At 71.0% G+C, this 56,095-nt stretch carries 52 protein-coding genes (2 of these 52 only partly in view); 25 read left to right on the top strand and 27 right to left on the bottom strand.

The genetic code is table 11. From position 1 onward, the window contains the following. Both ACWC1K_RS35445 and ACWC1K_RS35440 read right to left on the bottom strand, forming a co-directional pair. Positions 1–876, bottom strand: the 5' portion of a protein-coding gene (locus tag ACWC1K_RS35445; protein ID WP_450837028.1) for a sugar phosphate nucleotidyltransferase. 207 nt of this gene lie to the left of the window's left edge; 876 of the gene's 1,083 nt are visible here — the first part of the coding sequence; the start codon lies at positions 874–876; its stop codon lies beyond the left edge, outside the window. Positions 877–1,050: 174 nt separating this feature from the next. Beyond that, positions 1,051–2,523, bottom strand: a complete 1,473-nt coding sequence (locus ACWC1K_RS35440; protein WP_450837027.1) for a peptidoglycan recognition protein family protein — start codon at positions 2,521–2,523, stop codon at positions 1,051–1,053. Positions 2,524–2,652: 129 nt separating this feature from the next. Between ACWC1K_RS35440 and ACWC1K_RS35435 the strand changes: the two genes are divergently transcribed. The 5 genes from ACWC1K_RS35435 to ACWC1K_RS35415 all read left to right on the top strand — a co-directional run bounded on the left by ACWC1K_RS35435 (position 2,653) and on the right by ACWC1K_RS35415 (position 10,331). After that, positions 2,653–3,408 (top strand): TIGR03089 family protein, encoded by a 756-nt coding sequence (locus tag ACWC1K_RS35435; RefSeq protein WP_450837026.1) that lies wholly within the window; start codon positions 2,653–2,655, stop codon positions 3,406–3,408. A 213-nt stretch (positions 3,409–3,621) separates the two neighbouring features. After that, positions 3,622–4,863 (top strand): LCP family protein, encoded by a 1,242-nt coding sequence (locus ACWC1K_RS35430; RefSeq protein ID WP_450837025.1) that lies wholly within the window; start codon positions 3,622–3,624, stop codon positions 4,861–4,863. Positions 4,864–5,104: 241 nt separating this feature from the next. Continuing rightward, complete coding sequence (locus tag ACWC1K_RS35425; protein ID WP_450837024.1) at positions 5,105–6,829, top strand: LCP family protein; 1,725 nt, start codon at positions 5,105–5,107, stop codon at positions 6,827–6,829. An 80-nt stretch (positions 6,830–6,909) separates the two neighbouring features. Continuing rightward, positions 6,910–8,538 (top strand): LCP family protein, encoded by a 1,629-nt coding sequence (locus ACWC1K_RS35420; protein ID WP_450837023.1) that lies wholly within the window; start codon positions 6,910–6,912, stop codon positions 8,536–8,538. Positions 8,539–8,747: 209 nt separating this feature from the next. After that, on the top strand, positions 8,748–10,331 hold the full coding sequence (locus tag ACWC1K_RS35415) for an LCP family protein (RefSeq protein WP_450837022.1): 1,584 nt from the start codon (positions 8,748–8,750) through the stop codon (positions 10,329–10,331). 30 nt (positions 10,332–10,361) lie between these two features. Here the strand turns inward: ACWC1K_RS35415 and ACWC1K_RS35410 are convergent, their stop codons facing one another. Continuing rightward, positions 10,362–11,390, bottom strand: a complete 1,029-nt coding sequence (locus tag ACWC1K_RS35410) for a glycosyltransferase family 2 protein (RefSeq protein ID WP_450837021.1) — start codon at positions 11,388–11,390, stop codon at positions 10,362–10,364. Between the two features lie 125 nt (positions 11,391–11,515). Here ACWC1K_RS35410 and ACWC1K_RS35405 point away from each other — a divergent pair, with 125 nt between their 5' ends. Together ACWC1K_RS35405 and ACWC1K_RS35400 are read left to right on the top strand one after the other, a co-directional pair. After that, on the top strand, positions 11,516–12,997 hold the full coding sequence (locus ACWC1K_RS35405) for an LCP family protein (RefSeq protein WP_450837020.1): 1,482 nt from the start codon (positions 11,516–11,518) through the stop codon (positions 12,995–12,997). A 169-nt stretch (positions 12,998–13,166) separates the two neighbouring features. After that, positions 13,167–13,529 carry a four-helix bundle copper-binding protein gene (locus ACWC1K_RS35400; RefSeq protein WP_450837019.1) on the top strand — a complete coding sequence of 121 codons (363 nt, stop codon included), beginning with the start codon at positions 13,167–13,169 and terminating at the stop codon, positions 13,527–13,529. A gap of 157 nt (positions 13,530–13,686) precedes the next feature. Here the strand turns inward: ACWC1K_RS35400 and ACWC1K_RS35395 are convergent, their stop codons facing one another. Then, a complete protein-coding gene (locus ACWC1K_RS35395; protein WP_450837018.1) occupies positions 13,687–14,313 on the bottom strand; it encodes an HAD family hydrolase in 627 nt (208 codons plus the stop codon). Next, positions 14,306–15,604 carry an LCP family protein gene (locus ACWC1K_RS35390; RefSeq protein WP_450837017.1) on the bottom strand — a complete coding sequence of 433 codons (1,299 nt, stop codon included), beginning with the start codon at positions 15,602–15,604 and terminating at the stop codon, positions 14,306–14,308. The genes ACWC1K_RS35395 and ACWC1K_RS35390 overlap by 8 nt, the downstream gene beginning before the upstream one ends. 119 nt (positions 15,605–15,723) lie before the next feature. Between ACWC1K_RS35390 and ACWC1K_RS35385 the strand changes: the two genes are divergently transcribed. After that, entirely contained in the window at positions 15,724–16,290 is a 567-nt protein-coding gene (locus ACWC1K_RS35385) for an acyl-CoA thioesterase (RefSeq protein WP_450837016.1), read from the top strand. Between the two features lie 78 nt (positions 16,291–16,368). Here the strand turns inward: ACWC1K_RS35385 and ACWC1K_RS35380 are convergent, their stop codons facing one another. Beyond that, on the bottom strand, positions 16,369–17,526 hold the full coding sequence (locus ACWC1K_RS35380; protein WP_351482746.1) for an acyl-CoA dehydrogenase: 1,158 nt from the start codon (positions 17,524–17,526) through the stop codon (positions 16,369–16,371). A 190-nt stretch (positions 17,527–17,716) separates the two neighbouring features. On the opposite strand from ACWC1K_RS35380, the gene ACWC1K_RS35375 reads away from it, so the two are divergent. Continuing rightward, positions 17,717–19,060, top strand: coding sequence for a UDP-glucose dehydrogenase family protein (locus ACWC1K_RS35375; protein ID WP_450837037.1), 1,344 nt, complete (start codon positions 17,717–17,719; stop codon positions 19,058–19,060). 112 nt (positions 19,061–19,172) lie between these two features. Here the strand turns inward: ACWC1K_RS35375 and ACWC1K_RS35370 are convergent, their stop codons facing one another. Next, positions 19,173–19,673, bottom strand: coding sequence for a CGNR zinc finger domain-containing protein (locus tag ACWC1K_RS35370; RefSeq protein WP_450837015.1), 501 nt, complete (start codon positions 19,671–19,673; stop codon positions 19,173–19,175). Positions 19,674–19,755: 82 nt separating this feature from the next. Between ACWC1K_RS35370 and ACWC1K_RS35365 the strand changes: the two genes are divergently transcribed. Both ACWC1K_RS35365 and ACWC1K_RS35360 read left to right on the top strand, forming a co-directional pair. Beyond that, complete coding sequence (locus tag ACWC1K_RS35365; RefSeq protein ID WP_450837014.1) at positions 19,756–20,115, top strand: VOC family protein; 360 nt, start codon at positions 19,756–19,758, stop codon at positions 20,113–20,115. Between the two features lie 14 nt (positions 20,116–20,129). After that, positions 20,130–20,519: a VOC family protein gene (locus ACWC1K_RS35360; protein WP_450837013.1), complete on the top strand. Its 390-nt coding sequence runs from the start codon at positions 20,130–20,132 to the stop codon at positions 20,517–20,519. Here ACWC1K_RS35360 and ACWC1K_RS35355 read toward each other — a convergent pair. From ACWC1K_RS35355 to ACWC1K_RS35340, 4 genes are all read right to left on the bottom strand, one after another. Next, positions 20,506–21,636: a dipeptidase gene (locus ACWC1K_RS35355; protein ID WP_450837012.1), complete on the bottom strand. Its 1,131-nt coding sequence runs from the start codon at positions 21,634–21,636 to the stop codon at positions 20,506–20,508. The genes ACWC1K_RS35360 and ACWC1K_RS35355 overlap by 14 nt on opposite strands. A gap of 124 nt (positions 21,637–21,760) precedes the next feature. Continuing rightward, positions 21,761–22,939 (bottom strand): dipeptidase, encoded by a 1,179-nt coding sequence (locus ACWC1K_RS35350; RefSeq protein ID WP_450837036.1) that lies wholly within the window; start codon positions 22,937–22,939, stop codon positions 21,761–21,763. Positions 22,940–22,944: 5 nt separating this feature from the next. Next, on the bottom strand, positions 22,945–23,442 hold the full coding sequence (gene purE, locus ACWC1K_RS35345) for a 5-(carboxyamino)imidazole ribonucleotide mutase (protein WP_450837035.1): 498 nt from the start codon (positions 23,440–23,442) through the stop codon (positions 22,945–22,947). A 32-nt stretch (positions 23,443–23,474) separates the two neighbouring features. Continuing rightward, a complete protein-coding gene (locus ACWC1K_RS35340) occupies positions 23,475–24,614 on the bottom strand; it encodes a 5-(carboxyamino)imidazole ribonucleotide synthase (RefSeq protein ID WP_450837011.1) in 1,140 nt (379 codons plus the stop codon). 197 nt (positions 24,615–24,811) lie between these two features. Between ACWC1K_RS35340 and ACWC1K_RS35335 the strand changes: the two genes are divergently transcribed. After that, positions 24,812–25,327 carry a GtrA family protein gene (locus tag ACWC1K_RS35335; protein WP_450837010.1) on the top strand — a complete coding sequence of 172 codons (516 nt, stop codon included), beginning with the start codon at positions 24,812–24,814 and terminating at the stop codon, positions 25,325–25,327. 130 nt (positions 25,328–25,457) lie between these two features. Here ACWC1K_RS35335 and ACWC1K_RS35330 read toward each other — a convergent pair whose 3' ends face one another. Further along, positions 25,458–26,732: an ATP-binding protein gene (locus ACWC1K_RS35330; protein ID WP_450837009.1), complete on the bottom strand. Its 1,275-nt coding sequence runs from the start codon at positions 26,730–26,732 to the stop codon at positions 25,458–25,460. Between the two features lie 167 nt (positions 26,733–26,899). Continuing rightward, entirely contained in the window at positions 26,900–27,577 is a 678-nt protein-coding gene (locus ACWC1K_RS35325; RefSeq protein ID WP_030941720.1) for a response regulator transcription factor, read from the bottom strand. A 301-nt stretch (positions 27,578–27,878) separates the two neighbouring features. Here ACWC1K_RS35325 and ACWC1K_RS35320 point away from each other — a divergent pair, with 301 nt between their 5' ends. Beyond that, positions 27,879–29,384, top strand: coding sequence for a peptide MFS transporter (locus ACWC1K_RS35320; RefSeq protein ID WP_450837008.1), 1,506 nt, complete (start codon positions 27,879–27,881; stop codon positions 29,382–29,384). Positions 29,385–29,453: 69 nt separating this feature from the next. Here the strand turns inward: ACWC1K_RS35320 and ACWC1K_RS35315 are convergent, their stop codons facing one another. From ACWC1K_RS35315 to ACWC1K_RS35285, 7 genes are all read right to left on the bottom strand, one after another. Then, positions 29,454–30,749: a hypothetical protein gene (locus ACWC1K_RS35315; protein WP_450837007.1), complete on the bottom strand. Its 1,296-nt coding sequence runs from the start codon at positions 30,747–30,749 to the stop codon at positions 29,454–29,456. Next, positions 30,746–31,828: a hypothetical protein gene (locus tag ACWC1K_RS35310; protein WP_450837006.1), complete on the bottom strand. Its 1,083-nt coding sequence runs from the start codon at positions 31,826–31,828 to the stop codon at positions 30,746–30,748. The genes ACWC1K_RS35315 and ACWC1K_RS35310 overlap by 4 nt, the downstream gene beginning before the upstream one ends. Beyond that, entirely contained in the window at positions 31,825–32,661 is an 837-nt protein-coding gene (locus ACWC1K_RS35305; protein ID WP_450837005.1) for a hypothetical protein, read from the bottom strand. Before ACWC1K_RS35305 ends, ACWC1K_RS35310 begins: the two co-directional genes overlap by 4 nt. 133 nt (positions 32,662–32,794) lie before the next feature. Further along, positions 32,795–33,475 (bottom strand): LPXTG cell wall anchor domain-containing protein, encoded by a 681-nt coding sequence (locus ACWC1K_RS35300; protein WP_450837004.1) that lies wholly within the window; start codon positions 33,473–33,475, stop codon positions 32,795–32,797. 182 nt (positions 33,476–33,657) lie between these two features. Next, on the bottom strand, positions 33,658–34,920 hold the full coding sequence (gene serS, locus ACWC1K_RS35295; RefSeq protein WP_450837003.1) for a serine--tRNA ligase: 1,263 nt from the start codon (positions 34,918–34,920) through the stop codon (positions 33,658–33,660). A 303-nt stretch (positions 34,921–35,223) separates the two neighbouring features. After that, the gene (locus ACWC1K_RS35290; protein WP_450837002.1) at positions 35,224–35,751 is read right to left on the bottom strand and encodes an ATP-binding protein; all 528 of its coding nucleotides are present in this window, start codon (positions 35,749–35,751) and stop codon (positions 35,224–35,226) included. Positions 35,752–35,979: 228 nt separating this feature from the next. Then, positions 35,980–36,357: an STAS domain-containing protein gene (locus ACWC1K_RS35285; RefSeq protein WP_351482804.1), complete on the bottom strand. Its 378-nt coding sequence runs from the start codon at positions 36,355–36,357 to the stop codon at positions 35,980–35,982. A 238-nt stretch (positions 36,358–36,595) separates the two neighbouring features. Here ACWC1K_RS35285 and ACWC1K_RS35280 point away from each other — a divergent pair, with 238 nt between their 5' ends. Beyond that, positions 36,596–37,525, top strand: a complete 930-nt coding sequence (locus tag ACWC1K_RS35280) for an RNA polymerase sigma factor SigF (protein WP_450837001.1) — start codon at positions 36,596–36,598, stop codon at positions 37,523–37,525. Between the two features lie 187 nt (positions 37,526–37,712). Then, on the top strand, positions 37,713–39,296 hold the full coding sequence (locus ACWC1K_RS35275) for a ricin-type beta-trefoil lectin domain protein (RefSeq protein ID WP_450837000.1): 1,584 nt from the start codon (positions 37,713–37,715) through the stop codon (positions 39,294–39,296). A 13-nt stretch (positions 39,297–39,309) separates the two neighbouring features. On the opposite strand, the gene hutI is transcribed toward ACWC1K_RS35275, so the two are convergent. The 4 genes from hutI to hutU are packed head-to-tail and all read right to left on the bottom strand — an operon-like array spanning position 39,310 to position 44,958. Further along, a complete protein-coding gene (hutI, locus tag ACWC1K_RS35270; protein ID WP_450836999.1) occupies positions 39,310–40,482 on the bottom strand; it encodes an imidazolonepropionase in 1,173 nt (390 codons plus the stop codon). 38 nt (positions 40,483–40,520) lie between these two features. Next, complete coding sequence (locus ACWC1K_RS35265) at positions 40,521–41,882, bottom strand: formimidoylglutamate deiminase (RefSeq protein ID WP_450836998.1); 1,362 nt, start codon at positions 41,880–41,882, stop codon at positions 40,521–40,523. Further along, on the bottom strand, positions 41,879–43,258 hold the full coding sequence (locus tag ACWC1K_RS35260; RefSeq protein WP_450837034.1) for an allantoate amidohydrolase: 1,380 nt from the start codon (positions 43,256–43,258) through the stop codon (positions 41,879–41,881). The genes ACWC1K_RS35265 and ACWC1K_RS35260 overlap by 4 nt, the downstream gene beginning before the upstream one ends. A gap of 35 nt (positions 43,259–43,293) precedes the next feature. Beyond that, entirely contained in the window at positions 43,294–44,958 is a 1,665-nt protein-coding gene (gene hutU, locus ACWC1K_RS35255) for a urocanate hydratase (protein ID WP_450836997.1), read from the bottom strand. Positions 44,959–45,105: 147 nt separating this feature from the next. Here hutU and ACWC1K_RS35250 point away from each other — a divergent pair, with 147 nt between their 5' ends. The 5 genes from ACWC1K_RS35250 (at position 45,106) to ACWC1K_RS35230 (ending at position 48,823) form a co-directional block, all read left to right on the top strand. Continuing rightward, positions 45,106–46,482, top strand: a complete 1,377-nt coding sequence (locus ACWC1K_RS35250; RefSeq protein ID WP_450836996.1) for a diaminopimelate decarboxylase — start codon at positions 45,106–45,108, stop codon at positions 46,480–46,482. 169 nt (positions 46,483–46,651) lie between these two features. Beyond that, positions 46,652–47,059, top strand: coding sequence for a hypothetical protein (locus ACWC1K_RS35245; protein ID WP_450836995.1), 408 nt, complete (start codon positions 46,652–46,654; stop codon positions 47,057–47,059). Further along, on the top strand, positions 47,056–47,895 hold the full coding sequence (locus ACWC1K_RS35240) for a transcriptional regulator (RefSeq protein WP_450836994.1): 840 nt from the start codon (positions 47,056–47,058) through the stop codon (positions 47,893–47,895). Before ACWC1K_RS35245 ends, ACWC1K_RS35240 begins: the two co-directional genes overlap by 4 nt. Before the next feature lie 22 nt (positions 47,896–47,917). Then, positions 47,918–48,427 (top strand): roadblock/LC7 domain-containing protein, encoded by a 510-nt coding sequence (locus ACWC1K_RS35235; RefSeq protein WP_450836993.1) that lies wholly within the window; start codon positions 47,918–47,920, stop codon positions 48,425–48,427. 21 nt (positions 48,428–48,448) lie between these two features. Beyond that, positions 48,449–48,823, top strand: a complete 375-nt coding sequence (locus ACWC1K_RS35230) for a hypothetical protein (protein WP_450836992.1) — start codon at positions 48,449–48,451, stop codon at positions 48,821–48,823. Positions 48,824–48,832: 9 nt separating this feature from the next. Here ACWC1K_RS35230 and ACWC1K_RS35225 read toward each other — a convergent pair whose 3' ends face one another. The 3 genes from ACWC1K_RS35225 to ACWC1K_RS35215 all read right to left on the bottom strand — a co-directional run bounded on the left by ACWC1K_RS35225 (position 48,833) and on the right by ACWC1K_RS35215 (position 51,887). Beyond that, positions 48,833–49,447 (bottom strand): hypothetical protein, encoded by a 615-nt coding sequence (locus ACWC1K_RS35225; protein ID WP_450836991.1) that lies wholly within the window; start codon positions 49,445–49,447, stop codon positions 48,833–48,835. Between the two features lie 65 nt (positions 49,448–49,512). Next, a complete protein-coding gene (locus ACWC1K_RS35220; RefSeq protein ID WP_450836990.1) occupies positions 49,513–50,373 on the bottom strand; it encodes a MurR/RpiR family transcriptional regulator in 861 nt (286 codons plus the stop codon). Then, positions 50,370–51,887, bottom strand: coding sequence for an aromatic amino acid ammonia-lyase (locus ACWC1K_RS35215; RefSeq protein WP_450836989.1), 1,518 nt, complete (start codon positions 51,885–51,887; stop codon positions 50,370–50,372). The genes ACWC1K_RS35220 and ACWC1K_RS35215 overlap by 4 nt, the downstream gene beginning before the upstream one ends. A 142-nt stretch (positions 51,888–52,029) precedes the next feature. Between ACWC1K_RS35215 and ACWC1K_RS35210 the strand changes: the two genes are divergently transcribed. The 5 genes from ACWC1K_RS35210 to ACWC1K_RS35190 all read left to right on the top strand — a co-directional run. Beyond that, complete coding sequence (locus tag ACWC1K_RS35210; RefSeq protein ID WP_450836988.1) at positions 52,030–53,064, top strand: ABC transporter ATP-binding protein; 1,035 nt, start codon at positions 52,030–52,032, stop codon at positions 53,062–53,064. After that, positions 53,061–53,702 (top strand): ABC transporter permease, encoded by a 642-nt coding sequence (locus ACWC1K_RS35205; RefSeq protein ID WP_450836987.1) that lies wholly within the window; start codon positions 53,061–53,063, stop codon positions 53,700–53,702. The genes ACWC1K_RS35210 and ACWC1K_RS35205 overlap by 4 nt, the downstream gene beginning before the upstream one ends. A gap of 1 nt (position 53,703) precedes the next feature. After that, positions 53,704–54,366, top strand: a complete 663-nt coding sequence (locus tag ACWC1K_RS35200) for an ABC transporter permease (RefSeq protein WP_450836986.1) — start codon at positions 53,704–53,706, stop codon at positions 54,364–54,366. A 12-nt stretch (positions 54,367–54,378) separates the two neighbouring features. Further along, entirely contained in the window at positions 54,379–55,308 is a 930-nt protein-coding gene (locus ACWC1K_RS35195) for an ABC transporter substrate-binding protein (protein WP_450836985.1), read from the top strand. Between the two features lie 155 nt (positions 55,309–55,463). Then, positions 55,464–56,095, top strand: partial view of a carbonic anhydrase gene (locus ACWC1K_RS35190; RefSeq protein ID WP_450836984.1) — the 5' portion only. Its footprint extends 49 nt past the window's final position; the window shows 632 of its 681 coding nt (coding positions 1–632); it begins with the start codon at positions 55,464–55,466; its stop codon lies beyond the right edge, outside the window.

Raw genomic sequence — 56,095 nt, 5'->3', positions numbered from 1 at the left:
AAGGATCGTCGAGCCGAAGACCCGCGCGCCCTCCGCCACGAACGCGCCCTCGCCCACCACCGTGCCGCCCGTCAGCTTGGCGTCCGGGGCGACCCTCGCCGTCGGCAGGATCAGGCGGTCGCCGCAGCGGCCGGGGACGGCCGGGGACGGGGCCCGGCCCAGGACGAGGTCGGCGGAGCCGCGGACGAAGGCCGCCGGGGTGCCGAGGTCCAGCCAGTACGTCGAGTCGACCATGCCCTGCAGATGGGCGCCGGCGGCGAGGAGCTCGGGAAAGGTCTCGCGTTCGACCGAGACCGGGCGGCCCGCGGGGATCGTGTCGATGACCGAGCGGCGGAAGACGTACGCCCCCGCGTTGATCTGGTCGGTGACGATCTCCTCGGGGGTCTGCGGCTTCTCCAGGAAGGCGAGGACCCGGCCGGTCTCGTCGGTGGGGACCAGGCCGTAGGCGCGTGGGTCCGTCACCTTGGTGAGGTGGAGGGAGACGTCGGCGCCCGTCTTCTGGTGGGTGTCGACCAGGGCGCGGATGTTCAGGCCGGTGAGGATGTCGCCGTTGAAGACGAGGACCGGGTCGTCGGGGCCGGAGTGCAGGCGGGACGCGACGTTGCGGATGGCGCCGCCCGTACCGAGGGGCTCCTCCTCCGTCACGTACTCGATGTGCAGGCCCAGGGACGAGCCGTCGCCGAAGTACGGCTCGAAGACCTCGGCCAGATAGGACGTGGCCAGGACGATGTGGTCGACACCCGCCGCTCTGGCTCTCGCCAGCTGGTGGGTGAGGAACGGGACGCCGGCCGCACGGACCATGGGCTTCGGCGTGTGGACCGTGAGCGGCCGCAGCCGGGTGCCCTTACCGCCGACCAGGAGGATCGCTTCTGTCACCTGTCGTCTCTGCTTCCTGCCGGGACCGGCCGAACTGTCTTTCGGCCGGCCAGTTTATGCAGACCGTCGTGTGGCGATTTCGACGGCCGTGCGGCGTTCCGCGGTTCCCTCCGGTGCCCCCGTGGTGTGCAACGCGCCTCCGTGTCCAACTCCCTTGCAGGGTCCGGCAGTCGCTCAGCGTCGGCCCTGGTGGTGCGCGGCGGTGGAGCGGATCGTGCCGAGCTTTCGGTAGAGCTGCCAGCCCGGGCACGCCGTGGGGTAGCCGTCACGGTGGCCGGAGATCACATTCATTCGGACGTTCTTGCCCTTTGGGTAGAGATTGCCACCGCTCGACTTCAGATATGTCTTTCCTCGTGGATTGGCACCGTAGAGGCCCAGTTTCCAGGCGGTGAGCCGGGCGATGGCCTTCAGGACGACCGCGGGCGGCTTGCTCTTGCTGAAGTTGCCGATGACGGCGATGCCCATGCTGTTGTTGTTGAAACCGAGGGTGTGGGCGCCCCTGACCGCCTTCGCCACTCCCCCGGCGCGGCCCTCGTAGATGGTTCCGCACTTGTCGACGAGGAAGTTGTAGCCGATGTCGCGCCAGCCCATGCTCACCACGTGGTAGCGGTAGATGGCACGGATGACGGAGGAGGCCTGCGAACAGCGGTAGGTGTTGCCGGACGACGTGTGGTGCACGAACGCCGCCTTGACCTTCTTCGTGTAGGCGAACCCCCTCTCACGCAGATCCTCGTCCGCGCCCCAGCCCCGACGCGTGACGATGCGCGGGCGGGGGCCGATGTGCGACTTCTTGCGCTGACTCGCCGTCAGCTCGTGCCCGCGCAGCGTCCGCATCTCCCGCACGGTCGCGGACTTGCTCAGCGCGGGGATCACGGTGGCGCCGAGCGGGACGAGATCGGCGTTGGCGGTGGACGAGGCCAGGGCCTCCGCCGACTCGGTGTTGCCGGTCCCGGCACCGGGGGGCCCGGCCTGGCTGCCGTGCGGCACGATCGGCGCCGTACCGCGCATCGGGGCCTCGTCGCCGCCGTCGTCGGGGTCGCCCGGGTCGACGAGTTCCAGACGCAGGCCCGACGGGAGGGCCGCCGGTGCGGGGACGGCGCGGGTGCGCGGGGCGTGGTCCTGGGTACGGCGTCCGCCCTCGGCCCGGACCCGGACCTCCACCGCGTCCGAGTCGCCCACCCACAGCGGTGCGGTGGAGCCGCGGACACGGCCCGAGGTGCGCTCGGCGGTGCCGGGGTCCGCCGCGTCGTCGTTGTGCGTCTCCAGGCTGCGCCAGCCGGACCAGGCGCCGTTGCCGCTCGCGCGGGTGCGGACCTGGACCTGGCCGTGCAGTTCGGTGTTCGGGTTGTCCCAGATGACGCCGACCATCGAGAAGCGCCGTACGTCCCGCCGGGGCAGGCCCTGCTCCACCAGGGCCGTGGAGGCCGTGGAGCCGAGGGCGCGGGTGAGGGGGGTCAGCGGGGCGAGGGGCAGCGACTGGGTGCTGCCCCGGACGTCGGGCCGGGCGGGCCCCGGCGCGGATCCTGCGCCGCCGAGCGCGGCCCTCGCCGTCGCCACGGGGACCGGCAGGGTCAGCGGAAGGGCTAGGGCGGCCGCGCAGGCGACGCCGATCGAGGAGGCGATCGAGGAGGCAAGGAATCCACGCATGCTCCTGATCTTGGACATAGTCATACATATCTGTCTATCCCGGAATTGACGGACCGTCGGTTTTCGTTCCTCCGAACCGGTGGCCCCACCGAGGGGTGAGGGGGCGGTCGTCCGCGTACCCTTGCGCGGGTGAACGCCACCGACCGCACCCCTGCCGACCTGCTGCGTTCCGCGCTCGCCGCGGACCCCGGACGCCCCCTGGTGACCTTCTACGACGACGCCACGGGCGAACGTGTCGAACTCTCTGTGGCCACCTTCGCCAATTGGGTGGCCAAGACCGCCAATCTCCTCCAGGGCGACCTCTCCGCGGCCCCCGGCGACCGGGTCGCGTTGCTGCTGCCCGCGCACTGGCAGACCGCGGTGTGGCTGCTGGCGTGTGCGTCGGTGGGGGCGGTCGCCGATGTCGGCGGGGATCCGGCGACGGCCGACGTGGTGGTGAGCGGACCGGACACGCTGTCCGCCGCGAGGGCCTGCCGGGGGGAGCGGGTCGCTCTCGCCCTGCGGCCGCTGGGCGGCCGCTTCCCGCAGGCGCCGGACGGCTTCGTCGACTACGCCGTGGAGGTGCCCGGCCAGGGAGACCGGTTCGTGCCGTTCGCGGCGGTGGATCCCGACGAGGCCGGGCTGATCGTGGCCGGGCGGGAGTTCAGCGCGGCGGAGGTGGTCGAGCGGGCTCGGGCGGAGGCGGCGGAGCTGGGCCTCACCGGGCCGGGGTCACGGATTCTGTCCGGCTTGCCGTACGACACCTGGGAGGGGCTGAATGCCGGGCTGTACGGGCCGCTTGCCGGCGGGGGGTCCGTGGTGTTGTGCCGGCATCTGGAGCAGTTGGGGGAAGAAGGGCTGGCCAAGCGGGTCGAGAGCGAGCGGGTGAGTGTGGTGCGCCGCTGAGGGGTTCGTACGGCGGCGTAGCGGCTGCGGGTCCGTTGCGGCTTGTCGCGCCCACGCGGCGGAGCCGCACATCGACACAGCCCCGCGCCCCTCAGGAGCCGCTGCTGTCACCCACTCGGGTCAGCACCGCACGACCCCGCCGCCCCCGCCGGGCCATGGTCGTAAGAACTGCAGGTCGGCACTGCACGTTCGTACGCCGTGAGGGGGTGGAGCATGGCCCTGGGAGGTCGGCGGCGGCGGCGGTGGGTGCGGTTCGGGGGGCTTGCGGTCGGTGCCGTGGTGGTGGGGGCCGTCGCGGGCGGGCTGGTGGTGTACGCCAAGCTGGACGGGAACATCAGGGCCGACGACGCGGCCGCCCGGGAGCTCGCCCGGTACGAGAAGGAGCGGCCCACCTCGCTCGTCAAGGGCGCGCAGAACATCCTGCTGATCGGGTCGGACACGCGGGCCGGGGACGGGAACGCCCGGTACGGGCGGGACTCGGGGACCGAGCGGTCCGACACGACGATCCTGCTGCATCTCTCCGCGGGGCGGCACGCCGCCACCGCGATCTCGCTTCCCCGTGACCTGATGGTGGACATCCCCGCCTGTCTCCGGTCCGACGGGGACCGCTCCGAGCCGATGTTCGCGATGTTCAACTCCGCTTTCGAGACGGGTGGTTCGGCCTGCACCATCCGGACCGTGGAGAAGCTGACCGACATCCGCGTCGACCACCACATCGTCGTCGACTTCCACGGATTCAAGGAGATGGTCGACGCGGTCGACGGGGTCCAGGTGTGCCTGAAGAAGCCGATCGACGACAAGGCGGCCAGGCTGAAGCTGCCCGCGGGCCGGGTCACGCTCGACGGCGAGCAGGCCCTCGGGTACGTGCGCGCCCGCAAGTCCCTCGGCGACGGCAGTGACACCGACCGGATGGACCGTCAGCAGCGGTTCCTCGGGGCGCTCGTCAACAAGGTCCAGAGCAACGACGTCCTGCTGAACCCGGTGAAGCTCTATCCCGTGCTGGACGCCGCCACCTCGTCCCTCACCACCGACCCGGGGCTGGCGAGCCTGCGCGGGCTGTATCAACTCGTGCGCGGGTTGCGCGACATCCCCACGAGAGCGGTGCAATTCCTCACGGTTCCGCGGGAGTCGTACGTCTACGACGCCAATCGCGACCAGCTCGTGGAGCCGGAGGCGGAGAAGTTGTTCGAACGGGTGCGCAGGGACGAGCCGTTGGCGGTCACGGCGGAAGTTCCACGGGATTCCGACTCAAAAAGCCGTAATTCGACCACGAGCGGCAAGGAAAAGTCGTACGGATATTCGGGCGGGGATTCGTATGAGCAGTCGCACGACTACGGCCCGTACCGGCACGGCGACGGGAAGTCAGACGGAAAGCGGCACGGCGAGGCCGCTGCCTCCAGTTCGCCCGCGCCGACGTTCCGCGGGAACACCGCCGACGAGGACGGCTGCGGGTAGGGCGAGCATCAGCGCGACGAACAGTCGTCCCAAGAAAACCCAAAGAAATGGGCGGATTGCCCAGTTGTAGGGACGTGGAATTTGTCACCGGCGTCGCTCCACGCTGAACTGGCCGGATAGTGTGAGCGATCCGGTGCACCGGTCCGCCAGGTCCTTCCTGGGGTCGCGCACTGTGTGACCGAGACCCGAGCGTCTTTGAGGGGGAAGGCGCCGCGTGGCCCAAACGGAGGATTCGGAAACCGTGGACGCGCAAAGCCGTGGGCGGGCGGAGAACATCGATCCCGCAGACCAGTGGGTGCTCAATCCGGACACCGGCGAATACGAACTGCGACTGACTCCTTCCGCACCGCAATCGGCGGTTCCCCGGCCGCGCAGATCCGCCCCCCGTGGCGCGGACGGCGCGGCGCGCGGCCGTACGGCGAACCCGCAGGCGCCGGGCCGCGGGGTGCCGCCGCAACGGCGCCGCCGCGGTGCGCCCGAGGAGCCGCTGCCGGGGCGGCGCGGACGCCGGCCGGTGCAGAAGAAGTCGAAGGCGAAGAAGGTCCTGCTGTGGACCGGCGGAACCATGGCCTTCGTGCTGGTCGCCGCGGCCGGCGCCGGGTACCTCTACATCAAGCACCTCAACGACAACATCACGTCCGTCTCCGACGACGGCGCGAGCACCGGTGGCTTCAGCAAGGGCAAGGCGATCAACATCCTGCTGATCGGCACCGACAAGCGCACCGGCAAGGGCAACGACAAGTACGGCGACAAGAACAGCGTCGGTCACGCCGACACCACGATCCTGCTGCACGTCTCCAAGGACCGCTCGAACGCGACCGCGCTGAGCATCCCGCGTGACCTGATCACCGACATCCCGGACTGCCCGACCACGCAGCCCGACGGCTCCCAGAAGGTCATCCCGGGCACCAGCCACGTCCGCTTCAACACCAGCCTCGGCCAGTACGACCGTACGCCCAGCTGTGTCGCGCGCACCGTCACGGAGCTGACCGGCATCAAGCCGGACAACTTCATGGTGGCCGACTTCAACGCGGTCAAGACGCTGACCAGCGCGGTGGGCGGCGTCGACGTCTGTCTGGGCAAGGACATCAACGACCCGGACTCGCATCTGAACCTGAAGAAGGGCATGCGGCACATCGCGGGCGAGACCGCGCTCGCCTTCGTGCGCACCCGCCACGCGGTGGGCTTCGGCGGTGACCTGAGCCGGATCACGCTGCAGCAGCAGTTCCTCAGCGCGCTGATGCGGAAGCTGAAGTCGAACGACACGCTCACCGACCCGACGAAGATGATCAAGGTCGCCGAGGCGGGCACCAAGGCACTGACCGTCGACTCCAACCTCGACAGCATCGGCAAGCTGAAGGACCTGGGTCTGGAGCTGGGCAAGCTCAACCCGAAGAACCTGGCGTTCACCACGGTGCCGGTGATCGACAACCCGGCCGAGAAGGTGCACGCGACCGTCGTCCTCAAGCCGGGCGCGACCCAGCCCGTCTTCGACGCCATCAAGAACGACGTCTCCTTCACCGCGGTGAAGGCGAAAAAGAAGAAGGAGGCGGCCGCGGTGGCCGCCCGTCTCAAGGGCACCAAGTCGGCCGCCTCCGCGGTGCGGGTGCGGATCCTGAACGGTGGCGCCGAACCGGGCAGTGCGCAGGCCGAGCTCGAGTACCTGCAGAACGACGCGGGCGTACTGAAGTCCGAGAACGCCGGCAACGCGGACGCGCAGCTCAGCAAGACGACGCTGGAGTACGCCCCGGACCAGGCCGACCAGGCGCGCAGGCTGGCCGCCATCCTGGGCCTGTCCGGCTCGGCGATGAAGCCCGGCAAGAGCGTGACCAACTCCCAGGGCCTGCCCGCCATCACGCTGACCCTCGGCAAGGACTTCCCGGGCGCCGGGGACTCGTTCACCGCGGCGAACAAGGCACCGGACGTGGACAAGACCACGGCCGACAAGGTTGAGTGCGCCAAGTAGTGACCTGACAGGCCTGTCGTACGTCTAACAGGGCGTACGGCAGGCCTGTTGCATGGGCGCAGGGTGGGGAGGACGGGGAAATGACGCAGAGCAGCGTGCAGGGGGAAGGGACGTTCCGGGGCGTTCCGCACACGCGTGCACCCGAGCGGGGCGGCCCGCGTGACGGCGGCGGGCGGCGCGGCAGGCCGGGCAGTCGCGGGCCGCGGCGGGGGCGCCGGGTGCTCAGATGGTCCGCGACCACGCTCTCGGTGCTGATACTCGGGACGGCCGGCGCCGGATACCTGTACTACCAGCACCTCAACGGCAACATCCAGAAGGGCGAGCGCAGCAGCGGCGACGCCAAGGCGCAGAGGACCGCGCCGAACGCGGCGGGGCAGACGCCGCTGAACATCCTGCTGATCGGCTCGGACAGCCGTAACTCCGACGAGAACGTGAAGCTCGGCGGTGCCAAGTACGACCGCGGCAGCCCGCCGCTGGGTGATGTGCAGATGCTGATCCACCTCTCCGCGGACCGCAAGAGCGCCGCCATGGTGAGCATTCCGCGTGACACCCGGGTCGACATCCCCCAGTGCAGGGACCCGAAGACCGGCCGCACGTACCCGGAGACGAACAGGATCATCAACGAGTCGCTGGCGCGGGGCGGCGCCGGCTGCACGCTGGCCACGTGGGAGAAGCTCACCGGGGTCTACATCGACCACTGGATGACGATCGACTTCTCGGGTGTGGTGCGGATGGCGGACGCCATCGGCGGCGTCGACGTCTGTGTGAAGCAGAACGTGTGGGACCACCCGACGGCCGCCGTGCCCGGCGGTTCCGGTCTGAAGCTGACGGCCGGCACCCACAAGGTCGAGGGCAAGCAGGCCCTGCAGTGGCTGCGCACCCGGCACGCCTGGGGCAGCGACCTGATGCGGGCCAGGGCCCAGCACATGTACCTCAACTCGATGATCCGCACGCTGAAGAGCCAGAACGTCTTCACCGACACCGGGCGGCTGACCGACCTGGCCGAGGCGGCCACGAAGTCCCTGAAGGTCTCCGAGGAGATCGGTACGGTCAAGAAGCTGTACGACCTGGGCATGCAGCTCAAGTCGGTGCCGACGGACCGCATCACCTCGGTGACGATGCCGAACGTGCCGGACCAGCAGAACTCCAACCACGTCGTGCCGGACAGCACGGGCGCCGCAAAGCTCTGGGAGATGCTCCGCGACGACATCCCCCTCGACAACAAGGGCAAGGCCTCGGGCGCCAAGCAGACGCCTGCCAAGGAAGAGGCCACGAAGGCCCCTTCGGCGCCGGACGGCGACATCGGCGTCGAGGTGCAGAACGCCACCGGGACCTCCACACTCGGCCCGGTCGTGGGACGCGCGGGCACGGTCGCCCAGGAACTCGTGCAGAAGGGGTTCACCAAGGCGTCCAAGGACGCGACGGCGGGACTCTCCGCGGACCGGACCGTCGTGCGCTACCCGAGCGCGGAACTGGAGGGCGACGCCCAGCACATCGCCAAGTCGCTGGGGATTCCCCTGAGTTCGGTGCAGCGGTCGACGGACGTCTCCGGAGTCACCGTCGTCGTCGGCGCCGACTGGCGCACCGGCACGGCGTACCCGAAGCAGTCGAAGCCCAAGGCCGGCGACCTGCCCGGCAACACAGACGCCATCAACGGCTCGGACAAGGGCCAGTGCATGGACGTGTACGAGCGGTACCGCTGGGCCTGATCTTCACCGATCCGCACAGCGAACTCCCAACTCACTGCACAATGATGAGGCGCGCTCACGTCCGAGGGACTTCCAGGAGGTGGCGCGCCCTCTCATTCGCCTGATCCGGGGGGACGGGCAGCGGAGAGGTTCGGCATGTCCAGGGGTGGGAGGGCAGGGAGTTGGCGCGGAGCAGTGTGCGCGGAAACGTTCCCGCGGTCGAGGACACGATGTCCCTGACACCGCGGGACCAGAACGCGACGACCGAGCACGGCCGGCACGGCGGAGGCAGACGCAGGAAGGGCCCGGACGACGGCGGGAAGCGCCGCAGACGGCGCGTCCTGCGCTGGGCGGCGATCGTCCTGGCGGTGGTGATACTCGGCACGGCGGGGGCCGGCTATCTCTACTACCAGCACCTCAACGCCAACATCAAAAAGGATGACCTCAACCTCGGCGACGCGAAGGACAGGGCGGCCGAGTCGAAGGCCAACGCGGCCGGCCAGACGCCGCTGAACATCCTTCTGATCGGCTCCGACGCCCGGGACTCCAAGGAGAACCAGAAGCTGGGCGGCGCCAAGGACACCTTCAACACCGCGCCGCGCGCCGACGTGCAGATGCTGCTGCACGTCTCGGCGGACCGCACCAACATGTCGGTCGTCAGCATGCCGCGCGACACGCTCGTGGACATCCCCAGGTGCACGGACCCCGACAACGGCAAGATCTACGGGGCACTCAGCTCGGCGATCACCAACGACTCCCTGGGCCGCGGGGGCCCCGGCTGCACGGTGGCGACCTGGGAGAAGCTGACCGACATCCACATCGACCACTTCATGATGATCGACTTCGCGGGTGTGGTGTCCATGGCGGACGCCATCGGCGGCGTACCGGTCTGTGTGGACGCCAACGTCTACTCCAAGTCCTCCGACGGCCACGGCTCGGGCCTGAAGCTGAAGGAGGGCACCACGTACGTCAAGGGCATCCAGGCCCTGCAGTGGCTGCGCACGCGGTACGGCTTCGAGGACAACACCGACATCGCCCGGGCCAAGGCCCAGCACCAGTACATGAACGCCATGGTCCGCCAGCTGCGCGAGAACGCCACCCTCGGCAACCCGAACGAGCTGCGCAAGCTGGCCGAGACGGCCACCAAGGCGCTGACCGTCGACAACGGCCTCGGCACCGTGGCGAAGCTGTACGACCTGAGCAAGGAGCTCAAGAAGGTTCCCACCAAGCGCATCACCATGACGACGATGCCCTGGCAGTACTCGACGACGAACAAGGGCCGGGTCGTGCCGAAGCCGGGTGACGCCGAGAAGCTGTTCCGGCTCGTCCGCGAGGACATCGCGCTGGACGGCAAGGGCAAGAAGAAGTCCACCGGCACGAGGGCGTCCTCGGACCCGGCCGCGGCGGACGACAAGATCGCCGTACAGGTGCAGAACGGCACCAGCTCCGGCACGCAGCTCGCGGTCACCGGACGGGCGCGTACGATCGCCCAGCTGCTCGTCGGCAAGGGGTTCACCGAGGCGGTGGCGGACAGCGCGGCGGTCCCCGGCGCGGAGAAGACGGTGATCCGCTACCCGAGCACGGACCTGGAGGGCGACGCCCAGCGCATCGCCAAGTCGCTGGGAGTTCCGCTGAGTTCGGTGAAGAAGTCCACCGCCGTCTCCGGGGTCACGCTGGTCGTCGGCGCCGACTGGCGCTCCGGCACGACGTACACGGCCCCGGGGGACGACGACAAGACGCCGGCGTCCGCACAGGTCATCAACGGCTCGGACAAGAAGCAGTGCATGCACGTGAACCCGGACTACACCTGGTAGTCCGGGTTCGGGAGGGGTGGCCCCCGGTGCTCAGTGGGAGGCGAGCACCGCGGGGCGCCGGGAGGCGATGACCTTCTTGGCCAGCGCCTTGGGGCTGGTCAGGAAGCCCCAGCCCCACGACATGTGCATGGTGGCGAGGGCCACCGGGACCTGCAGCCGCGCCTTCAGCGGCAGCCCCTTGCCCGCCGGGACGGATCCCAGGGTTATCGCCGCGAGGTAGCCGCCGGGGATCACGAAGCCCCAGGGCGTCAGCACCGCACCGACCACGAGGCCGGCCGCGATCGCCAGGACCGCCGTCGGCGGCGCGAGATAGCGCAGGTTGATGGAGCCCTCGTGGTAGCGGGCGACGACGTGCCGCCAGCGGCCGTAGTCCTTGTACTGCTTGGCGAGGGCCTTGACCGACGGCCGCGGCCGGTACGACACCTTCAGCTCCGGCGAGAACCAGATCAGCCCGCCGGCCTCCCGGATGCGGAAGTTCAGCTCCCAGTCCTGGGCGCGGATGAACTCCTCGTTGTACCCGCCCTGCTGCTCCAGCGCCTCGCGACGGAACACCCCGAGGTAGACGGTCTCGGCCGCCTGGGCCTCACCACCGGTGTGGAAGGCGGCGTTGCCGACGCCGATCTTCGAGGTCATGGCGGCGGCGACCGCGTGCTCCCAGTCGTTCTCGCCCTCGGCGTGCATGATGCCGCCGACGTTCTGCGCGCCGGTCTCCTCCAGGAGCCGTACGGCGGTCGCGATGTAGTTCGGCGAGAGCATGCCGTGCCCGTCGACGCGGACGACGATCGGGTGCCGGGAGGCCTTGATCGCGGCATTGAGGGCGGCGGGCGTACGCCCTGCCGGGTTGGGGACGGTGTGCACGCGCGGGTCCGCAGCCACGAGCTCGGCGGCGATCTCGTCCGTACGGTCCTTGGAGGGACCGAGGGCGAGGACGACCTCCATCTCGCCGGCGTACTCCTGCGCGAGGATCGCTTGGACGGCTCCGCGCAGATGCCGCTCCTCGTCGAGGACAGGCATGATCACAGAAACGGCGGGGAGCGGCGCGTCGGGGTTGGCGTTCATCGCCCGTTACGTTACCGCGAACGGGGGACACCTTTGCGCCCCGCCGGGGCGGTGAACCGGGCCACAGATCGTATCGGCCTACGGTGCTCACGGTCCCACGTACGGCCGTCGCCCGGAGGTCCCCCATGCCCACGCAGCCTCGGTCCGCCGCGCCCGCCCCTCCGCAGCGCCGGCCCCAGCCCGCGCGCACCCCACCGCCGCGCGGGCCGCGGCCGCCCGTGCCACGGAGGAAGCCGCGTTGGGTGATGCGGGCGGCGACGACCCTCTCCGTGGTCGTCCTCGCCTCCGCCGGGATCGGGCATGCCGTGGTCACCAGCCTGGATGCGGGCATCGCCCGCGTCGACCCGTTCAAGGACATGAAGAACCGCCCCAAGGCCGGTCACGGCATGAACGTCCTGCTGGTCGGGACCGACGGCCGCGACCGGATCAGCGAGGAGGAGCGGCACCGCTACCACCTGGGCGGCGAGCCCTGCCACTGCACCGACACGATGATGATCGTGCACATCTCGGCGGACCGGGAGCGGGCGACCGTGGTGAGCCTGCCGCGCGACTCGTACGCCATGACGCCCGCGCGCACCGACCAGAAGACCGGGGAACGGATCCCCGGCCACCCCATCAAGATCAACGCGGCGTACGCGGAGGGCGGCCCGAACCTCACCGTCCGGACCGTCGAGGACATGACCCATGTGAAGATCGACCACTATCTGGAGGTCGACTTCACCAGCTTCATGAAGACGGTGGACGTGCTCGGCGGAGTGTCCGTCTGCACCGCCTTCCCCCTGAGGGACACCTACACCGGACTCGACCTGCCCGCCGGGACGCACGTCCTCAACGGCGGGCAGGCCCTTCAGTTCGTGCGCGCCAGGCATGTCGACGCGGACTCCGACCTCGGCCGGATGAAGCGCCAGCAGCGGTTCCTGGCGGCACTCATCGAGCGCGCCACGTCCTCCGGGATCCTGCTGAACCCGATGAAGTTCCGGGACGTGACGCGGGCCGTGCTGGGGTCGGTGCGCGCGGACAAGGGTTTCGGCACGGACGAGCTGCTCGACCTCGGGCGGGCGATGCGCAACTTCTCCCCCTCGTCCTCCGAGTTCACGACCGTGCCCATCGGGCGGATGGGGTACGTCGTGCCCGGCATCGGCGAGACGCTGAAATGGGACACCGCCAAGGCCGAACGCCTCTTCCAGTCGCTGCGCGACGACAAGCCGCTGGCCGTGCGCCCCTCCCGCCCCCAGCCGGTGCCGGTCGAGGTGGACCCGCAGCAGATCCACGTCCAGGTCGAGAACGGCACGGCCACGGAGGGACTCGGCAAGCGCGTGGACGCCGCCCTGGCGGCAACGGGCTTCCACACGACCCGGATGCCGGCGGACGCGGACGACCACGGCCTGAAGCGGACGGTCATCGTCTACGACCCCGGATGGGACCGCTCCGCTAAAGCGCTGGCCACCGCGCTGCCGGGCAGCGAACTGCGGGAGGTGCCGGGGCTGGGGCCGACGTTGAAGGTGATCGCGGGGGCCGACTTCAAGCAGGTGCGGCGGGTGCGGGCGGAGGCCGCGGACCAGGGGGAGCCCGGGGTGATGACCGGGGGCCAGGAGGTGTGCTCGTAACCCGAACGGCCCTGTGCCACGACCCGTGACGGAATGTCGCGCGTCGTGCACTGTGCGGCATTGGGTGGGAATTGTTGGCGTCCGCCCGATGGCGCGGGGCGCCCGGCAGGCGTAGGAACAGAAGGGCACGGGGCCCACCCCCGGGCCCCTCTGCCTCTCAGGAGGAGCCATGACCCAGCCCGGAACCATGACCGCCATGAGCAAGGAGATGCAGGACTGCGTCCAGGCGTGCATGTCCTGCCACACCGTCTGCGAGGAGACCATGAGCTCCTGCATGCAGATGGGTGGTCAGGCCCAGATGCAGATCATGCGTGCGCTCATGGACTGCTCCGAGACGACCCGTATGTGCGCGGACATGATGATGCGCCGCTCGCCGATGGCGGCCGAGATGTGCGCGATGTGTGCCAAGGCGTGCGACATGTGCGCCGAGGCGTGTATGTCCATGCCGGACGACAAGCAGATGATGCGGTGCGCGGAGGCGTGTCGGCGGTGTGCCGAGATGTGTCGTGCGATGTCGGGCGTCGCGATGTGACGCCTGCGTGAGCGTGGATCAAGGGCACCTGAGCGCTGGGTGCCCTTGGTTACGGCGGGTGCGCGAGCCCGGCGGTGCGGGGTGCCGCCTGCGCCCACCCGTGCCGCCCTAGGCGGCACGTATGCCCGCAGGCTACGGCGGGTACGAGGGCCGCAGGCTAGGTGAACAGTGGCTCCAGTGCCCGTTCCAGGTCCGCCGCCGTGCGGAAGTGGACCGGCTGCATTCCCAGGGCGGTTGCCGCCTCGGTGTTTTCCTCGGTGTCGTCGATGAAGAGGCAGCGTTCGGGGCGTACGCCTGCCAGGTCTGCTGCCAGGCGGTAGATGCGGGGGTCGGGCTTGGCGAGGCCGACGCGGGCGCTGTTGACGATGTCGTCCGCGAGGTCGGCGAGGCCGAGCGCGGTGAGGTCGTCCTCGAGGCGGACGGTGGCGTTGCTGACGAGGACGAGCGGCACCCGGGTGCGCGCCCGGCGCAGCAGCGCGACCACCGTCTCGTCGGCCGAGAAGGGGGACTCCAGCAGGGCCGTGCCCAGGTCCCAGGCCGTGGCTTGCGGGACCGGCCCGGACAGGCCCTCGGCGACCGCCTGCACCCACTCCTGGAGGTCGACCCGGCCCAGCAGCACCGGCAGAACGGTCTCCGGCGCGAAGGCGACCTTCGCCGTGGTGCCCTCGGCGAGCCCGGCGGCCCGCTCCAGGGCGTGCAGCCCGGAGGGGTCGTAGAACCGGATCACGTTGTCCACATCGCAGAGCACCGCGTCGAACGGTGCTCTGCCAGGCCGCTCAGCCACCCGAGACCGTGACCTTCTGGTCGTTGTTCAGCTCGTCCACCAGCGTCTTGACCTTCGCCTTGTCCCAGACGAGGTTGCCGCCGACGGAGCCGGAGATCGGCATGTTCATCGAGGTGCCGTCACCGCCGCTGACGCCCTTCATCGCCCAGAACATGGACGCCAGGTCCCACAGGCTCATGTCCTTGTCGACGGTGAGCGAGTCCAGACCCGCGCCCAGCGTCGGATACAGCTTGAAGGGGTTCAGGACCGTCGACGGGGTGGCCACCTGGTGCGCCAGCGCGGAGAGGAACTTCTGCTGGTTCTTGGTGCGCTGGAGGTCGGAGGTGGCGAAGGCGTGCCGGGTACGGACGAAGGCGAGGGCCTGTTCGCCGTTGAGCGTCTGCTCGCCGGCCTTGAAGTCGGCGCCCGAGTACTTGTCCTTGAAGCCCTTGTCGATGTTGATCGTGACACCGCCGACCGCGTCCACGATGTTCGCGAAGCCGGCGAAGCCGATCTCCACGTAGTGGTCGATGTGCAGGCCCATGTTGGCCTCGACCGTGCGGACGAGCAGCGTCGGCCCGTCCTCCGCGTAGGCGGCGTTCAGTTTGGTCTGCCGGCCCGTGGCCGGGTAGGTCTTGCCGGAGGTCGACCCCTTGTAGGAGGGGATCGTGACGTTCGAGTCGCGGGGCAGCGATATGAGCGTGTCGCCGCTGTCGCCGACGTGCAGGATCATCATCGAGTCGGTCCGCTTGCCCTCCGCGGAACCGGTGTGCAGCTGCTTCTTCTGCTCGGAGGACAGCCCGGCCCGGCTGTCGGAGCCGACGATCAGGTAGTTCGTGCCGTCGCCCGAGGCCGGCCGGTCGATGACCGTGGACAGGTCGACGTCCCGGTGCAGCTTGCCGTCGGCCCAGAAGTACGTGGCGACCGACGTCACGGCCAGCGCCGTCACCAGCGTGATCGCGGTCCACTTGATACGGCGCCGCCAGTTCGGCCGCGGCCGGTACTCGCCCCGGTCGCCGGGACCGCCCGGCCCTCCGCCGCCGGGCGAGCCGTAGACCTGGCCGGTGTTGTAGCCGCTGTCGTAGCCGTCGCCGGCGTCGTCACCGCCGTACCCCCGGCCGTTGACGTACGAGGGCTGCTGGGGCACCCCGCCGCCGTACGGCGGGGCGGACGGGCCTGAGCCCCCGTACGCGCCCGAGGCAGGCCGGCGGACCTGCCGCATCGCGCGGGCACCCTCGGGGTGCGCGCTCGCGCTGCCGCGTCCGTACCGGTTGCGGTTGTCGTCGGACCATGCCTCGGGCCAATCGTTCATGGGGCCCAGTGTGCAGGGAGCAGCCGTGCCCTTCACAAGGGTCGTAGGAAAATCAGGGCACTGCTGTTGCGAAGCCAACACAAAGTCCGCAGATGTCGCCTCGGCATAAGGTGGAGGCCATGACAGACCAGGCCCCCGCCACGGAATCGGACACCTCGGACATACCGGAGGTCCCTGGCAAGCCCACCTCGGCGTCCCGGACCACACTCAGTCACATCATGACCCACAACGACACGAACCTTCTGGGCACGGTGCACGGTGGCGTGATCATGAAGCTGGTGGACGACGCGGCGGGCGCGGTGGCCGGCCGGCACAGCGGCGGCCCCGCCGTCACGGCGTCGATGGACGAGATGGCGTTCCTGGAGCCGGTCCGCGTCGGCGACCTGGTCCATGTCAAGGCACAGGTCAACTGGACCGGCCGGACGTCGATGGAGGTCGGGGTCCGGGTGCTGGCCGAGCGCTGGAACGAGTCGACCCCGCCCACCCAGGTCGGCTCCGCCTATCTGGTCTTCGCCGCGGTGGACGCCGACGGAAAGCCCCGCCGGGTCCCGCCGGTGCTGCCGGAGACGGAGAAGGACCGGCGCCGCTACCAGGAGGCACAGATCCGCCGCACCCATCGGCTGGCGCGGCGGCGGGCGATCATGGAGCTGCGGCAGAAGCGGGCGGCGGAGGGGCTCGACGACTGAGCCCGAGGCGCACCACTGGGCCGGAACGCAGGACAGCCCCCGGCGGGACGCCGGGGGCTGTCGTGTGCGTGCCGGGTGCTACGGCAGGTTCCGCGCCATCACGATGCGCTGGACCTGGTTGGTGCCCTCGTAGATCTGGGTGATCTTCGCGTCGCGCATCATGCGCTCCACCGGGTAGTCACGGGTGTAGCCGTAACCGCCGAGCAGCTGCACCGCGTCCGTGGTGACCTCCATGGCCACGTCCGAGGCGAAGCACTTGGCGGCGGCGCCCTGGAAGGTCAGGTCCTTGTCGCCACGCTCGGAGGCGGCCGCGGCCTGGTAGGTGAGGGCGCGGGCGGCGGAGACCTTCATGGCCATGTCGGCCAGCATGAACTGGATGCCCTGGAAGTCGGCGATCGGCTTGCCGAACTGCTTGCGCTCCTGGACATAGCCCTTGGCGTAGTCGAGGGCGCCCTGCGCGACACCCAGCGCCTGGGCGGCGATGGTGATGCGGGTGTGGTCGAGGGTCTTCATCGCCGTGGCGAAGCCGGTGCCCTCCTCGCCGATCATGCGGTCGGCGGGGATGCGGACGTTGTCGAGGTAGACCTCGCGGGTCGGGGAGCCCTTGATGCCGAGCTTCTTCTCCGGGGCCCCGAAGGAGACGCCCTCGTCCGACTTCTCGACGACGAAGGCCGATATGCCCTTCGAGCGCTTCGAGGGGTCCGTCACGGCCATCACCGTGTAGTACTCGGAGACGCCGGCGTTGGTGATCCAGCGCTTCACGCCGTTGAGCACCCAGTGGTCGCCGTCGCGGACCGCCTTGGTCTTCATGCCGGCCGCGTCGGAGCCCGCGTCCGGCTCGGAGAGGCAGTACGAGAACATCGCGTCGCCCTTGGCGAGCGGGCCCATGTACTTCTTCTTCAGCTCCTCGGAGCCGGAGAGGATCACCGGCAGGGAGCCCAGCTTGTTCACGGCGGGGATCAGGGAGGAGGAGACGCAGACACGCGCCACCTCCTCGATCACGATGACCGTCGCCAGCGCGTCGGCGCCCGCGCCGCCGTACTCCTCGGGGACGTGCACCGCGTGCAGGTCGTTCGCGACCAGGGCCTCCAGGGCTTCCTGCGGGAAGCGGGCCTCCTCGTCCACGATGGCGGCGTAGGGCGCGATCTTCGCCTCGGCCAGTGAACGGATCGCGTCCCGGAGCATGTCGTGCTCCTCGGACGGGCGGTACAGGTCGAAGTCAGCCGATCCGGCCAAGGTTTCTCACGCTCCAAGGACGCTTCTGACGCACTGTGGTGATGGCGCTAATTACTGTTAAGTAACTCAAATTTTAGGGGGCCGCCCACGGGAGTGATACGTGAGCTTGGCGACAGCGGGAAAAGTGCCCGGCAAGCGGCCCGACTATGCTCGGCTCGGCACCAACCACGTCCCCCTTCTGGAGCACCCCATGGCCCTCAGGATCACCGTGATCGGCACCGGCTATCTCGGCGCGACACACGCCGCCGCGATGGCCGAGCTGGGCTTCGAGGTGCTCGCCCTGGACGTCGTACCGGAGAAGATCGAGAAGCTGGCGCGGGGCGAGGCCCCGATGTTCGAGCCGGGCCTCGACGAGCTCCTGCGCAAGCACGTCGCCGGGATCGAGGGATCCACCGGGCGGCTCCGCGTCACCATGGACTGGGCCGAGGTGGGGGCCTTCGGCGACGTCCACTTCCTGTGCATCAACACCCCGCAGAAGCACGGCGAGTACGCCTGCGACATGTCGTACGTCGACTCCGCCTTCGCCTCGCTCGCCCCGCATCTGACGGGGCCCGCCCTGGTCGTCGGCAAGTCGACGGTGCCGGTCGGGTCCGCCGACCGGCTGGCCCGCTTCCTCGCCGAGAACTCCCCGGCCGGCGAGGACGCCGAGCTGGCCTGGAACCCCGAGTTCCTGCGCGAGGGGTTCGCCGTCGACGACACCCTGCACCCCGACCGGATCGTGGTCGGCGTCCGCAGCGAGCGGGCGGAGAAGCTGCTGCGCGAGGTGTACGCGACGCCGCTCGCCGAGGGGACGCCGTTCGTCGTCACCGACTTCCCGACGGCCGAGCTGGTCAAGACGTCCGCGAACTCCTTCCTCGCCACCAAGATCTCCTTCATCAACGCGATGGCGGAGATGTGCGAGGCCTCGGGCGGTGACGTCACCAAGCTGGCGGAGGCGATCGGGTACGACGACCGGATCGGCAAGAAGTTCCTGCGGGCGGGCATCGGGTTCGGCGGCGGCTGTCTGCCCAAGGACATCCGGGCCTTCATGGCGCGCGCCGGTGAGCTCGGCGCCGACCAGGCGCTGACCTTCCTGCGCGAGATCGACTCGATCAACATGCGGCAGCGCGGGCAGATGGTGGAGCTGGCGCGGCAGGTGCTCGGCGGCGGACCCTTCCTGGGCAAGCGGGTCGCGGTGCTCGGCGCCACCTTCAAGCCCGACTCGGACGACGTCCGCGACTCCCCCGCGCTGAACGTCGCCGGGCAGATCCACCTCCAGGGCGGCCAGGTCACCGTCTACGACCCCAAGGGCATGGACAACGCCCGCAAGGTCTTCCCGACGCTCGGCTACGCCGACACCGCGATCGAGGCCGTACGGGGCGCCCACGTCGTCCTGCACCTGACCGAGTGGCGGGAGTTCCGCGAGCTGGACCCGGCGGCGCTGGGCGAGGTCACGGCGGACCGGGTGATCCTGGACGGCCGCAACGCCCTCGACCCGGAGCTGTGGCGGAAGGCCGGGTGGACGTACCGGGCGATGGGCCGCCCCACCGCGTAGCCGCCGCACAAGGGATCACCGACGCGAACGACGCCGGTTCGGCCGAGGCTCAGTCGGCCGAACCGGCGTCTTGTTGCATTCTGCACCACCGGCCGCCCGCACGGCCGGGGAACTACTTCGCCCGGTACCGGCGCATTTTCGCGCGCGCCCCGCACACCTGCATGGAGCACCAGCGGCCGCGGCCGGCCGGGCTGCGGTCGTAGTACGCCCAGTGGCAGGTGACCGACTCGCAGGCCTTCAGGCGCAGCCAGGTACCGGCGACGAGCGATTCGGCGACGGCGGCGGCGACACGGGAGAGCAGGGGGTCCGCGTCGGCCGGGGCGAGGGCCGCCGAGCCGTCCGCGGCGTCGACGGTCAGACGCAGGGGCGCCGAGGCCAGCAGTTCGCCCAGGGGCGTCACCGTGGCGTGCGGCGGATGACCGGCGTGGGCGAGCAGCACCGCGCGCAGCGACTCGCGCAGCTCACGCGCGTCCGCCACCTCGCCCTCGGGGAGACCGAACCGCGCCCGGCCGTCCGCCGTGTCCAGCGCGTCCGCTCCGGACTCGATGTCCAGCGTGTTCACCAGGGACTCGACCAGGGCCAGGCTCCCCGGCGCGGCCGATCTCTCACTCATGCTTGCGACGTTACCTCCCATGAGGCAGCATGCAGTAACAGTTACTACATGACCGCATCTACAGGTAACGCAGGAGGAAGTCATGGCTCTCGCCACACTGGGCGCCGTCGTCCTGGACTGTCCCGACCCGAGCGCGCTGGCCGGGTTCTACGCCGAGGTGCTGGGCGGCACCGTCAAGACGGAGGACGGCTGGGCGGACCTCACCACCCCCGACGGCCGGGCGCTGGCCTTCCAGGCCTCCCCCGGCTTCGTCGCCCCCGAGTGGCCCGCGCCCGACCACTCGCAGCAGTTCCACCTGGACCTGACCGTCGAGGACCTGGACGCGGCCGAGGCGGGTGTGCTGGCACTCGGCGCCAAGCCCCTGGACGCCGACGACCGCTCGCGCACCTGGCGGGTTTACGCGGACCCGGCCGGGCACCCGTTCTGCCTCTGCGCCTGCTGAACCGGGAGGACACCATGCCAGTGGCCCGCTTCCGCTCCGTCGTCCTCGACTGCCCCGACCCGCGCGCTCTCGCCCGCTTCTACGCGGGCGTCGCGGGCGGTACGCCCGAGGAGGAGGACCCCGACTGGGTCGTCCTGCACGTCCCCGGCGGGCCACGGCTCGCCTTCCAGCGGGCTGAGGGCCTCACCCCGCCCGAGTGGCCGCGCGCGGACCGCAACGCGCAGCAGTTCCACCTCGACTTCGACGCGGGGTCGACCTGGGAGGAGATCGACGCGGCGCACGAGAAGGTGCTGGCGCTGGGGGCGCGGCCGCTGGACCTGGAGGACCGGGAGAAGAAGGACTTCCAGGTGTACGCCGATCCGGCCGGGCATCCGTTCTGCCTGTGCCGGATCAGCGAACCCTAGACCGGCCGTCGACCTCCGCGATCGTCGCCGTCGAGGGCTCCCGGCGCTGCTGGAGCGCGCGGGCCGTGAAGTCCGCGGTGCGCAGGACACGCTGCACGTTTCCCCAGGTCAGCAGGGCGACGTCGGGCTCGGACCAGCCGCGGTTGAGGAGTTCGGCGATCAGCTGCGGGTAGCAGGAGGCGTCGTCCAGGTCCTGGGGGTGGGCGGTGCCCGCGTCGTAGGTGCCGGACAGGCCGACGCAGTCCGGGCCCGCCACCTCGCGCACATGGTCGAGGTGGTCGGCGACATCGTGGACGGAGGGGCCCGTCTGGTCCGGCGTCAGCGGCACCATGCACAGGCCCTTGGCGGCGCCCAGCCGGGTCAGCACGTCGTCGGAGAGATTGGCCGGGTGGGGGCGCAGGGTGGCGGCGGCGGAGCGGGTGAACAGGACCGGTGCCCTGGAGACCGCCAGGGTGCGGCGGACGGTGTCGGAGGAGGCACCGGAGAGGTCGGCGAGCACACCGAGCCGGTTCATCTCCCGCACGACCTCCTCGCCGAACCGGGTGAGCCCGTCCTCGCTCGCCCAGGACACCCCGGACAGGGTGAGCACGCGCAGGCCGAGGTTGTGCAGGGCGCGCAGGATGCCGAGGGAGTCGCCGAGCGAGGCGGCTTCGGCGGGGCCGAGCAGCACGGCGATACGGCCGCAGTTGTGGGCGTCGGTGGCCTGACCGGCGGTGCACACGAGGCGCAGCCCCTCGGGGTGGGCGCGGGCCACGATGTTCACCAGGTCCAGCTGCTCCAGGGTCGCCGCGACGATCCGGTCGCCGTCGATGCCCTCCGGCAGGTGCAGCGACCCGAACAGCATGCCGACGTGCCCCTCCTGCAGCCGCGGCACATCCGTCTCGACGTCGCTCTCCCCGAGCTCCAGGTCGTACCAGGACAGGTGCCTCAGGGCCCAGGGCAGCCCGTTGTAGCCGTCGGCGACGGGATGGACGGCGAGGATGGCGTGGGCGCGCTCCATGGGGGCGGCGCCCGGATCGGAGACGGGCTGGTAGGGCGCGGCCTGGAAGGGGTCCGACAGGCCGATGCCGTCAAGCTCCCCGATGGTGTGCAGTTCGTCGTCCTGGAGGTCTGCCATGGCGGGCTCCGTACGTCGTGAATCGTCCCCAAGGGGGTACGGTCACCGTCGCACGGGGGTGCGGGGCGCTTCCTGATGAGTGGGGCGTTCGGGGGTACCGGGCCCGGATCGGCACCCCCGGCGGTCAGCCGTCCAGGGACTCGATCGTCGCGTGGGAGGCCGGGCGGGTCGCCTGGAGCTCGCGGGCCACGTCCTCCGCCGCGCCCAGTACCCGTAGCGAGTTCTGCCAGGTCAGCTTGGCCAGGTCGGGCTTCGACCAGCCTCGGTCCAGGAGTTCGGCGATCAGGTTCGGATAGCCCGAGACATCGCTGAGGCCGTCCGGGGTGAAGGCCGTGCCGTCGTAGTCGCCGCCGATGCCGAGGTGGTCGATGCCGGCGACCTCGCGCATGTGGTCCAGGTGGTCGGCGACCGTCGAGACGGTGGCGACCGGGCGCGGGTTGCGCTCCTCGAAGGCGCGGTGCACCTTCATCGCCTCGGGGGTCGTCTCCAGGTGGTGGAAGCCGTGCGAGCGCAGGTTCTCGTCAGCGGCGGCCGTCCAGTCCACGGCCGCCTGGAGCACGAACTTCGGCACGAACGTCACCATCGCCACGCCGCCGTTGCCGGGCAGCCGCTCCAGCACGTCGTCCGGGATGTTGCGCGGGTGGTCGCAGACGGCCCGGGAGGAGGAGTGGGAGAAGATCACCGGCGCGGACGTGGCGTCCAGCGCGTCGCGCATGGTCGTCGCCGCCACGTGCGAGAGGTCGACCAGCATGCCGAGGCGGTTCATCTCCCGGACCACCTCGCGGCCGAAGGCCGTGAGGCCGCCGGCGCTCGGCTCGTCGGTCGCCGAGTCCGCCCACGGGATGTTGTCGTTGTGGGTGAGCGTCATGTAGCGCACGCCCAGCCCGTACAGACCGCGCAGCGTGCCCAGCGAGCAGGCGATGGAGTGCCCGCCCTCCGCGCCCATGAGGGAGGCGATACGGCCGTCCCCGCGCGCCGCCTCCATGTCGGCGGCCGTCAGCGCGGGCGCCAGGTCCGCCGGGTAGCGCGCCAGCAACTGCCGTACGCAGTCGATCTGTTCGAGCGTCGCGGGCACCGCGTCCGGCAGGTCCGAGCGGACGTACACCGACCAGTACTGCGCGCCGACGCCGCCCTCGCGCAGGCGCGGGATGTCGGTGTGCAGATGGGCGTTCTGGGGTACGGCGATGTCGCGGGCGTCGAGGTCGTAGCGGACCTGCCCCCGCAGCGCCCAGGGCAGGTCGTTGTGGCCGTCGACGACCGGGAACTCGGCGAGGAGCTCCCGGGCCGCCTCCAGCGGTCCCACGGCCGTCACTTGCCGAAGCCGAAGCCGTTGGAGCCCTCGACCTTGGACCTGAGGCGCTTGCCCTTCTCGGTGGCCTGGTCGTTCAGCTCCTGCTGGAACTCCCGCATACGGCCGAGCAGTTCGTCGTCCTGCGTGGCCAGGATGCGGGCCGCGAGCAGACCCGCGTTGCGGGCGCCGGCGACGGACACGGTCGCGACGGGCACGCCGGCCGGCATCTGCACGATCGACAGCAGGGAGTCCATGCCGTCCAGGTACTTCAGCGGCACCGGGACGCCGATGACCGGCAGCGGGGTGACGGAGGCGAGCATCCCGGGGAGGTGGGCGGCACCCCCGGCGCCCGCGATGATCACCTTGAGCCCCCGCTCGGCGGCCTGCTCGCCGTACGTGATCATCTCGCGCGGCATGCGGTGCGCGGAGACGACGTCGACCTCGTAGTCGATCTCGAACTCGTCGAGGGCCTGGGCGGCGGCCTCCATGACGGGCCAGTCGGAGTCGGAGCCCATGACGATGCCCACGAGGGGGCCGGCGGCGGTGGTCATTCGGTGATCGTGCCTCTCAGGTAACCGGCTGCGTGACGTGCGCGCTCGAGGACGTCGTCCAGGTCGTCGCCGTAGGTGTTGACGTGGCCCACCTTGCGGCCGGGCTTCACGTCCTTGCCGTACATGTGGATCTTCAGCTGGGGGTCGCGGGCCATGCAGTGCAGATACGCGGAGTACATGTCCGGGTAGTCGCCGCCGAGCACGTTGACCATCACGGTCCACTTGGCGCGCGGGCGCGGGTCGCCGAGCGGCAGGTCGAGGACCGCGCGGACGTGGTTGGCGAACTGGGAGGTGATCGCCCCGTCCTGGCTCCAGTGGCCGGAGTTGTGCGGGCGCATCGCCAGCTCGTTGACGAGGATGCGGCCGTCGCGGGTCTGGAACAGCTCGACGGCGAGGTGGCCGACGACGTCCAGCTCCTTCGCGATGCGCAGCGCCATCTCCTCCGCCCGCAGGGCGAGGGTCTCGTCCAGGTCGGGCGCGGGCGCGATCACGGTGTCGCACACGCCGTTCACCTGCTGGGACTCGACGACCGGGTAGGCGACCGCCTGGCCGTGCGGGGAGCGCACGACGTTCGCCGCCAGCTCCCGTACGTAGTCGACCTTCTCCTCGGCGAGGACCGGGACGCCCGCGCGGAACGGGTCCTCGGCCTCGGTCACGTCGTCGACGACCCACACGCCCTTGCCGTCGTAGCCGCCGCGGACGGTCTTGAGGACGACCGGGAAGCCGTCCCCCTCCGCCGCGAAGGCGGCCACGTCCGCCGGATCGGTCACGATCCGGTGCCGCGGGCACGGCACACCGATCGCGTCGAGCCGCGCGCGCATCACGCCCTTGTCCTGGGCGTGCACGAGCGCGTCGGGGCCGGGGCGCACGGGGATGCCGTCCGCCTCCAGCGCCCTGAGGTGCTCGGTGGGTACATGTTCGTGATCGAAGGTGATCACATCGCAGCCCCTCGCGAACTCACGCAGCGTGTCGAGGTCGCGATAGTCGCCGATGACGACATCGCCGACGACCTGCGCCGCGGAATCCTGAGGGGTGTCACTGAGGAGCTTGAACCTGATGCCCAGCGGGATGCCTGCCTCGTGTGTCATACGAGCGAGCTGGCCCCCGCCGACCATGCCGACTACCGGGAACGTCACGCCCCTAGGGTATCGGCCACGCCAGGTCGGCCGGATTCCGGCCGTTTCCGGGGCCTCTTACTCCCGCCTTTCCGGGCTTTTCCTGTCCTCTTCCCCACCTCTATCCCGTCTGTGAGCACAACGACAGGCGTTTGAGAAGGGGGGGTGGTTAGCATGGCTGAGTTGACGAAACCGACCGAATGGGGGCCTGCACGGCCATGGGACATGGTTCCGCCGGGCTGCGAAGGCTCGCACACGAGGTTGCCAAGTTCGGTGCGGTCGGTGCCCTGGGCACCGTCGTGAACTTCGGAGTCTCCAATCTGCTGTGGCACCTCACGAGCCTGCAGGCCGTACGCGCCAACGTGATCGCCACGGTGGTCGCGATCGGCGTCAACTACCTGGGGTTCCGCTACTTCACCTACCGTGACCGCGACAAGAGCGCCCGGACCAAGGAGCTCTCGCTCTTCCTGGCCTTCAGCGCGGTCGGCCTGGTGATCGAGAACGGCATCCTGTACGCGGCCATCTACGGCTTCGGCTGGGAGAGCTCGCTGGAGCGCAACATCTTCAAGGTCGTCGGCATCGGCATCGGCACACTGTTCCGGTTCTGGTCGTACCGCACCTGGGTGTTCAAGGCCCTGCCCGTCCACGATGCCGTCGCCGACGCCGAATCGTTCCTGGAAGCGGCCGAGACGGCCGAGGCCCCCCGTCCGAAGCCCGAGGCGCGCGTCAGCTGAACCGCCGCCGGAGCGCCCCGAGGGGGCGCGGGGCTGTGTCTTGAATGCGGCTCCGCCGCGCGGGCGCGACCAGCCGCGGTGAAGCCGCAGACAACCCGACGGCCCATCGCGGCACTCCCTGGCGGAGTGCCTAGCGGACCATCGGCTCCTCGTCCTCCGCCGGCGGCCGCTTCAGCGGCGTGCGCGACAGGAACAGGCCGAACACCGGCGGCTGGGTCTGCAGCATCTCCAGACGGCCGCCGTCGGCCTCCGCCAGGTCCCGCGCCACCGCCAGCCCGATGCCCGTGGAGTTCCGTCCGCTGATCGTGCGCTCGAAGATCCGCGCGCCGAGGTCGGCGGGCACGCCCGGTCCCTCGTCGGTGACCTCCACGACCGCCTGGTTGCCGGTCACCCGGGTCCGCAGCGCCACCGTGCCCCCGCCGTGCATCAGCGAGTTCTCGATCAGCGCCGCCAGCACCTGGGCGACCGCGCCCGGTGTGCCGACCGCCTGAAGATGCCGCTTGCCGGAGCTCACGATCGCCCGCCCGGCCTGGCGGTAGGCGGGCCGCCACTCGGCGAGCTGCTGCTGGATGACCTCGTCGAGGTCGAAGGGGACGGCGCTGCCGGTGCGGGGGTCACGGGCGTTGGTCAGCAGCCGCTCCACCACGTCCGTCAGCCGCTCGACCTGGGTGAGGGCGACATTGGCCTCCTCCTTCACCGTGTCCGGGTCGTCGGTGAGGGTGATCTCCTCGAGCCGCATCGACAGCGCGGTCAGCGGTGTGCGCAGCTGGTGGGAGGCGTCGGCGGCCAGGCGCCGCTCCGCGGTGAGCATGCGGCCGATGCGCTCGGCCGAGGAGTCCAGCACGTCCGCCACCCGGTCCAGCTCGGGAACGCCGTAGCGCTTGTGGCGGGGCCGCGGGTCGCCGGAACCCAGCCGCTCGGCGGTCTCGGCGAGGTCGGTGAGCGGGGAGGCCAGCTTGTTGGCCTGGCGGATGGCCAGCAGCACGGCGGCCACCACAGCGAGCAGCGCGACCAGTCCGATGATCAGCAGCGTCCGGCCGACCTCCCGGCTCACCGTCGAACGCGGCTCCTCGACGACGACCCGCTCGCCCTCCTCGCCCGTCGCCCGGCCGCGGATGACCTCGCCCTCGGGCTTGGTGCCGACCGCGATGGCCGGCTGCCCCGGGATCGCGATCACGGCGTACCGCTCCCCCGTGACCTGCCCCTTCAGCACCTCCGCGCTGACCGTCCCGGCCCCGATGAGCCGGCTGTCCACGATGCTGGCCAGCCGCTGTGCCTCGGAGCTCACCCGCTCCTGGGCGCTGTTGCTGATGGTTCGCGTCTCGACGATGACGAGGGACACGCCGAAGACGGCGATGACCACGAGCACGACGGCAAGCGTGGACTGAATGAGACGACGACGCACGGGGCCCTCCGGGCAACGGTTCTACGACGATCAGTGTGCCGGTGGGAGCATGAGAGCGCCGGGCCCGGGCACCCCCTCAGGGGCGCGGGGCCGCGCCGCTTTGCGGCTCCGCCGCGTGGGCGCGACCAGCCCCCACGCACCCGCAGCCACACAACGCGCGTAGCGAACTAGCTCTTCTCGAACCGGAAACCCACACCCCGCACGGTGGCGATGTACCGCGGGTTCGCCGCATCGTCGCCCAACTTCTTACGCAGCCACGAGATGTGCATGTCCAGCGTCTTGGTCGACGACCACCAAGTCGTGTCCCAGACTTCCCGCATCAACTGGTCCCGGGTCACCACGCGGCCGGCGTCCCGCACCAGCACCCGCAGCAGGTCGAACTCCTTGGCGGTGAGCTGGAGTTCCTCGTCGCCCATCCACGCCCGGTGCGACTCGACGTCGATCCGCACGCCGTGCGTGGCGGGCGGCTGCGCCGGTTCGGCCGCACCGCGCCGCAGCAGGGCCCGGACACGCGCGAGCAGTTCGGCGAGCCGGAAGGGCTTGGTGACGTAGTCGTCGGCACCGGCGTCGAGGCCGACGACGGTGTCCACCTCGTCGGCACGCGCGGTCAGGATGAGGATCGGCACGGTGTGGCCTTCGGCGCGCAGCCGGCGGGCGACCTCGAGGCCGTCCATGCCGGGCAGACCGAGGTCCAGCACGACCAGGTCGATGCCGCCGGCGTTTCCGGCGTCGAGCGCGGTGGGTCCGTCCTCGCGCACCTCGACCTCGTAACCTTCCCGGCGCAGGGCACGGGCCAGCGGCTCCGAGATGGACGCGTCGTCCTCGGCGAGCAGTACACGGGTCATGAGGTGATGGTAGTCCGCTCTTGACAGGTGCTGTGGTGTGATCGGCACCCGTGATTCTTACCTTTGGACGCTTCGGAGCGAACCTGTGTCTGTGCGGTGTGATCGTCGAAGAGACCTTGGAATAGGCGTGTATGGTTCCACCTCCGCCTGTGATCCCCGTCTCAAGTCCTTCCATATCCGGCAGTGTCCTGCCGTATGGTGAAACAACGCCTGTAGCACTGCGGGGACCTTTGGCAGCGATTTGACGCCGAAGGTCTCTTTTGTGTGCGGTAAACCCCCACCAGCACAGCAAGGAACGACCATGGCGTCCAGCCTGACGAAGGACTCGGTCCGCCCGGACACCCCCGGCTCCGAGAAGACCTTCTTCGGCCACCCTCGCGGACTGGCCACCCTCTTCATGACCGAGATGTGGGAGCGATTCTCCTACTACGGCATGAGGGCCCTGCTCCCGCTCTACCTCGTTGCCCCGGGTGGCCTGCACCTGAACGCGGGCACGGCGACTGCGATCTACTCGGTGTACGTGTCGCTCGTGTACCTGCTCGCCCTGCCCGGCGGCTGGGTCGCGGACCGCTTCCTCGGCCCCCGCAAGACGGTGGCCGTCGCGGGCATCGTCATCATGCTCGGCCACCTGTGCCTGGCGCTGCCGGTCGCGGCCAGCTTCTTCGTCGGCCTCGGCCTCGTCGCCATCGGCTCGGGTCTGCTGAAGGCCAACATCTCCACGATGGTCGGTCACCTCTACAAGGGTCCGGAGGACCCGCGCCGTGACGGTGGCTTCACGCTCTTCTACATCGGCATCAACCTGGGCGCCTTCGCCGCGCCGCTGGTCATCGGCACCGTCGGTGAGAAGTACAACTGGCACGTCGGCTTCGCGCTGGCCGCGCTCGGCATGGCGCTGGGTCTGGCCCAGTACCTGCTCGGCAGCCGTCACCTGAGCGAGAAGAGCAGCGTCGTCCCCACGCCGCTGTCCGCCGAGGAGAAGTCCGCCACACTGCGCAAGGGCCTGGTCTGGCTGGCGATCGCCGCGGTCTTCTACGGTGTCGTCGGCTTCTCCGGCCACTTCACCCTGAACTGGGCGCTGATCCCGCTGACCCTCATCGGTCTGATCGTGCCGATCTTCGTCATCGCCCGCATCCGCCGGGACAAGGACCTGGACTCGGCCGAGCGTTCCAAGGTGTCGGCGTACGTCTGGTTCTTCGTGGCCGCCGCCGTCTTCTGGATGATCTACGACCAGGGCGGTTCGACCCTGTCGCTCTTCGCCGACGGCAAGGCCGAGAACACCCTCTTCGGCTGGGATTTCCCGGTCTCCTGGTACCAGTCGGTCAACCCGGTCATGATCATGGCCCTGGCGCCCGTCTTCGCCTGGCTGTGGCTGTGGCTGAACCGGCGCGGCAAGGAGCCGAGCACGATCGTGAAGTTCGCCTCCGGCCTGGTGCTGATCGGTGCGTCGTTCTTCCTCTTCCTCGCCCCGCTGTCGATCGCCGGGGGCGGTCACAAGGCCGCGGCGATGTGGCTGGTCGCGATCTACTTCGTCCAGACGATCGGTGAGCTGACACTGTCCCCGGTGGGTCTGTCCGTGACGACGAAGATGGCGCCGAAGAAGTACGCCTCCCAGATGATGGGCGTCTGGTTCCTCGCGGTCACCGCGGGCGACTCGATCACGGCCCTGCTGTCGAACCCGGCTGTCGGCGGGGTCAACCTCGACAAGACGGGCTTCGTCGCCCTGGAGGCGGCGCTCGCCGTGATCGCGGGTGTCGCGGTGTGGATGTTCCGCAGCAAGGTCAACAAGCTGATGGGCGACGTGCACTGACGTGGCCTTGCCCGAGAGGGCCGCTGCACCCGGCGGTGCAGCGGCCCTCTCCGTTGTCCCTCCAGGCCGCTACCGAACCCGGCGGCCCGGCAGGAACGTGAAGATCGCCGCGCCGAGCAGAACCGCCGTGCCTGCCACCAGCCCCAGAGCCTTCACGGCCCCATGGCTGTCCGAACCCGTTTCCGCCAGGCCGCCGCTCGACGAACCGGTGGACGACGTGCCGCCGGACGTCGACGACGAACCACCCGCCGCGCCGCTCGCCTGCTGGGTCGTGTCCAGGGTCAGGGAGACCTCGGTCCTGTCCGGCTTGCAGGTGGTCGTCGTGCCCAGGGCGTTGATCGTGAGGACGCCCGGGGACAGGGTCGACTTCCCGTCCGCGCCGGGTTTGTAGGTGCCCGTCAGGTCGGGGATCTCGATGGGCTCGCCGGACTTGATGTCCTTGGCGTTCGTCGGGCCCTCGACGTGCACCGTGCCCTTGTCGGCGCCACCCAGGACCACCTCCATCGACGGCTTCACCGAGCCCTTGGGGATGTCGGCCGGGCTGTCCATCACGGACTTCTTGAACTGCACGGTGAGGTCGAAACTGCCGCCGTTCTTCCGGGCGTCGATCTGGATGGGCGAGGTCGCCTTCTTCTCACCGATGGGCGACTGGCAGGTGTAGGGGATGTCGACCTCCTTGCCGGTGAAGTCGGTCTGGCCGCTGCCGGTGCCGTCACTGGCGGAAGCGGAGGCCGACGCGGACGGCGAGGACGACGGGGAGGCCGAGTCCGTCGGCTCGGGTGTGGTGCTCGACGAGCTGCCGTCGCCCGGCGACACCTGGATCGTCGCCGCCTTCTGCACGGTCTCCTTCGGCGTGCACTTGGTGTCCGTCGACATGGCGTTGACGGTGTACGCGTCCGGGGTCAGCGTCACCGCGCCCGGTGCCGTCAGCTTCAGGGTGCCCTTCATGTCGGACAGCACCATGGCGCCGCCCTTGGGGATGGCCGGGTTCGTGCGCGTGCCCTGCATGGCGATGTCGGCGGCCTGCGCGCCTGCCGCCTTCAACACCCCGGACGGCTGGACCGAGTTGGCGGGCAGATCGATGATGTCCGGGTTCTTGGAAGCGGCCTGGACGAACTTCCATACGACGTCCACCGTGTCGCCCACCTTGGCCGTGGCCGGCGCGGTGATCTCGACCTTCGTGGTGCCGTCGACGGGAGTGATGCCCGCGGGTGGCACGCAGTGCGTCGCGAAGGACACCTCCGCGGCCTGCGCGGGCCCGGCGGCCAGGCCCAGCAGGATGCCTGCCGAGCCCAGTACCAGCGCGGCGGCCACCGCACCCGCTCTCCCGCTGCCGACCGGTGTGACTCTCCTGCGCTTTCTCACGGGGGTCCCTTCCTGGTGGGAGTCGTAGGACTCGTCGGGCTGTCGTCGTGGTGCGGTGCGGAGAGCCGACCGGCCGTGCCCGGATCGGAGTCCGGGGTGAACCACGGCAGGGTCGAGTTCGAGGGGGGCTCCTGAGCCGCCGCCCCGGCAGGGAACTTCGGCATGCGCCGGGCAAGTTCGGGCAGGCGGATCCCCCGGTGCCGGAGGCCGCCGGCGCGGCGCGGCCTTACCCGGTCCACGACCGCCATCCCGGCGCGGAACACCGCGGCCGGCACGACCACACAGACCAGCAGCCAGAACAGGGTCACGCCCCACGGGCGGCCCACGCCCCAGGGCTGCTCGGCGAGGACCCTGCCGCTGTACTTGAGGGAGACGGTGTAGTCGCCGTGCGCGCCCGCCGTCAGCTCGACGGGGAGTCTGATCTGCGCCTTCTTGCCGGGTGCGAGGGTGCCGCGCCACTCCTGGTCCTCCCACTGCGGGGCGAACACCCCGTGCGAGGTGCCCAGCTGGAAGACCGGGTTCTTGATCGCGGTGGTGCCGGCGTTGCCGACGGTGAACACGAGGGTGCGTGCGGGCGGCGCGCCGAACCAGGTGAGCAGTCCGCTCGACCCGTCGAGCCGGGTGTCCGTGAGGACCGACAGACGCCCGCCGGAGGGCTCGGCGGGCAGTGGTTCGACGGCGTGCCCGGCCACCTGGAGGACCGCGTCCGCCTGCGCCTTCGCACCCTCGACGGTCGCCACGTGCACCACGCACGGGCACGGCACCGGCGGCTCCGCGACCGGCAGCTTCTTGCTGAAGGAGCCCTTGGCGTCGGTGGTGACGGCCCTTCCGTCCGAGTTGGCGCAGGAGTTGGTGCCGCCGATCACCCCCCGGGACGGGGTCGCCTGCCCGCAGATCAGCATCATCAGCAGGGCGTGCGAACGCCACCCGCTGCCGCTGACGGTGATCGAACCGCCGGTACCGGCCTGGGACCTGGAGAGCTTGACGGTCGGCCCGTCCGCCGCCGCCGTGCCCGCCAGGGGCAGCAGGAGCAGCGCGAGCACCACCGGCAACGCCGTGATCCGCAGCTTGCCGTTCACGTCACCGCTCCCGTCAACTCGACGTCCGTACGCGGGGGTTCGGGTGCCTCGCCATCGGCCGTACGGGGCCTGCGATGTCGTCGGCCCCGTACGAGAAGCAGCGCACCCCCCGCCACCACCGCACCCGCAACCCCCGTCACCGCTCCCCATGGCACGAACCGCGCCGACGCACCGGCCGAGTCGTGCGCGCCGCCCGCCGCCGTCACGGTCAGCCGGACGTCGACCGAGTCCAGGGCGGGGCGGTCGGGCCAGGGTTCGGCGAGACGCAGGCGGTGGCCGGGGCGGAGGCGGACGGGCAGGGTGCGGGGGGCCCGGTCGAGGACCGGTCCGAGGACGCCGTCGGCGTGCACGGCGAGGGTCGGCACGAGGACCGTGGTGCCGCGGTTGACCAGGTCGTAGGTGATGCGGTCACCACGCACCACCACGTGCTCGACGGTCAGCGCCGACAGCGCCGGTCCCCCCACCCGCAGCCGGACCGGGACCGCGGCCCTGCGGCCGTCCTGGTCCCGGGCGACGATCTCGCCCCTGCGGTCGCCGCGCGCACTCACCGTGAACGGCACGTCGGCCCGGGTACGGGCGGGCACCCGCACCCGCTCGGCGGCAAAGGTGACCGGAACCCCACTGCCGCTCAGCCACACCGTGACCGCCCGCCCGCTCCGATTGGCCACGGACACCGCATCCTGCAGAACGGCCCCGGGCGCACCCTCGGCGTAGACGGAGGGCCGCCCACCGCCCGAGGGCACCAACGACCACCCGTCGGCACCGGAAGCCGCAGGCGCAGCGGTCAGCACGAACAGAAGGGACACAAGCAGGACACGGACAGCAGACAACATCCGGCGGCTCCAGTGATCATGCGAACTGCGCTGCCGCAGCACCCTGAAGGGAAGCGCCCCTCAGGGCACGGGGAACTGCGCGACCAGCCACGACGAACCCGCAGACAACAGACGGCACCTCCCCGGCAGGGCCTCAGCGGCGAACCGCCTGGTTCCGCCGAGTCAGCCACAGGGCGCCCGCCGCGCCCGCAAGCAGCACCGTCCCACCGAGCGTGCCCAGCGCAACGGCCGAGTCATCCGGCCCGGTCTGCGGCAGGGACCCGCCGGAGTCCGTACCGCTCCGGCTGCCCCCGGCGGAGCCCCCCGCGGCCGTCACCTCAAGGCTGAGCGCCGGCCCCGGATTGTTCGACGGTGTGCACGTCGTCGTCGTACCGAGCGCCTTGATCGTCAGGATGCCCGGCGTGAAGGTCACTTTCCCGGTCTTCTTCGGCGTGTACGTGCCGGTCAAGTCATTGATCTTGATCGGGGTGTTGGCGGGGATCGCGGCCTGGTTGGCGGGCCCGGAGACGGACACCGTGCCGCTGTCGGCGCCGCCCAGCTTGATGGTGGCGCTCGGGTTCATCGCACCCTTGCCCAGTTCGACCGGGCTGGAGGAGACGCCCTTCTGCCACGACATGGTGAGCCTGTAGCCGCTGCCGCTTTTGACGCTCTTGATGTCGATGGGCGAGACGGCGCTCTTGTTGCCGATCGGCGTCTTGCACTGGTAGTTGACGTCGACGACCGTGGCCTCGGCCGCGGGGGCGGCGAGCAGCACCGCCGAGCCGGCCAGGGCCGCGGCGGACGCGAGCGCGGCGGTTCGATTCCGGTACGACACGATTCCGCTCCCTCTTCGAGATCCTCGGGTTCCCCTGCCACTTCCTGACGGCACATCAGATTCGGCCGTCAAGGTACGCCCGGGCCCTTGAGGAGGGAAGAGAAGGTGCGCGCCGGAGTTGTGGGGATCCGGCGCGCACGGGAAGGGGTTCGAGTGGAGGGGGTGACCGTGGGTAACCCCGGCTAGTGCGCTCGCAGGACGTCCGGCACTCCCCACCGCCGCAGCACCTCCGGCACGGCAACCGTCCCGTCGGCCCGCTGGTGCTGTTCCAGGAGCGCGGGCAGCAGGCGGCTGGTGGCGAGACCCGAGGCGTTGAGGGTGTGGACATGGGCGGGTCTGCCGCCGCCGGCCGGGCGGTAGCGCATGGCGCCGCGTCGCGCCTGGTAGTCGCGGGCGTTCGACACCGAGCTGACCTCGGCGTACGCCTCCAGGCTCGGCAGCCAGACCTCCACGTCGTATGTCTTGGCCTGGGCGGGGCTGGTGTCCCCGGCCGCGAGTTTGGTGACGCGGTAGTGCAGGCCGAGTCCGGCGACCAACTCCTCCGCACGGGCGAGCAGTTCGAGCTGAGCGGCGTCCGAGTCCGCCGGGCGCGTGTACTGGAACAGCTCGACCTTGTTGAACTGGTGGCCGCGCAGGGTGCCCCGGTCCGCGGTGCGGTGGCCGCCGCTCTCCTTGCGGTAACAGGGCGTGTAGGCGACGTACTTGAGCGGCAGCTCCCGCTCGTCGAGGGTCTCGCCGCGGTGCAGGCCGGCCAGGGCGGTCTCGGCGGTGGGCAGGAGGAAGTGCTCGTCCACGCGGAAGACCTCGTCGGCGAACTTCGGGAACTGTCCGGCCGTATAGCCCGCTTCATGGGTGAGCAGGTGCGGTGGCAGCACGAACTCGTAGCCCGCCCGGCGGTGGGTGTCGAGGAAGTGGTTGAGCAGCGCCCACTCCAGGGCCGCGCCCTCGCCCCGGTAGATCCAGTAGCCGCTGCCCGCGAGTGCCGCACCCCGCCGGTAGTCGACGAGGCCGAGGTCCTGGGCGAGCCGCACATGGTCCTGGGGCGTGAAGCCGAACGCGGGCGGGGCGCCCACGGCCCGTACGACCTGGTTGTTCTCCTTGCCGCCCGCGACGACGTCGTCGTCCGGGAGGTTGGGCAGGGCGTCGAGGAAGTCCTGGTGCCGGCGTGCGAGCCGGTCGAGCCCGGCCTCGGCTGCGGCCAGCCGGTCGGCCAGGGCCCCGGCCGCTGCCTGGAGCTCCTCGGCGCTCTCGCCGGCCCGGCGGAGTACGGCGATGTCCGCCGAGATGCGCCTGCGCTCGCCGCGCAGCCGCTCCACGGCCGTCCGGGCCTCGCGGAAGGCGGCGTCCAGGGCGAGGAAGGCCGGGATGTCGGCATCGACGGCCCGCTTGGCGAGGGCCGCGCGAACCTGGTCAGGACGGTTTCGGATGAGGGTGACGTCGAGCATGGTGCGCGCTCCGTCCGGTTCTGCCGGAGCGGCAGGCGCCGCCCCGGGGATGGTCCCTCGGGGCGTGGGCGAGAGGGTGCTCGCGGTGCCACCACGCCTTCACCGCCGTACGAACGCATCTCGTGGCTGTACGACGGCCTCGTTCTGGCCCGATGACGGGGGCCGGCCGGCGGGGCATTTCCTCCCCGCACTCGGGAGTGGATTCGCTTCGGTCGCGTGGACCTGGGCTACTTGTCTCCGTCAGCGCGTTGCAGACGAGGGTAGAGAGCCTGCCCCACCGGCGGAAACGAATTTCTCGCCGCCTTACGCCGGGGCGCCCAGCTCCGCCCACACGGTCTTGCCGGTCACTCCCGGTGTCCGTACGACGCCCCAGTCCAGACAGAGCCGCTGCACGATGAACATGCCGTGTCCGCCGGGGCGGCCCGCGCGGTGCGGGGTGCGGGGTGCCGGCTGGCCCGAGCCCTTGTCCGAGACCTCGATGCGGATCACCTTGTTGTCGCAGGAGATCCACAGCTCGTCCGGGCCCTCGGCGTGCAGACAGGCGTTGGTGACCAGCTCCGAGACGACCAGCAGCACGTCCTCGGCGGCGGCCCGCTGGTCGGCCGTGGCGGCGGGCAGCCAGCCCCACGCGTACAGCGCCTGGCGGGTGAAGTCGCGGGCGAGCGGCACGACACCGCTCTCGCCGTCGAAGTTCAGCCTGCGGACCTGGCCGCTGCCCGCGGACGACGCGGGCGCAGCCGACGACGGGGTCCCGTCGCCCTCGGACGCCCCGGAAGCGCCGCTCGGCTCCGGGCCGCGGTCGCCCGGCGAGTAAGGCCGGGTGGTGCTCATCAGCGCTTCACCTCACCGCTTCACCGATTCACCAGTTCACGATTCAAGAGTCAGTTCACGATCCAAGAGTCATTACGTACCCCTGCCGACAGGATGTCTCCTGCCCGACCGAACCGGCAGAACACCCCCTTATTCGGCCCGGAGCGCGTGGCGCCCGGAAAGTGCCGGTCACACAGGGGTGAGCGGGTCGGGACACGGGCTCGGGGCGTCGGCCGGGCTCAGCCGGCGTCAGCCGGCCTCGTCGGCCAGGGCCGCCTCGAGCGTGTCATGGACGGTGAAGACCGCTTCCGCCCCGGTGATCTCGAAGACGCGCGCCACCACGGGCTGCATCCCCGCGAGATGCACCCCGCCCCCCGCGGCCTCCGCCTTCAGGCGTGCGCCGAGCAGCACATTGAGGCCCGTGGAGTCGCAGAACTCCAGCCGTGTGCAGTCGACCACCAGCCGGCTGAATCCCTTGGCGAGGCATTCCTCGAGTGGCTCACGCAACAGATCGGCGGTGTGGTGATCCAACTCACCCACCGGGGTCACGACGGCGCTGGAGCCCTCTTCCCCGACCTCCACCAGTAGCCGGCCCGACTGTGCGCTGCCGACCGTCCCGCGGTCCATGCCGTCTTTCTCCCGACGTCGTGGCTGCTGACTCACGCCCTCGAACACTACGCCTTCCTCACACTCTCCGACACCCGAACAACCGCACGCAAACGGACATATCCCCACAGAACGCACTTGCGGCGGGCGTGGGAAAGCGGGTAGGGCTAGTAGGGATACGTAACCGACACGGCCCGGCTTTGGAGGCGCCGCACACCGCAGTGCACGCACCGGCTTCGGCAGCCATATGCCGAGAACGATGGAGGACATCATGTCACCCCGGCTCGACGCATCGCATACCCAGGAGGCGACGTCGGCATCCCCTCCGGAACATCTGGATCCCATCGAGAGCATCGAGAGCAGCGACCCAGACACGCCTGCCGGGCTGGCAGGCCTTCCGGAGATCCCCCCGTACGACGAAGTGGGACCGGTAGACGCCCGAGCGCTCTCCAAGACCCTCTTCGAGCGCCTTGAGTCCCTCGAGGAAGGCACGCACGAATACTCGTACGTGCGTAACACCCTCGTCGAGCTCAACCTCGCGCTGGTCAAGTTCGCCGCCTCCCGCTTCCGCTCACGGAGCGAGCCGATGGAGGACATCATCCAGGTCGGCACGATCGGCCTGATCAAGGCGATCGACCGGTTCGAACTGGCGCGGGGCGTCGAGTTCCCCACGTTCGCCATGCCGACCATCGTCGGCGAGATCAAGCGCTTCTTCCGCGACACCTCGTGGTCCGTGCGCGTACCGCGCAGGCTGCAGGAGCTCCGGCTCGACCTGGCCAAGGCCGGTGACGAGCTGGCCCAGAAGCTGGACCGGGCGCCCACGGTGGCGGAGCTCGCGGAGCGCCTCGAGCTGACCAGGGACGAGGTCGTCGAGGGCATGGCGGCGTCGAACGCCTACACCGCCTCCTCGCTGGACGCCCAGCCCGAGGAGGACGACGCCGAGGGCGCGCTCGCGGACCGGATCGGGTACGAGGACCACGGGCTCGAAGGCATCGAGTACGTCGAGTCGTTGAAGCCGCTGATCGCCGAACTCCCGCCCCGGGACCGGCAGATCCTCTCCCTGCGCTTCGTCGCGGGCCTGACCCAGTCCGAGATAGGCGACGAGCTCGGCATCTCGCAGATGCATGTGTCGCGGCTGCTGTCGCGGACGCTGACGCGGTTGCGCAAGGGCCTGACGCTCGAGGAGTGACGGTCCCCCTTGTGACGCCTCTTTGCGAGCGCGGTCCGTCCGGTTGCCGGGCGGGCCGCGCTCGGGCGTTCCCTGGGTTACCCACAGAAACTCTTTCCCCAGAGGTTTCCATCCATCACTATGGGCCCCCATACCCGCCGGTAGGTCAATATCCCGGCGGGCAGCAAGGGTGCAAGGAGGCGGGCGGATGGCTCGGGCCGACGGGACCGACGACGGAGTCGAGACCGGGAGCGGCCGGGGGTCCGGGGGCATCCCCCGGAACGAGGTGCTTGCGGGCGCGTCCGACGCGCGGCTGACCGAACTGCTGCGCACCAGCGCCCCCACCCTCTATCCGGCCCTCCAGGAACTCCGCGCCCGCCACCAGCCGTCGGTCCTCGGCTACGCCCGGCTGTGCACGGCGAGCGAGTCCGCCGCACGGGACCTGGCCGCGCAGGCGTTCACCCTGGCAGCCCGGCAGACGGCACGCGGCACCGAACCCCTGGTCCCCCTCCGGCTTCAACTCCTGCTGCTGACCGGGCAACTGGCCGCCTCCTGGGCGGCCGGCGAGCGAGCCGGCGGTCTCGACCCGGGCCTGCTGCTCCTCCTGACCACGGCGGGCCCCGACGTCCCCGTACCGCCCATGCTCACCGCCTTCCGGTCCCTCCCGTCCCGCGCCCAGGGCCTCGTCTGGTACGGCATCGTGGAGCAGGAGACGGAGGACGGGACGGCGGCCTTCCTCGGCCTGACCCGCGAGGACGTGGGCCACGAGACGGCCTCCGCCCTGCAGGCCATGGGCCAGGCGTGCCTGCGTGCCCGCCTGACGGCCTCGGCCGACCCGCGGTGCGGCAACTTCGGCCGGCTCATCGAGGAGTCGGTACGGCCCCACAGCCCGCGCACCAGCGCCGACCTGCGGGCCCACATGGTGCACTGCGCCCACTGCACGACGGCCTACGAGGAACTGTCGGCCCTGCGCGACGCGCCCCGCACCGCGCTGGCCGAGGGCCTGCTGCCGTGGGCGGGCAAGGCGTATGTCACGAGGCCCGAGGCGCCGCGCCCCAAGGTCCGTGCGGACGTCTCACCCTGGCCTCCCTCCCGGCGTCTCCTGCTGACCTCGGTCGCCGTCGGAGTGGCCCTGGCGCCCCTGCTCATCTTCCTGCTCTCCCAGGCCGCTTCACCGTCCTCGCCGCCCCAGGAGGCGGCGGGCTCGGTGGGTACGCCGACGATCCCGGCGCCGGTCACGGTCACGGTCTCCGCCGCCCCTTCGCCGTCGCCGTCACCGTCGGCGAGCAGCAAGTCGCCTTCACCGAAGCGGAGTTCCACCCCCTCCAAACGGCCCTCGAAGTCCCCCTCCAAGTCTCCGAAACCCTCCCCCTCCCCCACCCACGCCCCGGACGGCACGTTCGCGCAGATCGTGAACGTGGCCACCGGCCGGTGCCTGGACGTCCGCGACGGCGACTTCGAGAAGGGCACGGACGTCATCACGGCCCCCTGCTCCTCGTCCCGCACCCAGCGCTGGCGCGTCGACTCCGCGCGCGGGGTGGTGCAGTCGGCCGCCGACCCGGACTTCTGCCTGGACAGCCGGGGCGATGTGGACAGGGGCGTGGGCATCTGGGAGTGCGACTCGGTGTACAGCAGGAACGGCCAGAACCTGCGGTTCACGGTGGATGCCGACGGTGTGATCCGGCCCGCGATCGCCATCGAGACGGCGCTGACGCCGTACGGGGGCGACGGGCTGTCGCTGCGACCGCTGGACGGCGGTGCCGAGCAGCGGTGGCGCGCGGGGGCCTCCTGATCAGGAGGCCCGGTCAGACTTCCCGCACGCCCCGGCGCCACACCCCGGTGACCAGCGGCACGCCCGGCCGGTAGGCGAGGTGGACGTGACTCGGGGCGTCGAGGGCGATCAGGTCCGCGTATGCGCCGGGGGTCAGGCGGCCGATGTCGTCCCGCCGCAGCGCCACCGCGCCACCCGCCGTGGCCGACCAGACCGCCTCGTCCGGGGTCATCCCCATGTCCCGCACCGCGAGGGCGATGCAGAACGGCACGGACGAGGTGAAGGACGAGCCCGGGTTGCAGTCGGTGGAGAGGGCGACGGTGGCGCCCGCGTCGAGGAGACGGCGGGCGTTCGGCCACTCGGCGCGGGTGGAGAACTCGGCGCCGGGCAGGAGGGTGGCGACGGTGGCGCTGCCCGCGAGCGCGTCGACGTCCGCGTCCGTGAGGTGGGTGCAGTGGTCGGCGCTGGCCGCGTCCAGTTCCACGGCCAGCTGCACGCCGGGGCCGTAGGAGAGCTGGTTGGCGTGGATGCGCGGGTGCAGGCCCCTGGCCTTGCCCGCGGTGAGGATCGCGCGGGCCTGGTCGCCGTCGAAGGCGCCCTTCTCACAGAAGACGTCGATCCAACGGGCGTACGGCGCACAGGCGTCGAGCATCTCACCGGTGACCAGGGCGACATAGCCGGCGGGGTCGTCGGCGTAGTCGGGGGAGACGATGTGGGCGCCGAGGTAGGTGACCTCGTCGGTGTGGGCGGCGGCGATGCGCAGGGCGCGGGACTCGTCCTCGGTGGTCAGGCCGTATCCGGACTTCGTCTCGAAGGTCGTGGTGCCCTGGCGGAGGGCCTCGGCGAGGTAGCGGGTGAGGTTGGCCTCCAGCTCCTCGTCGCTCGCGGCGCGAGTGGCGGCGACGGTGGTGCGGATGCCGCCCGCGCTGTAGGACCGCCCGGACATCCGGGCGTTGAACTCCTGGGTCCGGTCGCCCGCGAAGACCAGGTGGGAGTGCGAGTCGACGAAGCCGGGGAGGACCGCCCGGCCGCCGGCGTCGACCCGGTTGTCAGTGGCGGGTGCTTTGCTTGATTCACCGGTCCACGCGATGCGGTCGCCGTCGATGACGAGCGCCGCGTCCTGGATCAGTCCGAGGGGGGAGCCGTCACCGAGGGAGGGGTCGTTGGTGACCAGCGTGGCGATGTTGGTGATGACGGTGCTGCTCATCGTCGTGTCCTCGTGGGTGGCCGGACGGGGGATTGTGGTCAGCCGCGCAGGGCTTCGACGGCTTGTGCCAGGGCCTGCGGCACATCCGGTACGAGCGCGTGCACGCCGTCGCGCACGACGTGCCGGCCGCCCACGACCGTGTGCCGTACGTCCGCCGCGCTCGCGGCGAATACGGCGGTCTCGGCGCCGAGCCTGGGCAGCGGCCCCGCTGTCCTGACCGAGTCGAGCGCGATCGTCGTGAGGTCGGCGAGGGCGCCCTGTTCGATCCTGCCCGCCTCGTCCCAGCCGAGGGCGGCGTGACCGTCGGCCGAGGCCGCGCGCAGCAGTGCCGCGGCGGTCCAGTGGCCGCGGCTGCGGGTGCGCAGGCGCTCGTTGAGCTCCATCGCGCGTGCCTCTTCGAACAGGTCGATGACGGCGTGGCTGTCGGAGCCGAGGGAGAGCGGGGAGCCCTCGTTCTGCAGGGCGACGGCCGGTCCGATGCCGTCCGCGAGGTCCCGCTCGGTCGTCGGGCACATGCAGGTGCCGGTGCCGGAGCCGCCGATGAGGGAGATGTCCTCGGCGGTGAGATGGGTGTTGTGGACGCCGGTGGTGCGCGGGCCGAGCACCCCGTGGAGGGCGAGGAGCTGGGTCGGGGTGCACCCGTGGACCTCCAGGCACGCCTCGTTCTCGGCGGTCTGCTCCGACAGGTGCACATGGAGCGGGGCGCCCCGCTCCTCGGCCCACCGTGCCACGGTCGCCAACTGGCCCGCGGGCACGGCCCGTACGGAGTGGATCGCCGCCCCGATCCGCGCGTGGTCCCGTTCCTTGAGAACTGAACAGCGTTCGGCCCAGGCCTCCGCACTGCCGTCGGAGAAGCGCAGCTGGTGGGTGTTGGGAGGCTCGCCGCCGGGCCGGTTGGAGAGACCGGAGGCGAGGTAGAGGGTGTCGAGGAGGGTGATGCGGATGCCGGCGTCGGCGGCGGCCGCGATGAGGGCCTCGCCCATGGCGTTGGGGTCGGCGTAGCGGGTGCCGCCGCGGGCGTGGTGGACGTAGTGGAACTCGCCGACGGAGGTGACGCCCGCCAGCGCCATCTCGGCGTACACGGCGCGGGCGAGGGCGTGATAGGTCTCCGGGGTCAGCTTGTCGGCGAACGCGTACATGACCTCGCGCCAGGTCCAGAAGGTGCCGGAGCCGACCTGGACGGTGGAGCGCAGGGCGCGGTGGAAGGCGTGCGAGTGGGCGTTCGCCAGTCCGGGCAGGGTGAGTCCGCGCAGGATCTCGGCGCCGGGGGGCGGGGTGGGCACGTCGGTGCGGACGGCGGTGATGCGGCCGTCCGCCACCTCGACGGCGACCCCCGGCTCGACGTGGGTGTCGAGCCAGGCGTGCTCCAGCCAGTACGTCCGCGTGTCGGAGTGCGTCACCTGCAGGCCAGCCCTTCCAGTACGTCGGCGAGTGCGAGGACCCCGGCCACGCAGTCGTCCTCGGCGGCGAACTCGGCCGGGGAGTGCGAGACACCCGTGGGGTTGCGCACGAACAGCATGGCGGTCGGGATGCTCCCGGAGAGGATTCCGGCGTCGTGTCCGGCACCGGTACCCAGGACGGGAACCGTGATGTCGGTGTCCTTGCCGAGGATGCGGGCCAGTTCGTCGCGCAGGGCGTGGTCGAACTCGACGACGGGCGTGAAGGACTCACGGACGACGTCGAGGTCGATGCCGTGTGCGGCGGCGTACTCGCGGGCGGCGTGCTCGATCCCGCCGACCACGGCGTCGAGGCGCTCCTGGTCCTCGGCGCGGGAGTCGAGCCAGCCGCGCACCAGCGAGGGGATGGCGTTGACGCCGTTCGGCTCCACGGCGATCTTGCCGAAGGTGGCGACGGCACCGGCCAGTTCGGCCTCCCGGCGGGCGGCGAGCACGGTCTCGGCATACGACAGCATGGGGTCGCGCCGGTCGACGAGCCGGGTCGTACCGGCGTGGTTGGCCTCGCCCCGGAAGTCGAACCGCCAGCGGCCGTGCGGCCAGATGGCGCTGGCGATGCCGACGCGGTCGCCGGAAAGGTCCAGCGCCCGCCCCTGCTCGACGTGCAGCTCGACGAAAGCCCCGATGCGCCCGAGCCGCTCCGGGTCCGCCCCGATGGCCTCCGGGTCGTACCCGGCGGCCTCCATGGCCCTGGGCAGGCTGATCCCGTCCCCGTCGGTCAGCTTGTGGGCGTTCTCGACGGTGAGCTGCCCGGCCGTGAGCCGCGACCCGACGCAGGCCAGCCCGAACCGGGCGCCCTCCTCGTCACCGAAGTTGACGATGGCGAGCGGCTTGCTGAACTCCACTCCCCTGCCGCGGAGTTCGTCGAGCGCGGCAAAGGAGGACACGACGCCCAGGGGCCCGTCGAAGGCACCCCCGTCGGGCACGGAGTCGAGATGCGACCCCGTGACGACGGCGTCCCCGGCCCCCGGATCCCCGGCCCAGGCCCACTGATTCCCGTTCCGGTCGACCTCGTACGCCAGCCCACGGGCCTTGGCCTGCTCCTGGAACCAGGCCCGACACTCGACATCGGCCCCGGTCCAGGCGAAGCGCCGGTAACCACGAGACTCGGCGTGCCGCCCGATGGGAAGCAACTCCCGCCACATGGAGTGGAACGAGCCACCACCGCCAGGCTGCGAGGCGCCCGCCTGTCCAGACTGTCGGGCGTCAGACCGTCCAGGCTGCTGGACCTCGGACCGTCCAGGCTGTGGGCAGTCGTTCCGCAGGGCGGAACGGGTGGGCACAGCCGAACCCGCAGTCGGCGACGAGGCCTCGGCCCCCACCGGACGGCTGCCGCCCCGCTCATCTCCCGGAAGGGTCACGCGTCGTCACCCTCGCGCATGGGAACCCGCACACCCCGCTCGTCGGCGACCGACTCGGCGATGTCGTACCCGGCGTCGACATGCCGGATGACACCCATCCCGGGGTCGTTCGTCAGCACCCGCCGGACCTTCTCGCCCGCCAGCTTGGTGCCGTCGGCCACGGACACCTGCCCCGCGTGGATGGACCGCCCCATGCCCACACCGCCACCGTGGTGGATGGACACCCACGACGCACCCGACGCCACGTTCACCATGGCGTTCAGCAGCGGCCAGTCGGCGATCGCGTCCGAGCCGTCGAGCATGGCCTCGGTCTCGCGGTACGGCGAGGCGACGGACCCGCAGTCGAGGTGGTCGCGCCCGATGGCGAGCGGAGCCGCCAGCTCCCCGGAGGCCACCATGTCGTTGAACCGCTCCCCGGCCTTGTCCCGCTCGCCGTAGCCGAGCCAGCAGATACGCGCGGGCAGACCCTGGAAGTGGACCCGCTCCCCCGCCATCTTGATCCAGCGCGCGAGGGACTCGTTCTCGGGGAAGAGGTCCAGGATCGCCTTGTCGGTCTTCGCGATGTCGGACGCCTCACCCGACAGCGCGGCCCACCGGAAGGGCCCCTTGCCCTCGCAGAACAGCGGCCGGATGTACGCCGGCACAAAACCGGGGAACGCGAACGCCCGCTCGTACCCCGCGAGCTGGGCCTCGCCGCGGATCGAGTTGCCGTAGTCGAAGACCTCCGCACCGGCATCCATGAAGCCGACCATCGCCTCGACGTGCCTGGCCATCGACTCCCGCGCGCGCACCGTGAACCCGGCCGGGTCCTTCGCCGCCGCGTCCGCCATGTCGTCGAAGTCGATGCCCACCGGCAGGTACGACAGCGGGTCGTGCGCCGAGGTCTGGTCGGTGACGATGTCGATGGGGGCGCCCTCGGCGAGCATGCGGGGCAGCAGTTCGGCGGCGTTGCCCAGCAGGCCGATGGAGAGCGGGCGGCGAGCGTCGCGGGCCTCGACCGCGAGCTGGAGGGCGTGCTCCAGGCTGTCGGCCCTGACGTCCAGGTAGCGGTGCTCGATGCGGCGCTCGATGGCGCGAGGGTCGCAGTCGATGCAGATGGCGACGCCGTCGTTCATGGTCACGGCGAGGGGCTGGGCGCCGCCCATACCGCCGAGGCCGGCCGTCAGCGTGATCGTCCCGGCGAGAGTGCCGTTGAACTTCTTCGCGGCGACGGCGGCGAAGGTCTCGTAGGTGCCCTGGAGGATGCCCTGGGTGCCGATGTAGATCCAGGAGCCGGCGGTCATCTGGCCGTACATGGTCAGGCCGAGGGCCTCCAGGCGGCGGAACTCCTCCCAGTTGGCCCAGTCGCCGACGAGGTTGGAGTTGGCGATGAGGACGCGCGGGGCCCACTCGTGGGTCTGCATGACGCCGACCGGGCGGCCTGACTGGACCAGCATGGTCTCGTCCTGCTTCAGCCCCTTCAGGGTCCGCACCATGGCGTCGAAGGAGCGCCAGTCGCGGGCCGCCTTGCCCGTGCCGCCGTAGACGACGAGCTTGTCGGGGTGCTCGGCGACCTCCGGGTCGAGGTTGTTCTGCAGCATCCGCAGGGCGGCTTCCTGCTGCCATCCCAGGGCGCTCAGTTCCGTACCGCGCGGCGCTCGTACGGGGCGGGGTCCTGACATGGTCTGCCTCCTAGCGGTTTGTTGCTGCCGTTATTCACATCCTGACGTCCTGAATAGAACTAGTCAATACATCCGTGGGCCAGCGTGGGCCCGCCGCAGATGTTTGGCTGGAAGCACAGGCGCGGACGGCGATGAACGGGGGACGTCATGAACGGCAGGTACGGGTACGGGGACGGGGACGAGCGGGCCACCCGGCGGGACGACGCGGTGCGGGCCGCCGTGGAGCAGGGGCTGCTGGGCCCCGGCACCCCCATCGTGGGGCTGCTCGACGTCACCGGCATCCGGGAGGCGGCCGCCGGGCTGCGGGCGGCGTTCGACGCGGTCACGGCACCCGGCACGCCCGTGCTGCACGCCTTCGCGGTGAAGGCGACCCCGCTGGTGCCGGTGCTGCGGCTGCTGCGCGCGGAGGGGATCGGCGCGGAGGTGGCGAGCCCGGGCGAGCTGGCGCTGGCGCGGGCGGCGGGCGTGCCGCCGAACCGCACGGTTCTCGACTCGCCCGCGAAGACCCCGGCCGAGCTGCGGGAGGCACTGGCGCTGGGCATCGCCGTCAACGCGGACAACCCGCAGGAACTCGACCGCATCGACACCCTGATGCGGTCGGCGACCAGCCGCTCCCCGCTCGGGATCCGGGTGAACCCGCAGGTCGGCGGGGGTTCCATCGAGGCGACGTCGACGGCGACGGCGACCTCGAAGTTCGGGGTGGCGCTGCGGGACGAGGGGGCGCGCGAATGGGTTGTGCGGGCGTACGCCGACCGCCCGTGGCTGAGCCGGCTGCATGCGCACACCGGATCGCAGGGCATTCCGCTCTCGCTGATGGTGCAGGGCGTGGCCGAGACATATGCGCTCGCCGAGGAGATCAACCGGCGGCTCGGACGCCCGCAGATCGACACGCTCGACATCGGCGGCGGACTGCCGGTGAACTTCGGCTCGGACGACACGACACCCACGTACGCGCAGTACGCGCGGCTGCTGAGCGAGGCGGTGCCGGGACTGTTCGACGGGCGGTACGGGCTGGTCACCGAATTCGGGCGGTCGCTGCTGGCCAAGCACGGCACGGTGGTGGCCCGGGTGGAGTACGCCAAGCACGCGGGCGGGCGGCCGGTCGCGGTCACGCACGCGGGCGTGCAGGTGGCGACACGGACGGTGTACGTACCGGGGGCCTGGCCGCTCAGGATCGCCGCCTACGACGGCAAGGGGCGCCCCAAGGAGGGCCCCGAGGTCGTGCAGGACGTGGCGGGGCCGGCCTGCTTCTCGGGCGACCTGCTGGCGGAGGGACGCGCGCTGCCGCTGCTGGAGCAGGGCGACTACGCGGCGGCGCTGGACACGGGCGCGTACTACTTCGCACACCACTACGCGTACAACTCCCTTGCCCGGCCCGGGATCTACGGCTTCGCACCGGACGGGGCCGGGGGCGTCGCCTTCGCGACCGTCCGGGAGCCGCAGAGCCTCGACGAGATCGTGGCCGAGTCGGGAGGGGCGCACGCCGACGCGCTCACCACCCTCCGGGCGCCTGACCACCGTTGACACAAGCCGGGGGATCTGATGGTCAACTACTTCTTAATCAAGGCAAGTTGACCCACCTTAGTCTCCCGCCGCATGTTCCACCGGAAAATGCCAGAACCCTCGCTCGTCGCACACACGTTGCGTAACTTCGGCGTCACTCAGCCGAACCCCAGGCGGGAGGGGAATCACGGTGCCCGGAATCGACGAGTGCCTGCTGGAAGCGATGCGACTGCCCGGTGCCCGGGGCGCCGCGCTCATCGACTGGACCAGCGGGCTGGCTTTGGGCACCGTGGGCGAGTCCCCGGGCGGCGACCAGGAGACGGCCGCGGTGGAGGCCGCCGAGATCGCCCGGCTCGCCGCCGAGCAGCATGCGTTCGCGCCGGAGGACGATCCCGACGACGGGGCGGCCGCCGACGCCGATCCGCCGGTCGAGGACCTGATCGTCAGCAACCGGGACAGCTATCACGTGCTGCGGTTCGTGGGAGCCTCCTTCGACGGCAGTGTGTTCCTGCACCTGTGGCTGGCCCGCGCGGAGGGCAATCTGGCGCTGGCCCGCATCCGGCTGGGCGAGATGGCCGAACGGCTGGTGCTGGCATGACCGCCGTCCGGACGGCCGAACCCCCGCGTCTGCCCGTACGCACCAAGACCGCGGCCGGCGAGCGGGGGTGGGGCGGTGTCTCCCCGATGCTGACCCGGCTCGCCGCCGAGCGGGCCACCGGTGTCCTGGTCCGCGAGCGCGGCACGCTCCATCTCGCCGAGGGCCTGGTCGTACACGCCGAGAGCCCGTCCGCCCCTGGCCTGGACACCCTCCTCACGGCCCGCGGCACGCTCACCCCGGAGACCTGGCAGCGGGCGCTCACGGAGGCGGAGGACGGTCACGGCGCCGGCAGCCGCCTCGTCGACAGCGGCCGTCTCGCCTCCGGCGTCCTGGAGCTGTGCCAACTGACGGCCCTGTACGACGCCGCGTACTTCGCCCTCGCCCCCAGCAGCACGCCCGGCCGCTTCCGCTACGGCACCGCGCACCCGCCCGGCCCGGTCCGACCGGTCCCGGTGGCCGCCCTGGAGCACGAGACGCTGCGCCGCCGTGACCTCCTCCACCGCATCTGGCCGGATCCGAGGACGGACGAGGCCCCCCTGATCCGCGCTGACCCCGTGGCGGCCCCCGCCCTCACCCGCCGCCAGCGAAGCGTGCTGGACCGGGTGGACGGCGTACGCACGGCACCGGACATCGCGCGCGCACTGGGCCGCCCGGCCTTTCACACGCTGGTGGACGTGCGGCGGCTGACGGCGGCAGGGGTCGTATCGCCACTGCCCGAGCGGGTCCAGCCGCCACCACCCCAGCCGCCGCCCCCGCCGGCCGGCACCGAACAGCTGCCGCCCGATCCCCACACCACCTTGCTGAAGAGGCTCAGGGATGCGCTGGAGGCCCTTTGACTGGTTCGAGAGGAGACACCGGATGGCTGCCGACCCGCACGTCCTCGAAGAGCTGCGCCGTCTGAGAGCCCGCGTCCCCCAGCTCACCGGCGCCCTCGCGACCGGCCTCGACGGGCGCGTCCTCGCCCACGACACCCCGGGCGTAGAGCCGAACGGCATGGCCGCGCTCGTCGAGACCGCGCACGGAGCAGCCGTGAAGCTGGCGGACGCGACGGGGCAGGGAGAGTTCCGCGAACTGCTCGTCCGCGGCGACTACGGCTATGTGGCGACTTACGCGGCGGGCGGCGCGGCCGTGCTGACGCTGCTCGCCCAGGACCGCGTGAACGTCGGCCGGCTCCTTCTGGAGGGCCGCCGGGCGGCCGCCCGCATCGGCGAGCTCGGCGACAGCCGTACGACACCCGCGCACCAGACCGAGCCGGCCAAGGAGCCCAAGGCGGCGAAACCGGAGACCAAACCGGCCGCCACAAGGACCAGAACCCCGCGCGCACCCCGCACCACGACGACCAACGCGCGCACCACCACGGAAAGTTGAGAGGAACCGAGGAGCTAAGTCATGGCCAACACCGAAACCGCACTGAAAGAGGCGCTCGCCTCCATCGAGGGCGCCACGGGCGTCGCGCTCGTCGACTACACCAGCGGCATGGCGCTGGGCACGATGGGCGGCAGCAAGGGCTTCGACCTGAATGTCGCCGCCGCCGGCAACACCGATGTCGTCCGCGCCAAGATGCGCACCATGGAGCACCTCGGGCTGAAGGCCCAGATCGAGGACATCCTGATCTCGCTGAGCGACCAGTACCACCTGATCCGCCTGATCAGCGGCCGCGGCGGCAACGGTCTCTTCCTGTACCTGGTGCTCGACGCCAAGAGGTCCAATCTGGCGATGGCCCGCCACCAGCTGAAGAAGATCGAGGAGGATCTCGAAGTCTGACCGTCCGTCTCACCGGACGAGCGCCGCGGTGCGGCGCCGCGCCCCGCCGGGAGCCGCGTCGCCCGCCGCGATGCCCGTGCTGCGGTACGCCTTGACGGCCTTGCCGGCCGGGCGGCCGCCGCTCGCGGCGAGCCAGTCGACACGCACCCACAGCAGGACGTCGTCGGCCCGTTCCCGCCGCCCGAGCCAGGCGGCCTTCAGCCGCAGCCCGGTGCCGCATCCGGCCAGCAGCATGCCTCCGGCGGCGGGCACCACGAACGCGCTGCCCACGGCCGCCGCGAAGGCGAGCAGCAGCCACCAGCGGTGCCCGCGCCGCCAGTTGCGCACGCTCACCGCGCGGTCCTGGAGCACGTCGTGCTTGCCGGCGCGGGCGGCCGCCCGGGCGAGTGCGGCGTACCGCCTGCGGCGGGCGTACGCGACGACGGCCGCCGCGACGATGAACAGCGCCGCTCCGGCCATGACCCCGATCCGCCGGCCCGTGACCCCCGGCACCAGCACCCCGATCCCCGCCGCGAACACCCCGGCCCACCACAGGGGTGCGGCTCCGGCCCGTACGACGACGGCCACCCGGGCCAGTCCCTGAGCCCTGCCTTCTCCGCGTGCCACGTCCGTCTCCCGTCTCATCTCTGTGCGGCATACGTGAGACGCACGTTAACGAGGCAACGTGAGACGAATCTGAAAACGTGGGCCTACTCCACGAACAGCCCGCGCGCCGCCGCCCGTGCGTCGAACTCCTCCAGACGGACCTGCGCGTCCGGCAGGTCGTCGCACATCGCCTCCAGCAGGACGCGGCCGAGCAGCATCGGCGCACAGGCGGTGTCGAAGGCGAGCCCCGTGCCGACGGCGGCGGGCAGCAGAAGGTCGGAGAACTTGGCGACCGGTGCGAAGGCCGAGTCGGCGACCGTCACCACCGTCAGGCCGGCCTCCTTGGCGAAGGCCAGCGTGTCCACGACCTCGCGCGGATGCCGGGGCAGCGCGAAGCACAGCAGCGCCGTGGCACCGGCCCGTACGGCGGCCTCGATGCGGTCGTGGATCATCGTGCCGCCCTCGTTGAGCAGCCGTACGTCCGGGTGGACCTTGGCGGCGAAGTAGCCGAAGCCGTAGGCCTGGGAGGCGGCGGCGCGCAGCCCGAGGACGGGCAGCGGGCGGGAGGCCGCCAGCAGCCGGCCCGCCTTCTGCACGGGCCGGGGGTCGGCGAGCAGTTCGGCGAGGTGCCGGAGGTTCTCGATCTCGGCCTCGACGGCCTGCTGGTACTCGTTGTACGAGCCGGCGTCCGCGGCCTGTTCGGCGGGGGTGACCTCGCGCAGGTGCTTGCGCAGCGCCGGGTAGCCGTCGAAGCCGAGGGCGACGGCGAAGCGGGTCACGGACGGCTGGCTGACCCCGGCCAGTTCGGCCAGTTCCACGCTGGACAGGAACGGCACGTCGGCGGCGCGCCGCACCATGCTGTGCGCGATGCGCCGCTGGGTCGGCGTCAGCCGGTGCCCCTCGAAGAGCGCCTGCAGCCGCCCCGCCGGACTGTCCACCACGCCCAAGTCCCTCTCCGTGCTCATGACCCGCTCCCCCTCCAGATGTCCGTGAACCGGTCCAGCAGTGCCGCCGCCGCCGTCACGTCCTCCGTGAGCGGCCGGTCGGCCTGGTCGGCCGCCAGTACCGACTCGGCGAGCTCCAGCGCCCGGCCCACCGGGAGGTCCGGTTCGGGCCGCAGATCGCGCTGGCGCAAGGCCCGTACCGCGGCAACCAGTTCGCAGCCCACGACGAGACGGTACGCGCGGCAGGCGCGCAGTGTCTGGCGTGCGGCGAGCGAGGCGAAGCTGGCCTGTTCCTCGACGCCCCGGGAGAGTACAGCGTGCCCGAGCGAGGCGGGGGCGGAGAAGGCCCGCAGATCGCCGAGGGCGGCCCCGGCGGCGTACTCGAGGATCATCACGCCGGAGGAGGCGGGCACGTCGTCGGCGAGGAAGGGCCGCAGGCGGGTGAAGGCGGGCTCGTTGAGCGTGGAGAGGCGGGAGGTCGACAGCCGGGCCACCTGGGTGAGGGACAGCCTGAAGTGGTCCAGGGCCAGGGCGAGTTGGGCCTGGTAGAAGCCGCCGTGGTGGTAGGCGGCCATGTCCTCGGGTGAGATCAGGGGGTTCTCGGCGGCCGCGTTGATCTCGATCTGGACGACCTCCTCCAGATCGTCCGCCGCGTCCAGCGCGGGCCCGTGGATCTGGGGCAGACAGCGGAATCCGTACGGGTCCTGGATCCGGCCGAGGGGGGGCGTGGGCCGGTCCGCGGCGCCGATCAGCCGCCGCATCCGCCGGGCGACCTCGCTGGAGCCCCGGTGCGGGCGGGCGGCGTGCACGGGGGCGGCGTACGCCTCGTGCGAGCCGTCGACGGCCAGCAGGGAGAGGGCGGCGACGACCTGGGTGGCCTGCACGAGCCCGCGCAGTTCGTGCAGGGCGAGCGCGGACTGGCCGAGGGTGAGGGCGTTGCTGCTGATGAAGGCCAGCGCGTCGTTGTTGTCGAGCTGCTGCGGCTTGGGGGCGCCGGGCCCGCGCCAGGGGTGTTCCCCGGCGAGCGCGAGGCCCGCCTGGGCGAGGGCCGCGATGTCACCGGTGCCGACCGAGCCGAACTCGTTGACGACCGGATGCGCCCCGCTCTCCAGCGCCTCGCACAGCGCGGTGACGACGGTGGGCCTCAGCCCGGCGCCGCCCGCGAGGAGCTGGTTGGCGCGGACGGCGAGCATCGCCCGCACCTCCCGCGCGGGCAGTTCCTCGCCGATGGCGCCGGCGTGGCTGCGCAGCAGCCTGAGCCCGTGTTCGGCGGCCGCCTCGGTGGGCACGTCCTCGTTCCGGTTGGCGCCGACGCCGGTGGAGCGGCCGTAGACGCGGCCGGTCGCGGCGATCCGCCGGGCGGCGTCCCAGGACTCCTCGACGCGCCGCATCGCCTCGCTCCCGGGGACGGGCCGCGCACTCCCGTCGGCGAGGTGCACGACGTCCGCGACGCCGAGACCGACCCCGTCGAGGACGACAAGCCCGGTGCCCTCGGAGAACGCCGCGGGCAGTGTGTCCACGATCCGAGACGACATAAGACCCCAATCTCTCCTCAATCCGGACACTCGATCTTGCTCTTCGGTCATCTGTTACTTCGGATTAACACCAACCCGTTGACAACCTATTCAGCTACCAAGAACTCTGCATGACGTTATACAGCCGGGCAAGGGACAACTCATGATCCAGTTCGACGCGGTCCACAAGCGCTTCCCCAACGGCACGACAGCAGTCCACGACCTCTCCCTGGAAATGCCGGAAGGGGGCGTGACGGTCCTCGTCGGATCTTCCGGTTGCGGCAAGACGACCACTCTGCGGATGGTCAACCGCATGGTAGAGCCGACCTCCGGGACCATCCGGGTCGGCGGCAAGGACGTCACGCGGCAGGACGCCGCCGAGCTGCGCCGCTCCATCGGGTACGTCATCCAGCAGTCGGGGCTGTTCCCGCACCGCACGGTGCTGGACAACATCGCCACCGTGCCGCTCCTGCTCGGCTGGGGCCGCCGCAAGGCCCGCGCCCGGGCAGCCGAGCTGCTGGAGACCGTCGGCCTCGCCGCCGACGCCGGCCGCCGCTACCCGCACCAGCTCTCCGGCGGCCAGCAGCAGCGCGTGGGCGTGGCCCGCGCCCTGGCCGCCGACCCGCCCGTCCTGCTGATGGACGAACCGTTCGGCGCGGTCGACCCGGTGGTGCGCACCCAGCTCCAGGACGAACTCCTGCGCCTGCAGAAGGAGTTGAGCAAGACCATCGTCTTCGTCACCCACGACGTCGACGAGGCCGTGCGGCTCGGCGACCAGATCGCCATCTTCCGCACCGGCGGCCATCTGGTGCAGTGCGCCGCGCCCGCCGAACTCCTCGCCCGCCCGGCCGACGACTTCGTGGCCGACTTCCTCGGCGCCGAGCGCGGCCTGAAGCTGCTCTCGCTGAAGACGCTCGCGGACGTCCCGCAGGGCCCGGCCCCCGAGGGCGGCGCCTGGACCCTCGTACTCGACGAGGCGCGCAAGCCCGTGCACTGGGCGAGCAAGGACGCCGAACTGCCCGTACGCCCGCTCAAGGACAGCGACTCGCTGTTGTCGGCCCTCAACGAGTCGGTCGCCTCCCCCACCGGCCTGATCGCCCGCGTCGACGCGGACGGTGTCCTCACCGGCGTCTCCTCCCGCGACGACATCCACGAGCACGCCGGCCAGGCGCACACGGAAGCCCGGGTGGCCGCATGACCATCGACTGGTCGTGGATAGGCGACCACACCGACGACCTCACCAGCCTCACGGTCTCCCACCTCCAGGCCGCCCTGACTGCCGTCTTCTTCGGCGTCCTGATCTCGCTGCCGCTCGCGGTGGTCGCGCACCGGGTCCGCCCCCTGCGCGGCTTCCTGCTCGGCTTCTCGAACGTCCTGTTCACGATCCCGTCGATCGCGATCTTCGTGCTCCTGCTGCCGATCAGCGGTCTGACCCGCACCACGACCGTCATCGGCCTGACCGTCTACACCCTGGTCGTCCTGCTGCGGAACACCGTCGAGGGTCTCGACTCGGTCCCCGCGAAGACCAAGGAGGCGGCCAGGGCGATGGGCACCCGCCCGCTGCGCACGCTCCTCACCGTCGAGTTCCCGCTCGCGCTCCCCGTGATCATGGCGGGCGTCCGCATCGCGACGGTCATGTCGATCTCCCTGGTCTCCGTCGCCACCTACATCGGCGACGGCGGCCTCGGCCAGCTCTTCACCGACGGCTTCCAGCGCGACTTCCCGACCCCGGTGATCGCGGGCGTGGTGCTCACGATCCTTCTCGCCGTGGTCGCGGACGCCCTGCTGGTCGCCCTCCAGTACGCCCTCACCCCGTGGAAGAGGCGGCGAGCCTGAGATGTACGAACTCCTCAAGAACCTCGGCAGCTGGCTGACCAGCGGCTCACAGTGGACCGGCCAGGACGGCATCGCCCACCGCCTCGCCGAGCACCTCCAGTACTCCCTCCTCGCGACCCTCATCGCGGCCGCGATCGGCCTCCCCCTCGGCCTGCTGATCGGCCACACCGGCAAGGGCGCCTTCCTCGCGATCAACCTGTCGTCCTTCGGCCGCGCGCTGCCGACCGTCGGCCTGGTCGTGCTGGTCTTCCTGGCCGGCGGCCTGTCGATGCTGCCTGTGTACGTCGCCCTGGTCGCGCTCGCGGTCCCGGCGATCGTCACCAACACCTACGCCGGGATGACGGCCGTCGACCCGGACGTCCGCGACGCCGCCCGCGGCCAGGGCATGCGCGGCCACCAGGTCCTGTTCCAGGTCGAGCTGCCCCTGGCGCTCCCCCTGATCATGACGGGCCTGCGCCTGGCGCTGATCCAGGTCGTCGCCACCGCCACGATCGCCGCGTACGTCTCCTTCGGCGGCCTCGGACGCTACGTCTTCGACGGCCTCGCCCAGCGCGACCTCGTGCAGGTACTGGGCGGCGCGGTGCTGGTCGCCGCGGTCGCCGTCCTCCTCGACCTGCTGCTGAGCACCCTCCAGCGCCTCCTCTTCCGCCACCGCACCGCCTAGGGAATCCAGACGATGAACCGACGCACCCTCATCGGCGGCCTGTTCGCGGCCGCCTCCGTCCCCGCCCTGACCGCCTGCGCGAGCGGCATCACCTCCCTCGACGGCCAGGGCTCCGCCTCCGGTGGCGGCGGCTCCAGCAAGGGCGGAGTCACCATCGGCACCGCCAACTTCACCGAGAACCAGGTACTCGGCTACCTCTACGCGGCCGTACTCCGGCAGGCCGGTGTGAAGGTGAAGGTCCGCCCCAACCTCGGCACCCGCGAGATCGTGATCCCCGCCCTGAAGAGCGGCGACATCGACCTCCTGCCCGAGTACCAGGGCGCCCTCCTCAACTACCTGGCCCCGAAGGACAATTCGGCGGAGCCCGGCACCATGCAGAACGCGCTCACGCTGGCGATGCCCAGCGGCCTCCAGGTCCTGCCGTACGGCCAGGCCGCCGACTCCGACTGTTTCGTGGTCACCCGGGAGACCGCCAGGAAGTACGGCCTGGCCTCCCTCGCCGACCTGGCGAAGCAGAACGGCAAGCTGGTCATCGGCGCCGCGCCCGAGGTGAAGAAGCGCCGGGTGGGCGCGATCGGCCTGAAGGACGTCTACGGCGTGGAGTTCAAGGAGTTCAAGTCGCTCGACTCGGACGGCCCGCTGGTCAAGGGCGCCCTGAAGAAGGGCGACGTGGACGTGGCGAACCTCTTCACCACCGACACCGACATCGCCGCCAACGACTGGGTGGTGCTGAGCGACCCGAAGAACCTGATCCCCAGCCAGCACATCGTCCCGCTCATCGCCGACCGCAAGGCCGACGACAAGGTCCGCAAGGCCCTCGCCAGGCTCGGCAACGTCCTGACGACCGCCCAGCTCACCCAGCTCAACAGTCAGGTCGACAACGACAAGAAGGACCCGGAGGACGTGGCCGACGCCTACGCGAAGCAGCACGGGCTGGTCTGATCAACCGATCACGAGATTAAGAGATCAAGAAGCGGTATCCGAGCGGCGATGATCTGACGATGAATCAGCCAAGTGTCATTAAACGGGCACCCAGGGTGACTGATCGCATGCATACGGTGAAGGTGCGCTAACAGCACGACACCTGAGGATGCGTCATGGCCTCGAACCGCAGGGCCTTTCTCGCCGCCACCGCCGCCGGCGCGCTGGCCGCCACCCCCGCGTCGGCGGCCCCCGCCGGCCCCCTTGAAACCACCGCCCGCCCCCGTCCGACGACCGCCCGCGCCGCCCTGGCCGAACTGCTCGCCGGCAACCGGCGCTACGCCACCGGCGGCTCCCGCCACCCCGACGAGGGACTGCTGCACCGGCACGCGCTGGCGGCCGGGCAGCACCCGTTCGCGGTGGTCGTCGGCTGCATCGACTCCCGGGTACCGCCGGAACTCGTCTTCGACCAGGGCCTCGGGGACCTGATCTGCATAAGGACGGCCGGACAGGTGCTGGACGAGGCGGTGCTCGCCTCCATCCAGTACGGCGTCCAGGAACTGCGCATCCCGCTGGTGCTGGTGCTCGGGCACGAGCGCTGCGGGGCGGTCGCGGCGACGCTGGACCATCTGCGCACGGGCGCCCCGGTCCCCGGCCATCTGGAGCTGCTGGTGGACGAGATCGCCCCGGCCGCCCGCCGCACCCGGCGCCAGTCCGGCGACTGGGCCGAACTCACCATGCGGGCCAACACGGTCTGGGTACGGGACGCCATCCGCGCGGATTCCGCGTTCGCGGCGGCCACGGTGAC

It is taken from the genome of Streptomyces sp. NPDC001492 (genome assembly GCF_053597275.1).
The sequence above is the reverse complement of the archived record's forward strand: the minus strand, read 5'-3'. Positions and strand labels throughout refer to the sequence as shown.

Coding starts and splice junctions, on each gene's coding strand:
- ACWC1K_RS35410 (WP_450837021.1), bottom strand. CDS start 11,390: ATGAACGCCAACCCCGACGCGCCGCTCCCCGCCGTTTCTGTGATCATG.
- ACWC1K_RS35360 (WP_450837013.1), top strand. CDS start 20,130: ATGCCAGTGGCCCGCTTCCGCTCCGTCGTCCTCGACTGCCCCGACCCG.
- ACWC1K_RS35230 (WP_450836992.1), top strand. CDS start 48,449: ATGGCCAACACCGAAACCGCACTGAAAGAGGCGCTCGCCTCCATCGAG.
- purE (WP_450837035.1), bottom strand. CDS start 23,442: ATGGGCTCCGACTCCGACTGGCCCGTCATGGAGGCCGCCGCCCAGGCC.
- ACWC1K_RS35225 (WP_450836991.1), bottom strand. CDS start 49,447: ATGAGACGGGAGACGGACGTGGCACGCGGAGAAGGCAGGGCTCAGGGA.
- ACWC1K_RS35280 (WP_450837001.1), top strand. CDS start 36,596: ATGGAGGACATCATGTCACCCCGGCTCGACGCATCGCATACCCAGGAG.
- ACWC1K_RS35290 (WP_450837002.1), bottom strand. CDS start 35,751: ATGAGCACCACCCGGCCTTACTCGCCGGGCGACCGCGGCCCGGAGCCG.
- ACWC1K_RS35275 (WP_450837000.1), top strand. CDS start 37,713: ATGGCTCGGGCCGACGGGACCGACGACGGAGTCGAGACCGGGAGCGGC.
- ACWC1K_RS35335 (WP_450837010.1), top strand. CDS start 24,812: ATGGGACATGGTTCCGCCGGGCTGCGAAGGCTCGCACACGAGGTTGCC.
- ACWC1K_RS35205 (WP_450836987.1), top strand. CDS start 53,061: ATGACCATCGACTGGTCGTGGATAGGCGACCACACCGACGACCTCACC.
- ACWC1K_RS35195 (WP_450836985.1), top strand. CDS start 54,379: ATGAACCGACGCACCCTCATCGGCGGCCTGTTCGCGGCCGCCTCCGTC.
- ACWC1K_RS35420 (WP_450837023.1), top strand. CDS start 6,910: ATGACGCAGAGCAGCGTGCAGGGGGAAGGGACGTTCCGGGGCGTTCCG.
- ACWC1K_RS35215 (WP_450836989.1), bottom strand. CDS start 51,887: ATGTCGTCTCGGATCGTGGACACACTGCCCGCGGCGTTCTCCGAGGGC.
- ACWC1K_RS35400 (WP_450837019.1), top strand. CDS start 13,167: ATGACCCAGCCCGGAACCATGACCGCCATGAGCAAGGAGATGCAGGAC.
- ACWC1K_RS35440 (WP_450837027.1), bottom strand. CDS start 2,523: ATGCGTGGATTCCTTGCCTCCTCGATCGCCTCCTCGATCGGCGTCGCC.
- ACWC1K_RS35370 (WP_450837015.1), bottom strand. CDS start 19,673: ATGAGTGAGAGATCGGCCGCGCCGGGGAGCCTGGCCCTGGTCGAGTCC.
- ACWC1K_RS35210 (WP_450836988.1), top strand. CDS start 52,030: ATGATCCAGTTCGACGCGGTCCACAAGCGCTTCCCCAACGGCACGACA.
- ACWC1K_RS35320 (WP_450837008.1), top strand. CDS start 27,879: ATGGCGTCCAGCCTGACGAAGGACTCGGTCCGCCCGGACACCCCCGGC.
- ACWC1K_RS35325 (WP_030941720.1), bottom strand. CDS start 27,577: ATGACCCGTGTACTGCTCGCCGAGGACGACGCGTCCATCTCGGAGCCG.
- ACWC1K_RS35220 (WP_450836990.1), bottom strand. CDS start 50,373: ATGAGCACGGAGAGGGACTTGGGCGTGGTGGACAGTCCGGCGGGGCGG.
- serS (WP_450837003.1), bottom strand. CDS start 34,920: ATGCTCGACGTCACCCTCATCCGAAACCGTCCTGACCAGGTTCGCGCG.
- hutI (WP_450836999.1), bottom strand. CDS start 40,482: ATGAGCAGCACCGTCATCACCAACATCGCCACGCTGGTCACCAACGAC.
- ACWC1K_RS35385 (WP_450837016.1), top strand. CDS start 15,724: ATGACAGACCAGGCCCCCGCCACGGAATCGGACACCTCGGACATACCG.
- ACWC1K_RS35415 (WP_450837022.1), top strand. CDS start 8,748: ATGTCCCTGACACCGCGGGACCAGAACGCGACGACCGAGCACGGCCGG.
- ACWC1K_RS35375 (WP_450837037.1), top strand. CDS start 17,717: ATGGCCCTCAGGATCACCGTGATCGGCACCGGCTATCTCGGCGCGACA.
- ACWC1K_RS35240 (WP_450836994.1), top strand. CDS start 47,056: ATGACCGCCGTCCGGACGGCCGAACCCCCGCGTCTGCCCGTACGCACC.
- ACWC1K_RS35430 (WP_450837025.1), top strand. CDS start 3,622: ATGGCCCTGGGAGGTCGGCGGCGGCGGCGGTGGGTGCGGTTCGGGGGG.
- ACWC1K_RS35355 (WP_450837012.1), bottom strand. CDS start 21,636: ATGGCAGACCTCCAGGACGACGAACTGCACACCATCGGGGAGCTTGAC.
- ACWC1K_RS35235 (WP_450836993.1), top strand. CDS start 47,918: ATGGCTGCCGACCCGCACGTCCTCGAAGAGCTGCGCCGTCTGAGAGCC.
- ACWC1K_RS35365 (WP_450837014.1), top strand. CDS start 19,756: ATGGCTCTCGCCACACTGGGCGCCGTCGTCCTGGACTGTCCCGACCCG.
- ACWC1K_RS35305 (WP_450837005.1), bottom strand. CDS start 32,661: ATGTTGTCTGCTGTCCGTGTCCTGCTTGTGTCCCTTCTGTTCGTGCTG.
- ACWC1K_RS35390 (WP_450837017.1), bottom strand. CDS start 15,604: ATGAACGATTGGCCCGAGGCATGGTCCGACGACAACCGCAACCGGTAC.
- ACWC1K_RS35405 (WP_450837020.1), top strand. CDS start 11,516: ATGCCCACGCAGCCTCGGTCCGCCGCGCCCGCCCCTCCGCAGCGCCGG.
- ACWC1K_RS35285 (WP_351482804.1), bottom strand. CDS start 36,357: ATGGACCGCGGGACGGTCGGCAGCGCACAGTCGGGCCGGCTACTGGTG.
- ACWC1K_RS35250 (WP_450836996.1), top strand. CDS start 45,106: ATGAACGGCAGGTACGGGTACGGGGACGGGGACGAGCGGGCCACCCGG.
- hutU (WP_450836997.1), bottom strand. CDS start 44,958: ATGTCAGGACCCCGCCCCGTACGAGCGCCGCGCGGTACGGAACTGAGC.
- ACWC1K_RS35200 (WP_450836986.1), top strand. CDS start 53,704: ATGTACGAACTCCTCAAGAACCTCGGCAGCTGGCTGACCAGCGGCTCA.